This is a genomic window from uncultured Lactobacillus sp. (assembly GCF_948948975.1).
Lineage (GTDB): Bacteria > Bacillota > Bacilli > Lactobacillales > Lactobacillaceae > Lactobacillus.
Window position 1 is genome coordinate 1 of the sequence record NZ_CARBVX010000003.1, and the last position, 57671, is coordinate 57671.

Genomic DNA, 57671 nt, shown 5'->3' on the forward strand with positions numbered 1-57671 from the left:
ACGCTAGCCATAATTATGTTCATTGTTGCGCCTACAGAAGGCATCTTTAAATGAATTTTTGCACCACGAAGCCCAGTTTTAGGAGCTGTAATGATAATTTGATCGTTTTTATTCTCAACAGTTGCACCTAATGCTTCAAAGCCTTTAATATGCTGATCAATAGGACGAGGGCCAATATCATCTCCGCCTGGAAAGCCCACCACAGCTTTACCAAAACGACCTAATAATGCACCCATAAAGTAGTAAGAAGCTCTCAAGCTCTTAATTTTTCCTGCTGGAAGGGGACTACGCTTAATGTCATCCGGATTTATTCGTAAAGTAGTTTCATGAAAATCACACTTTACATCCATTTCACTAAGTAGATCCATCAAATTATCTACATCAGCAATTCGCGGAACCCCTTCTAGGGTAACAGGAGTCCGCGAAAGTATTGACGCTGGAATCAATGCTACGGTGGAATTCTTAGCACCGCCGATCCATACGTCGCCCTTCAGGGGCTTTCCACCATGAATAATCATCTGTTTCATTGGGGAAACAATCCTTTTCTCTATTTGTAATACCCAAATGTATCACAAAATATATTAAATGAAAAACGCAAAAAAAACAAGAGAAGCCGAGGATTATGGCTCTCTTGTTACCGAAATTTAATTTTTAAAGTCTAGTTAAAATGTTGTGCTGGAAGACCACTTGCTGCATCAATAAATGCTTTAAATAGTCCTTCTGGTCTTTGTGGACGACTTAAAAATTCTGGATGATATTGAGCTGCGATAAAGAATTTTTTATTTGGAATTTCAATAATTTCTACTAAATGATTATCTGGAGAAACCCCGGAGAAGACCATACCTGCCTTTTCAAATGCTTCACGATATTCATTATTGAATTCATAACGGTGACGGTGTCTTTCTTGAATTACATCTTGGTCATCATATGCTTCACGTGTCTTAGTACCCTTCTTTAAAGTTGCCGGGTATAGACCTAAACGAAGCGTACCACCAATATTTTCTTCATCACGCTTGTCAGCCATAATATCAATAATATTATTCTTAGTGTGTGGATTAGCTTCTGCACTATTAGCATCTTTTAAGCCGAGTACATTTCTGGCAAATTCAACGCTTGCCATTTGCATACCTAAGCAGATTCCTAAAAATGGAATATCGTGTTCACGGGCATATTTAATTGAAGTAATCATACCTTCAAGACCACGTGTACCAAAACCACCAGGTACAATTAATCCATCTGAATCTTTCATAATTTCTGCAATGTTATCTTCAGTGATATCTTCTGCTTGGACCTTATTTACTTTAATCTTAGTGTCATATAAGTAGCCAGCGTGTTGCAAAGCATCAGTAACAGAAATATATGCATCTTCAAGTTCTACATACTTACCTACTAAGGTAATGGTAGTTTCGTGCTTTAAGTTCTTTGCACGTTCATCTAATTTCTTCCAAGCTTCCATATCTGCTTCTGGCTTTGGACTTTCTAAATGTAAAAAGTCGCAAACTTTTTGGTCCATACCTTGAGCTTGAAAAGCAAGTGGCAAATCAAAAAGTGAAGGAGCATCGATAGATTCAATAATCCGATCTACTGGAACATCAGTAAAGGTAGAAATCTTATTTTTTAACTCTTGAGCAACTGGTTTTTCAGCTCTTAAAACAAGCATATTTGGTTGAATACCAATACTTCTAAGTTCAGCAACTGAATGTTGTGTTGGCTTAGTTTTCATTTCGTGAGCAGCATGAAGATAAGGTACCAATGTACAGTGAATGTACATTACATTTTCTTCACCAACTTCACGACGCATTTGGCGAATTGCTTCCATAAATGGTGTAGATTCGATATCCCCTACTGTACCACCAATTTCAGAAATAATAACATCTGAATCAGTCGTTAAGGCAGCACGCATGATTTTTTTCTTAATCATGTCCGTAATATGCGGAATTACTTGCACAGTTGCACCATGATAGTCACCGCGACGTTCTTTATCAAGCACTTCTTGATAGATTTTACCAGTAGTGACATTAGAATATTTACTTGTTCTAACATCAACAATTCTTTCATAGTGACCCAAGTCAAGATCAGCTTCTGTACCATCATCGGTAACATAAACTTCCCCATGTTGGTATGGATTCATTGTACCTGGATCGATATTAATGTAAGGATCAAACTTTTGCATGGTAACTTTTAAGCCACGATTTTTAAGTAAACGTCCTAAACTTGAAGCTGAAATTCCCTTACCTAGCGATGAAACAACTCCACCAGTTACAAAAATATACTTTGTCATGCCGTGCTTCCTCTCTTTTCTTTTATTCTCTGTTAAAATCAAAAAAAGCTCCCAAATACATGGGAGCTTAATTGCACATAGAGTGCCCATACAAAATACTAAAGGGAAAATTACTTTCCGTCAAGTACTTTACTCATCATCGTCATCAAGATCATCTTGATGAAGTTCAGATAATTGGCCTTCAATACCATCATCTAATTCATTATCATCGGCATCATCAAGATCATCATCTGAGTAGTCGTCTTCATTAGTATCTTCTTCGTCAACATCCAAATCTTCATCTTCTGGATCATCTGAATCGTAGTCGATAATATCATCATCGTCAGAATCACCAATGAAAGCATTAACTTTCTTGTGGTGTTTCTTACGTGGTACATCTTCTTCATCTTCTGGATGGTTTACTTCTTCATCAACAGATTCATATGGGAACCAAGAACGCAATGCCCAAACATTATCACCCATTGAAATGAATTCACCATCAGTGTTCATATCAGTGTAAAATTGTGGCAAACGCTCACGAATTTCTTCGTCACTCTTACCCAGAAAGTTCTGGACGGCGTTAACGATATCAGCAAAGGCCATTCGCTTGCCGCTATCTTGTAAAATTGCACGAGCAACTTCGATCATTGACAATTCGTCTTTATTTTGGCCTTGAAAATCATCTAACCCCACAGTGGCACGTCCTTTCACGTAATCAATTTATCTAAATTTGCTAAAGATCTATTCTATTATATCAATCTTTATTGCATAGTTACCTACTAAGTATAGACCAGAAAAGAGATCATATTCAACTTTTAGTTGCATCTTTCCTGGAGAAATTTCAGAAAAATTCAATTTATTAGTCAAAGACTCTAAATTCATTTGCTTACCAGAAGCTACAACCTTGCATTTTCTTTTTTCTCCTGGCTCAAACTTCATTAGCGTATGATCACCTTTAGCATCTCCTCGTTGCATTACAAGCTCATTTGGCTTAATTAATAATTTTACTTCAACATCGCCCTCTTTATTCTTTTCGCTATATTTTATGCGCCAATCTTCGCCAACTTTTTCAATTGATCCTAAGCCATCTCTTTCAAAAACGGCTGATTCATCTTCTTGGTGAATCTCACTAGTAATTTTAATCTCAACTTTCTTGCTCATATTTTCACCTTCCTTCACGCTAGGATAGCCTTAAAGTAGCATTATTGTTATAATCAAGTTGATTATACGTTAGCAAAATTATTTTATTATCCGAGAAAATAGTATAAGAAAAATGGAAAAATTTCAAAGTAAAAAGCTGGATCATGAAAAAGTAATGAGAGATCCAGTTCACAACTATATTCATGTTAAAGATCAAGTTATTTTAGATGTCATTAATTCAAAAGAATTTCAACGTTTACGTCGAATCAAGCAATTAGGACCAGCATCTTACGTTTTTCAAGGAGCAACTCATACTCGCTTTGAACATAATCTAGGCGTTTATGAATTAACCCGAAGAATTTGTGATATTTTTGAAGAAAAGTATGTAAGTAAAGAACCGGGCGATGGATTATGGAATCCAGACGAAAGACTCTTAGCAGAATGTGCCGCTTTACTTCATGATATTGGTCATGGTCCTTATTCTCATACCTTTGAGCATTTATTTGGTACTAACCATGAAAAAATGGGCCAACAAATTATTACCGATAAAAATACTGAAGTAAATCAAGCCCTGAGAAAAGTAAGTCCTAATTTTCCAGAATTAGTTGCTAGTGTTATTGCTAAAACATATCCTAACCCTCAGGTAGTCAAACTAATTTCAAGTCAAGCTGACGCAGATAGAATGGATTACTTACTACGGGATGCTTACTTTACTGGTGTAACTTACGGAAGTTTTGACTTAACGAGAATTTTAGAAGTAATCCGTCCCTATAGGGATGGTATTTGCTTTACAGATAAAGGTATCCACTCGGTCGAGGATTACATCATTAGCCGATACCAAATGTATCAACAAGTTTATTTCCACCGCGTCAATCGTTCAATGGAAGTTATCTTACATCATTTACTTGAACGAGCTCAAATCATCTATGAAGAAGGCAAACTGCAAGTTACTCCTCAACTCGAAGCATTTTTGAACGGAAAATGGACCCTTGAAGATTACCTTAAGTTAGATGATGGCGTGATGGAAACCAATTTCTTGCTCTGGACCAACTCAGGAGATCAAATTTTATCCGATCTTTCAAATCGATACTTATACCGTCATCCCCTTGAAAGTGTCAAGATTAATGAGGATACTAAGAGTTTACTACCAAAGCTAAAGAATCTCATTAAGCAAGCTGGTTTTAATCCTAATTACTATACTGCTACCAATTCAGCTTTCGACGAGCCTTATGACGCATATAAGCCAACTGGGAAAAATGCTCATAGTCCAATTGAGATTATGCAAACTGATGGTAGTCTAGTTGAACTTTCGGAATTGAGCCCACTTGTTAAATCCTTAAATGGAACTCTTCAGGGAGATGAACGTTTCTTCTTTCCAAAAGTAATGGTTAAAGAAACAGATGAGCCTCAGATTTTTGATCCTATTTATCAAGAATTTCAAAAATATATTCGAAATAATACTTTACGCTACTTACGACGTCCAAATAAAAAGAAATAATTAAAGACGCACTGATAAAATTCAATGCGTCTTTTTTACTATGCTTTAATAGCAAAAGCTTCATAAGGTTTTAAAACCATATCCTTTAAATTGTCCCGTTTTTCATAGTTACTAATCAAAACTTCTTTAAAGGGAACATCTAAATTTAGATTCTGTTCTTTACCAGACAAGTTAGCAACTACTAGCCATTTTTCATCTTCTAATTTTCGCCAAAAAGCCAAAATATTGTCACCAGTACTTTCCACAAGCTCAAAGTTTCCATCTACAATAACAGGATTTTCATGTCGAAGTCTAATTAACTTTTGATAAGTGTAAAAAATAGAATTTGTATCTTCCAAGGCTTCTTCAACGTTAATTGTCTTGTAGTTTGGATTTAATTTTAACCATGGTTTTCCAGTAGTAAAGCCCGCACTTTCTTCGTTTGACCACTGCATTGGACGTCGTGCATTATCTCGACCTTTAGTATTAATTGCTTTAATTAGTTCATCCTTACTGTAGCCTTTTTCAATTCTTTCGCGGTACATATTGATACTTTCAATGTCCTCTACTTCATCAATTGACTTAACAGGACAATTCGTCATACCAATTTCTTCACCATTATAGATGTAAGGTGTCCCATGCATTAAATGCAGTACAATCGCAAACATTTTTGCGCTTTGAACTCGATATTCTTTATCATTTCCCCACCGTGAAATAACTCGCGGAATATCATGATTTTCCCAAAAAAGACTGTTCCATGCATGATCAAAATCAATTTCAGTCTGCCATTTAACTAGAACTTTTTTCAATTCACCTAAATCAAGCGGCCGTAAATCCCATTTTTCTTTTCCTTCTTGCTGATCTAAACCTTGATTTTCAAATTGAAATACCATTGATAATTCATGACGAGCTGGATCTGAATATTCTGCAGCGATTTTTGGAGTAGAGTTCCATGTTTCACCAACTGTCATTAGCCCTTTACCGGCAAAAGTATTCTCATTCATTTCTTTTAAATAAGGATGAAGCATTGGACCATTCTCCCGAATCTTTTTATCGGAATCTTTCCCAATAAGTTCAATGACATCCATCCTAAAGCCGCCAATTCCCTTATCAATCCAATAATTCATCATTTCATAGACTTTATTTCTTAATTTTGGGTTCTTCCAATTAAGATCTGGCTGTTGATCGGCAAAGAAGTGTAAGTAATATTGACCAGTTTTTTCATCAAACTTCCAAGCCGATCCAGAAAAGGCCGACTTCAAATCATTAGGTTCATGTCCATCTACTGGATCACGCCAAATATAAAAATCGCGATATGGATTATCCTTGCTCTTCCTTGCTTCAATGAACCAAGGATGTTGATCAGATGTATGATTGACAACAAGGTCCATAATAATCCGTATATGATGCTTTTTAGCTTCTTTAATTAGATTATCCATATCTTCCATTGTTCCGTATTGTGGGTCTATTTTTTGATAATCAGAGATATCATAGCCATTATCTACTCCGGGAGATAAATAAACCGGTGATAGCCAAATAGCATCAATCCCTAGTTTTTCTAAATATCCTAGTCGCGCTATGATTCCGGGGATATCTCCAATTCCATCTCCGTTACTATCTTGAAAGGATTTAGGATAAACTTGATAAACGACCGCTTTTTTCCACCAAGGTGTCATATTTTTTCTCCTTCAAATAAAAAGTGCCCTGATAAAACAGGACACTTTTTTCACATAAACTTTAATTTGATTAACCTTTATCAGCACCTGCTGTGATTCCGTTAACATAGAATTTTTGCATTACAATGAACAAAATCGTAATTGGAATTGCAATGATTACACATCCGGCAATGAACTGAGTAAAGAATTGAGCCATAGTACCCTTTGCCGAGTGAACCATGTTGTATAGTCCATAGGCAACAGTGTAGGTCTTCGGATTTCCTGAGGTAGAGAGGATAATACCTGAGAAAATGAAGTCTACCCATGGAGCCATGAACGAAGTAAGTGCAGTATAAACAATCATTGGCTTTGAAAGTGGTAACCCAATGTGAGTGAACACTTGCCATTTAGTCGCACCATCAATTTCAGCAGCTTCATCAATTGCTCGTGGCATGGTGTCAAAGAACCCTTTAGCAATGTAGAAGCCAAGGCCGGCACCACCAACATAAACTAAGATTAATCCACCAAGATTTAGCATGTTTAAAGCCTTTAGAATGTAGTACAAGGCAATCATAGACATGAACCCTGGAAACATTCCTAATACCAAAGCAATTTGTAAAAATGGCTTACGGAAGCGGAAACGTAATCTTGATAATACGTAAGCAACTCCGATAGTTACAAAGGTTGATAATGTTGCTGAAACAACAGCGACAAATAGTGTATTTAACACCCAATTTACAAATGGATATTGTGAACTAGTAAGAATACCAACATAATTTTGCCAAGTAAATTTTTCTGGCCAAATTGTAGATACAAATCCTGTGTTGTTGTATGAAAAACTTGCTAAAATGATCCAAATAATTGGGAAAATCCATAATACGGCCAGGATAGCTAATAGAACATATCTAAAAATTAAAGCAATTCTTCTTTGATTATGATAAGACTTCATTTTTAGCCCTCCTTGTACGCATTAGTATGACGATATGCAATTAGTGAGAATGTAGCACTAATAATAAAGATCAAGATACCCAAAACAGCAGATGCATTGTAGCGTTGCTCTTGACCAAATGTTAAGTTATAGAGCCAAGTTACAAGTAAGTCTGTCGAACCAGCACCATTATAGTTATTGTTCATTGGTGCACCACCAGTCAGCAAGTAGATAACATTGAAGTTGTTGATGTTACCAATAAATTGTTGAATCAAAGCTGGAGACATTACAAATAAAATTTGTGGGAATGTAATGTGGTTAAAAATTTGTACTGGGCTTGCACCGTCAATACGAGCAGCCTCAATTTGATCTTGTGGTAAGTTTTGAATAATAGCTGTTGAAGTTAACATTGAAACTGGGATACCAATCCACATGTTAACCACAATAACTGTAATTCTAGCAACAAGGGGACTAGCCTGGTTATCAATGAAGTGAATTGGGTGACTAATCCATCCCCAATTCATAAGTAAGGTGTTCAATGGTCCTTGATAGTCAAGGAATTGTGCCATCATTAATAGAGAAACAAATTGTGGTACAGCATAAACAATTACGAAAATTGTTCTCCATAAATTCTTATGCTTAATTCCCTTTGATTCAATCAAAAGGGCTAATAAGACACCAAAGAAGAAAGTAGTAGCTGTAGCAGCAACTGCCCAAATTAAAGTCCAACCTAAAACTGGAAAGAAAGTACCTGCTAAATCACCACTCAACACATTTCCAAATGCTTGAAAACCAGTCCATGAAAATCCAACTGAGTGTTGACGATCATAGTTAGTAAATGCCATTGAAATCATAAAGACTGTTGGCAAAACCGTAAATAGAATGATTAAAACAATTGGAATTGTCATCAACGTTGCATGCAATCTTTGATCAAACAAAGATGCAATTTCTTCACGATTAGTTGGAATATGTTCATGTCTCTTTTCTAATAAGAAAGTATGCTTATTAGATTTTAAATTAATGATATATAGATATATAAAACCAGCAACAATGAATAAAGCCAAAATACCAAATAATAGAATTAAAACAGAATTATCTGGCTGCTGAGTAACATATACTCCTTGAGCTTTATCAAATACAACGCGTTTATTCTTTATTGCACCTAAGTTACTTAAACCAGCAATTGAATGAATTCCACTTAAAAAGAACCAAACTAAAAATACAATTTCAGCAAATAAAAGTGAAAATCCTTTTACCCATTGCCGATGTTTAATAGCATTTAAGCCCATGATGAAGAATGATAATTTTGTTACTGCATCTCCATCTTTCCATGTTTCCTTTAAGGTAACTGCAGGCGTAGCATGTTTTTTCTTAAACATAATTAATCAAACCTTTGCTTATGTGATTTTTCAAGATTACTCTTCTTTAGAAATCTTCTTTTGTAATTTAGCAAGCTTACTCTTGTATTGAGATGGCTTAATCTTGCCGTCGTATGCACCACTAATTAATGGAGCTGAGTCGTTCCAGAAGATTGACATTTGTGGCAATTTAGGTTGAAGAACTGAGTAGCCTGGTTGAGCCATTTGAATTACAGCCTTAGCAACTGGGTCGTTCTTAACCTCTGCAGTATTTTGAGCTGCCTTGTTTACAGGAATTTCACCAGCATTCTTGTGAACAATTAATTGGTTTTCTTTGTTAGATAAGTATTTAGCCAAAATTGCTGCATTCTTAGCATTAGAAGTATGTGAGTTAACAGCGAAACATTCTATACCTAAGAAAGCTTCCATTTGAGCAGTCTTACCGCCAACTTCAATAGTTGGATATGGAGCAACTCCTAAGTTCTTACCTAAAATCTTCTTAATATTAGCCGCGTTCCATGGACCATCTAAGATAGCTTGAGCATTACCCTTCTTTAATTGGTTTAGTGCGTTTGAAGTTTGCATAACGCCTTTATTGTTCTTTTGTTCAGCGTACCACTTCATTGCATTTACACCATTTTGTGAATCCATAGTGGAGCCTTTTACATCTTCTCCGCTGTTACCAAATAACTTTGTACCTGCTGAAAACATTACTGGCCACATTACGTAAGCATTAGTGAAGTCAGTTGCAACTACACCTTTAGAAGTCATAGTCTTCCAAGATTTAACATCTTCTGGTGAAAGCTTAGACTTGTCATAGTAAACAGTTTGAGCTTGTTCAGAATATGGATATGCGTAAAGCTTGCCTTTCCATTCAACACCTTTGTATGCTTCTGGAACAGAATTCTTCTTAATGTCTTTAGTATCAGATGGTGACAATGGGTTAATGTAACCTGAATCTGCCATTTGACCTAATTGGTCATTTGGAACACCAAACACATCGGCAGCTTTTGAAGGATCTTTAGCAACATCAGTTTTAGCATTAGCTGAACCATTAGGGTTTTGAGTAACCTTAACTTTAATATTAGGGTGTTCTTTTTCAAAGTCCTTTACTACACCCTTATACCAACTAACACGAGCAGTATCTACCCAAAGAGTTAATTGCTTATTTGAGCTCTTTGATTCGTTTGAATTAGAGTTGTTACTACAAGCAGTTAATGAAATAGCAGATATTGCTACAACACTACCTAAAGCCAATTTTTTCCATAACTTCATGATTTTTCCTCCTAGCCATGACTGGCTAAATACATTATTACAACCGTGAACCAAGTTTCACACTCGTTGTAAACCTAATTAATATTTTGCAGAAGCTTCCTCTCCTGCAAGTTAACGAATAGCATTCGTTGTATCTTTATCAAAGAAGTGGGCTTTATTAACATCAAATCCCATTTTTACTTTATCGCCTGGAGTATGGTAATCACGGGCATTTACAATGGCTACAAATTCTGTTCCATCTACTTTTTGATAAAGCTGAATAGTTGAACCAAGCAATTCTGAAACAACAACAGTTGATTCAACAATTGAATTAGGCCAAGTTTCAAGGAAAGCTTCCTCTGAATGAATATCTTCAGGACGAATACCAAAGACTAAATCTTTATCGTCATATCCCTTTTCTTTAAGCATCTTTGCTTTACCTTCAGGAATTTCGATATCTAGACCTTTTCCGTCGCTAATTCGATTTCCTTTAAAGTGAACATTAAAGAAGTTCATTTGAGGAGATCCAATAAAGCCAGCCACAAACATATTTACTGGTGTATTGTAAACTTCTAGAGGTGTACCAATTTGTTGAACTTTACCCACTGACATAACTACTACCCGATCTGCCAAAGTCATGGCTTCAGTTTGATCGTGAGTAACGTAAATCGTAGTAGTTCCCAAATTTTGGTGCAACTTAGCAATTTCAGCACGCATTGTGACACGTAATTTTGCATCCAAGTTTGATAAAGGTTCATCCATTAAGAAAATTGGAGCATCTCGGACAATTGCTCGTCCTAAGGCAACACGCTGTCTTTGTCCACCAGATAATTCAGCTGGCTTTTTATCAAGATATTCTGATAAACCTAAAATATCTGCTGCATGCTTAACTCGTTTATCAATCTCATCTTTCTTATAATGACGAAGCTTTAATCCAAAAGCCATGTTGTCGTAAATTGACATATGAGGGTACAAAGCATAGTTCTGGAAAACCATGGCAATGTCTCTATCTTTAGGTGCAACGTCATTCATTACCTTATGGTCAATCTCTAAAGTACCCTTAGAGATATCTTCTAGACCAGCAACCATTCTCAAAGTAGTTGATTTACCACAACCAGATGGTCCAACAAAAACGATAAATTCCTTATCTTTGATATGTAAATCAAAGTCATTAACTGAATATTTATCATTTCCTTCGTACTTTTTATAGATATGGTTTAAATCTACTTCAACCATTCTCTTTCCCTACTTCCCTCTTATTCTTTATTAAAAACTGATTCAATTTCTGAAAGTTTCAATTCTTTAGTAGTTGGAACAATATAATCAGCCTCTTTCAAGACCTCTTTATCCCCAATTCCAACTGCAAATTGACCAGCACTTTTAATTGATTGAACACCTGCTTGAGCATCTTCAAAACTAATTACTTCGTCTGCATTTAAACCAGCTAATTCTTGAGCTTTTTTATAAATTTCTGGATCTGGTTTTCCGCGATGAAGTGTTGCTGGATCAACAATGCCATCAAATTCATCCATAATTCCTAACTTTGTTAAAATCTTAGGTGCATTTTTTGAGGCAGAAGCAATAACCAGTTTTAAGTTTTGCTTCTTTGCATCACTAAGAAGTTCCGGAATACCTGGCAAAATATCTGCTGGCGTCATTTTTTCAACTTGTTCAACAAATTTTGTATTCTTTTCTGCTGCGAACTTTTCTTTTTCTGCTTCAGAATATTTATCTTCCTGATCGCCATATTTCAAAATTAGATTTAAAGAATCCATTCTTGAAATACCTCTTAAGCTATCAAGTTGATCATCTGTTAAGTTAATCCCTAATTCCTTAGCTAAATTATTCCAAGCAGTTAAATGATAGACAGCTGAATTTGTTAAAACTCCATCTAAGTCAAAAATTAGTCCTTTAAGCATTCACTTTCACCCTCTTTAAGCGTTACCTTCTTATCATTAACAAGAATTTCTAGATCTTTACCTTTAAGTAAAGAGATCTTACTTTCTTGATGATCAACATAAACCTTAATTAAACGACCACGGTAGTTAATCTTAAAGCTACAGTGATCCCAGTTATCTGGAATAAATGGTTTAAACTTCAATTGATCATGATCGTATCTCATTCCAGCAAAGCCTTGAACAATCGCTAACCATGATCCACTCATCGAAGTAATGTGTAAACCATCAACTGTATCATTGTTGTAATTATCTAAATCAAGTCTTGCAGTTCTTTCATATAGTTCAACTGCCTTATCTTTCTTTCCTAATTCAGCAGCTAAAACTGAGTGAATTGAAGGTGAAAGTGAACTTTCATGAACAGTTAAGGGTTCATAGAAATCAAAGTTCTTTTCTTTTTGATCCTTAGTATAGTTTTCTGGGAAGAAATAGATACCTTGCAAAACATCCGCTTGTTTAATAAATGGTGATCTTAAAATCTTATCCCAAGACCAATGCTGGTTAATAGGACGTTGATCTTCAATTTCACTAACGGGACGAATCTCTTTATCAAGAAAATCATCTTGTTGTAAGAAAATACCTAATTCCTTATCTTCAGGTAGATAAATCTTATCAACAATGTCCTGCCACTTTTCTTTTTCTTCTTCAGTAACATGAACTCGTTCTTGAGCTTCCTTAGTTGCAAGTGGCAAACGCTCTAGTGTATATTTCAGAAGCCATCTTGCCATAGTACTAGTAAACCAGTTATTGTTTACGTTATTTTCATATTCATTTGGTCCGGTAACACCGTGCATTACATACTTGTTACGCCACTTAGACCAATGAACTCGAGCTGCCCAGAATCTTGCAGTTCCAACTAAGACATCCATACCTTCATTCTTAACATAGCTATCATCACCCGTATATTCGGTATACATAGCAATCGCATGTGGAATATCAGCATTTCTGTGGATTTCTTCAAATGTAATTTCCCACTCGTTATGACATTCAATACCATTGAAAGTTACCATTGGGAACAAGGCACCTGGAAGGCCTTGTTCTTTAGCATTGTGATATGCTCCTGGTAATTGATTATGACGATATTGAAGAAGGGCTTTAGTAACGCTTGGGTTAGTAATCCCTAAGTACATTGGAACGATGTAAGCCTCAGTATCCCAATAAGTAGCACCACCGTATTTTTCACCAGTAAATCCCTTAGGACCAACGTTCAAGCGTTCATCTTCACCGTAGTATGTCATGAACAACTGAGCAATATTAAATCTAATCCCCTGTTGGGCTGCTGCATCACCAGAAATTTCAACATCACTCATGTCCCAACGTTTTTGCCATTCAGCAGTATGATCGGCTAAGTTTTCTTCAAAGCTCTTTGATTGAAGCTTATTCATTAAATCTTCAGCAACACTTGCTTGATCTTTTTCTTCAACATCTCTACTTGTTACAACAATAATGTCTTTTTCAAGTTCGTAACTTTGTCCTTCACTTAATTCAACTGAAAATTTTTCGCTCAACTTGGCTTCTTTAGTAGAAACTTCAGTTTGAATTAGTTCACCATTGTGGCGTAAAGATTCTTGAAGTAAAACTGTGAATTGAGGCACTTCATAAGGATTAGGCTTAGTTTTTACCTGGATAGTTTTTGTATCCTTATTCTCACCAAGTGGAATCCAGAAGCGTTCATCATAGTTACTGTCTTCGTTAACAACTGTTCCATCTAAAGTAGAATCAAAATCAATCTTAGCCTTTCCCTCAAGTACCGTAGCCTTTACTTTAATTAAAGCAGCTTCTTTTTGTACAATGTGAAGAAAACGTTCAAATTCAAATTTAACTTTGACATCTTTACCTTCATAGATAAAACTTCTTGAAAGAAGTCCTTGATGCATATCAAGTGATAATTCAAAATCACTAAATTTTACTTTGGCTAAGTCAATTTTTTCACCGTTGACGGTAATCCCAATTCCAATAAAACTTGGAGCATTTGGTGTCTTACCAAAGTACTTTGGATATCCATTCTTCCACCAACCAACAACTGTCTTATCTGGGAACCACACACCTGCTAAGTATGTTCCTTGAAGCGTGTCACCAGAGTAACCCTCCTCAAAGTTTCCTCTCATTCCCATGTAGTCGTTACCAATTGCTGTAATACTTTCTTGTAACCTTTTATCTTCCTTGGAAAATTCATGTGTCGTTACTTTCCAAGGATCAACCTCAAAAATTCTTTTCATTATCATTCTCCATCACTTTCGTGAAGTCTTTTTGTTTACAAATCTATTATCTAATTATTGAAAGCGCTTAACAATGTTTGTTTTCATGTTACCGGTATCAAAAAATTATAAGAAAAAAAGCAGCATCTTATTGCTGCTTTTTTTGTTCATATATTAAGCCTTAACCTCGATCAAAAAGCCATCTGGCGCTAATACTCCCGATTTATAGTTCTGACTAAGGACTGCTGTTTTATCAATTTTAATACCTTTTTTACCGGTGTTATAGTAGGCCTTTATTGTTTCTCTGCCTGTTCGTTCAACTTTTAAGAGACCTTTTTCTGTTACCGTTAACTTAACAGTACCTTTATTCAAAGTATCGCTATGATCAAGTCTGAATTTCACTAATTCATGGACTCTTTGCCATACTGGTCCTTCGAGCTTGCTCCAATCCATTGGTTTGCGACAATCCGGATCATTATCGCCGCTCATTCCCATCTCTGTTCCATAGTAAATACATGGCACTCCCGGCTGAACAAATTCATACGCAACTGCTTGTAAAGCTAAATCTTGATTGTCTTTTGCTAAAGTTAAAATTCTAGCCGTATCATGGGAATCAAGCATATTCATCATAGCCTGGTCAACCATATCAGGATACATCATTAACTGATCAGTTAAGTGTTCACTTAGATCTTTAGCCTCCATTTTATGCTTGAAGAAATGATCTTCAATTTGTAAAGTATATGGATAATTCATGACACCTGTAAATTGATCTCCCTGAAGCCATGGACGAGCTGAATGCCATATTTCACCAACAATATAGAAATCAGGCTTTATTTTAACTAATTCATCATGGAATCTCTTCCAGAAATGATGGTCAACTTCATTTGCAACATCTAAACGCCATGCATCAATATCAAAATATTTTACCCAGTAGGTAGCAATTTCTAATAAAAAGTCCTGTACTTCTGGATTAGCTGTATTTAATTTAGGCATGTGTTTTTCGAATGCAAAGGTTTCATATGGTGGATTTTTTTCACCTTTACTTGGGTCGCGGTATGGTTCAACTGGATACGAATTAATATGGAACCAATCTTTAAAGCGGGATTTTTCACCATTTTCAACTACATCTTGCCACTGCATTGATTGATCACCTAAGTGATTAAATACAGCATCAAGCATCACTTTCATCCCACGCTTATGTGCTTCATTAACCACTTTTGCAAATAAATCTTTGTCTCCGAAAGCTGGATCTACTTGTAAATAGTCAATTGTGTCATATTTATGATTAGAACTTGCTTTAAAAATTGGGCAGAAATATAGTCCTGTAACTCCTAACTTCTGTAAATCATCTAGATGATCTAAAACTCCCTGTAAGTCTCCTCCGTAGAAATCTTCTCTACCAGGATGATCTTCCGGATTCCATTCTTTAACATTTGCTGGGTCGTTACTTTTATCGCCATTAGCAAAGCGCTCTGGAAAAATTTGATACCAAACAATGTCTTTAAGCCATTTTGGAGTCTTGATACGATCAATATCATGGAAGTATGGAACTTTAAAATACATTCCATCTTCTCTTAATTTTTTATCGCTAAATTTTTCAATACTACGATCACCGAAAATAACATGACTTCCGTCTTTGCCAATCACTTCAAAAGTATATTTAATTCGGTGATATGGAGCAGTTAAGGTTGCTCCCCAGTAATCATTAACTTGACCACTACCTATTTTCTCCATTTCAAGTTCTTTAGCTTCTTTTGGTGGTAGATAGTTATCCGTGTAATGAACAATTACTTTTTCCACGTCATCTTTTGCTGTATGAAGTCTAATTTTTACGTGTGAATGATCAATAACAAAACAATCTTCACTTTCAGTTCTATGTTTTAAAGCTGCAAGTTGCATATTTTATTCCTCAATCTTTTTAATTTTCTAATACTACTCCGGCATATGGTTCTAATCGTAATTTTCCTGTCGTTAAATCATATTCGCCAGCCGCTAACCTTTCACTACTAAATTCTTTTCCTACTTCAAGTTCAATCGGTTCTGGACTCAAAGAAACAGCAATAAGAGCTTTTTTGTCGTTTAAATTACGCTCATAGACGTAGCTTCCATCTGACGTTGACCATAAATAATAATTGCCATCTTGAAATAGTTGTTCTTTTTTCAAGCTAATAAGCTCTTTGTAAAAGTTAAACATACTACTGTCATCTGCTATTTCATCAGCTACATTTACTTCATCAAGCTTCTTACCTTTAATCCAAGGCTCTTTCTCTGTAAAGCCATTATTTCTTTCGTTATCCCAAGGCATTGGACCGCGAGCAGGAAGTTTATGAGTCCTACTTGCCATTAGCAATGCTTCTTTTGAAGGTATGCTGGCTTTTTCTGCACTCTTTATAAACTCTTTTACAGTATCATCTTCAAAATCATTTATATCTTCAAACTGTAAATTCTTCATCCCCAATTCTTCACCATAATAAATGATTGGAATACCGCATTGTAAATACATCAACATAGCTAAACTTCTTGCTTGAGTATCATTTTTAGCAATTCTGGTTGCAAGCCTTGCCATATCATGATTATTCCAATAAAGGGTAGGTTTAGAAATTCCACTTAAGGTCTGTTGCCAAATAGTTTGATTTTGTTTAAATTTAACCCAATCTAACGGTTTAGGCTGATAATTACTCAAAAAACTAGGATCGATTTTACTCTGATCTTCCGTAAAATATCTAAAAGTAATTACGCTATCCATTAAATGATTATCCTTATTTGTATAATCCACAGCTAAATTTACATTTGCACTTGCTGCTTCTCCTAAAAGTAATGCATCAGGATAATCTTGTTTTATTTCTTCGCAAAATGGTCGCATCCATTTTTGAACTTGTGGTAAATTAGCAAAAAATGGTTCTGCAATTACTGGTTCTTCATTTTTACTATTAACCGGAAAATTCTGTCTTAGATCTGCTTTTGCAATATGAATAAAAGCATCTAATCTTAATCCATCAATCCCCTTTTCTAACCAATATTTTGCAATCTCAATCATTGCATGTCTAACTTCCGGATTCTTCCAATTCAAATCAGGCATTCTTTTATCAAAAAGATGAAAATAAAATTGACCAGTGCCTGCAGGATCCTTTTCCCAGACACTTCCCCCAAAAAAGCTTCCCCAGTTATTTGGACGCTGATTGTTTTCTCCAGCAAAAATATAATAGTCACGGTAGATACTTTCTGGATTTTTTATAGCATCTTGAAACCAGGGATGCTGGTCAGAAGTATGGTTCAATACAAAGTCCATAATCACATGAATACCAGCCTCATGCATCTCTTTAATTAAGTTATCCATATCCTCCATTGTTCCCATCTTTGGATCAATAGCAAAATAATTTGATACATCATAGCCATTATCCACTTGTGGAGAAACAAAAATTGGATTTAGCCAAACAGCATTGATTCCTAATTCCTTTAAATACGGTATTCTCTTTCTTATTCCATTTAAGTCACCAATACCGTCACTATTAGAATCTTGGAAAGACTTCGGATATATTTGATAAATAATTGCTTGATCATACCAATGTCTCATAATACACATCCTCCATGAATTTTATTTTAAGCAATTATTCTAAGCGCTTACAATATATTTTATATGTTACCGGTATCAAAAAAGAAAGCTGTCTAAACAGCTTCCTAATTTCTTGTAGATTCACTTTTTATTAGTTCTGGTTCAATTAAGACTTCACCCTGCTGAGCTCCATCTTGTTTAATTTTTTGCAGAATCATCCCAGCTAAGAGCTCACCAAGCTTAAATAAATTTTGCTTAACCGTAGTTAGTTTAGGATTTGAGACTTGATCTAAAAAGACTCCGTCAAAACCAATCACACCAAAATCTCGAGGAATATTTCCATTCTTTCTTTGTATAGCTCGTACTACGCCCACTGCAATTCGATCACTGGCACAAATAAAGCATGTATTCGGCGCAAATTTTTTCCAATTACTAATAATTAATTTTTCAGCCAAACTACTATGATTTTGGATTCGAAAAATTTTTGGAATCATATTATGTTTCTGAAGTGTATTGATATAGCCGGCTTCTCTTGAATATTCAAATGGCTCTTTCTCATCAATTCCAATAAAAATAATTGATTGATAGTTTTTATTAAGTGCATATTGTGTAGCTAACTGTTCTCCTAATTTGTTATCTGTATCAATAAAATCGTAACCGTAGCGATTTTCTCCAAATAAAACAAACGGCTTATCTAGCTGATCTAACCATTCTGCATCCGTTGCTCGCCCACCAGTTATAATGTAACCGTCTCCTCCGCTAACATCCCTGTCTGTGGCTAATTGAATTGCGTAGTGTTTTTTGCTTAGTCCTTTAGCAATTCCAAAAAGTAAGTTCATGTAGTAAGGTTCGGTCGTATCAATATCTTCTAAAATTACCAGTTTAACCACATTAGTCCGATTATGAGCCAAAGCACTCGCAATTGAATTGGGATGATAATTCAATTGCTCCATTGCTTTTTCTACAATTTTTCTTAATTCTGGCGTCACTTGCTGCGGATGATTAATAACCCGCGATACTGTCATCTTAGATACACTAGCTTTTTTTGCTACATCAGATAAAGTAGTCATATTTCCATAATTCCCTCTTTAAAACTGTATAGTTTATATACTACCTTAATTCTCGAAAATATGTAAGCGCTTTTTTGCTTTTTTAAAATAAAAGTATAGCTTTTATGGACAAAAAAACCAATACCTAAGTACATAGGTATTGATTTTTATTACTTAATTATGTGATTGAAAACGAGTATTAAATAGTGGACTAACTGGTTTATGCTCTTGAATCAATTTAATTGCTTCACCCATCAATGGTCCAACAGAAACAATTTCAGCCTTAGATAAATCTTTTTCTTCAGGTTGGTTAATAGAATCAGTTAAGATCAATTTCTTAATTGGTGAGTTATTCAAACGCTCAATTGCAGGGCCTGATAAAACTGCATGGGTAGCTGAAGCATAAACTTCAGTTGCACCTGCATCCATTAAAGCTTGAGATGCTAAAGTAATAGTACCAGCCGTATCAATCATGTCATCAATAATAATGGCACGCTTGCCTTTTACATCACCAATAATGTTCATAACTTCTGCAACATTTGCCTTTGGACGACGCTTATCCACAATTGCAATTGGAGTCTTAAGGAATTCTGCTAGCTTTCTTGCTCTAGTTACACCACCATGATCAGGGGAAACTACAACGGCATCTTTTTCTAAATCATGACTCAAGAAGTAGTCAGCAAGAAGAGGTGCTCCCATCAAATTATCAACAGGAATATCAAAGAAGCCTTGAATTTGTGGGGCATGTAAATCAAGTGAAAGTACTCGGTCAGCACCAGCTTTTTGTAACATATCAGCTACTAACTTAGCTGTAATTGGTTCACGAGCACGGGTTTTTCTATCTTGACGTGCATATCCGTAGTAAGGCATTACTAAGTTAACACTTCTAGCTGAAGCACGCTTAACAGCATCAATCATGATCAACAATTCCATTAAATTATCATTTACTGGAGCTGAGGTTGATTGTACTAAATAAACATCTTTACCACGAACTGACTCATCGATGTTAATTTGAATTTCACCATCGCTGAAACGTTTAACATCAGACTTACCAAGCTTAACTCCCACCTTATCAGCAATTTTTTCTGCTAAAGGCTTATTAGAGTTGAGCGCAAAAATTTTAATTTCTTTGTCTAATTGAGACATAATTTCCTCCACCGAAAAATTACAATTCCACATTTAATAATAGCAAAAAAATGCTTGTTACGCTTGTAAATAGCAAAAAAAGAAGTTGTATTTAACAACTTCTTTTAAATTTATTCCCATTCTTTATCTTTTGCTAAAGGTAATTTGTGCCAATAATCTGGTTTGTTAGTCTGTCTACCTCTGGCAATTGCCATATCGTACTTCTCGACATCTTTAGTAATTGTTGAATCGGCCGCAACAAATGCATGATCAGCAATATTAACTGGAGCAATAATCGTAGCACCTGCACCAATGAATGAATGATCACCAACATTAGTATGGAACTTTTTAACACCATCATAGTTAGAGAAAATAGTTCCGCAACCAATATTAATATCTTTACCTAAAGTTGCATCCCCAACATAAGTTAGGTGTCCTACCTTAGTATTTTCTCCAATTTCAGCTTTCTTAATTTCAACAAAGTTACCAATATGTGCACCTTTGCGAATTACTGCCCTTGGACGAAGGTGAGAGTTAGGACCAATGTCAGTATTATCATCCATTTGAGCTTCTTGAAGAGTTGAAGAAGTAATGGTTACATTGTTGCCGATCTTAGAGTCAATGATTCTTGAGCTAGTAGTAATATAGCAGTTACTACCAATTTCAGTTTTACCCTTAATAACAACATTTCCTTCGATAACAGTATCGTTGCCAATTTTAACATCGCTATCAATATATGCAGTATCAGGATCAATAAATGATACACCATTTTTCATGTGTTCTTCATTGATTCTTCTTTGCATAATTTTAGTTGCTTGAGCAAGGGCAATTCGATCGTTAACGCCGAGACTTTCGCTAAAGTCTGGCATTTCATATGCGCCAACCTTGTGACCGGCCTTACGCATAATTTCTAAAACATCAGTTAGATAGTATTCACCTTGAGCGTTGTCGTTACCTACTTGTTTTAGAGCTTTAAATAACTCTTTATTGTCAAAACAAAAGACACCAGTATTAATTTCATCAACAGCTAACTCTTCTGGAGTACCATCTTTTTGTTCAACAATTCTCAGGACATTTCCATCTTCGTCACGAATGATACGTCCATAGCCAAATGGATTTGGAGCTTTTGCGGTCAAAACAGTTGCACTATTTCCGCTCTCTTCGTGCTTTTTAAATAAATTATTAAAGGTTTCAGCTGTAAATAATGGAGTATCTCCAGTAGCAACTAAAGTTGATCCCTCTAAATTCTCTAATAGATCATTTGCTGCTAAAACTGCATCTCCAGTTCCTAATTGCTTTTCTTGGAAAGCAAATTCTGACTGATCTGCTAATACATCTTTAACACTCTCTGCGCCATTACCAACAACGGTGATAATCTTATCTGGATTAGTTCCCTTTGCTGCATCAACAACATGTTCTACCATCGTTTTTCCGCAAACCTTATGTAGTACCTTGTAAAGTTTTGACTTCATACGGGTACCTTTTCCAGCAGCTAAGATAACAACATATTTATTCATGAATTTAATATCCCCTCAATATCGTATTTAAGCTATCTATCAGTATATCATTTTGGGAAACGATTGAAGTCTGTCTGCTCTAAGAAATTACCTGGACGTACTTTGATTAATTTCTTATCTCTATCAACTTCAGTAATTTTAATTAAGGATTGGTAGTCATCAACTACTTTTTGAGAGGCATACTTTGTTTCGCAAAGTACACACATACCGGCAACAGTACCTTTAAATTCTTTAACTAGTTCTTCCATACCAGTTAAAGTACCTCCGCCTTTCATAAAGTCATCGACAATTAGTACATTACTTCCTTCTGGGAGTAGTCTTTTGGCTAACTCCATTTTTTCAACTCGTTCACTTGAAGAAGCAACATAATTAACTGAAATTGTTGATCCCTCAGTAATTTTAGGACGTCTTCTAACCATTACAAATGGCACATTTAAGAAACGACTTACAGCTTGTGCAATAGCAATTCCTTTAGTCTCAATCGTCATCACATAGTCAATATTACTATAAGCATATTTGGTAGCAATAAGTTGCCCAATTTGACGTAAATCTTGTGGCGAGCCTAAAATGTCGGATAAGTAAACAAAATTACCGGGTAAAATACGATCAGGATCTTCAATACGGTCAGCTAAATCATGAAGATAGTCTGTAGCTTCTTTTTTTCCTACAAAAGGAATGTATCTTACTCCACCTGCTGCTCCGGCTACAGTTTCTAAAATTCCATTTTGATCGTTGGCTAAAGTTTGCCTTAAAATTGCCAAATCTTCTGAAATTGAAGATTTTGCTGCACCATAGCGATCTGCAAAAAATGGTAATGCAATCAAAGTATGAGGGCGAGCCAAAAGATACTTAACCATATCAACTAATCTTTCTGAACGTTTCATGCTTTTACCTTCCTAAACATTAAATAGATTTCTACGTTTAAATATACTCTATATAAAGAAAAATCACTAGCATTTTAAGTGAAATACTAGTGATTGTTCGTAATATTCTATTGTCGACTACATTTCATCAAACTCAAGCTCAATGTTCTTGGTTAATAAATCAGTATAACTATAAGATACTCGTTCAAAATTGTTTTGATCTTGATCAAGATCTACAACAAATACTGCCCGGTAAGTCTTAGTCAATCTACCTTTACGACGGGTTACTTTTTTTCTTCCTGCTTGAGCTACTACTACTAAGTTTTCACCCAAATGAGAATCCAAACTTTGTTTAATTGCCATTAGTGTTGTTGGCACTGGACGTCACTCCTTTGCTTGGATTAATTTTATCAAAAAATTAATATTTTTTCAAGTCTGTAATTTGTAATCGTTTTATGCCTGCCGATCTTTTAAAAGATGTGATAACTGAACAAATTGATGTAAAGTTAATTCTTCCGGACGAACTCTAACGTCTAGTCCTAGATCATTAATTAATTTCTCGCGTTCATCTTTATCTTTAATTAAAGTTTTCAAATTATTAGCTAAAGTTTTACGACGTTGAGCAAAGCACATTTTTACTACATGATCAAAGAATGCATAATCATTAATGTCAGGCTTTTCAAGAAGAGGCGTTAAAACAACAACCGCGGAATCAACTTTAGGTCTTGGCATGAAAGATGTACTCTTTACTTCTTCAGCTAAGCGAACATTCATCCGGCTTTGCACTGCAATAGACAAAGGACCATATTCCTTTGTCTTCGGCTTAGCAACCAATCGTTCAGCAACTTCTTTTTGCATCATTAAGGTTAAGCTTGAAAAATCCAAATCACTTTTAATCAAATTAAAAATAATTGGAGTTGTAATGTAGTAAGGTAAATTAGCAACAATCTTAACTGATTTACTTAGATCAAGAAAACCATCATTATCCTCTACAAAGTTAGCTTTCAACACATCTTTCATTACTAACTTAAAGCGATCTTTCAATTCTTCACCATCAATTTTTTGTGGCAATTCATTGTTTAAGATTTCTGGTAAATCTTGATCAACCTCATATGCCAAAACTTTAGCTCCAGCTAAAAGAAGTTGTTCAGTTAATGAGCCAATTCCAGGCCCAATCTCAATAACTTGGTCTCCTGGTTGAATATCAGCTGCTTCAACAATTCCTTTAATTGCTGCTAAATCCACTAAAAAGTTTTGACCTAAATTCTTTTTCGCATGCATAAAATAGCGATTAACAATTGCTTGAGTTCTAACTGGACTTGCAATCGGCATACTATTTGACATCTTCAACTGCCCTCTTTAATTCATCATAAGTAATTCCAAACATCTTTAAGCGTTTATAAAATTGTTTACTATTTCCATATCCAATTCCTAGCTTAATTCCAACCTTTTCACGTAAAAGACGGGCGCCTGAGCTCATCCCTAACCCTAACTCATCGTACTTTTCCTTAGTAATATCACTTTCGATCGGTTTAACCTCATGCAAATCACTTAAAGCACGAACCAAGGCTTCTTTTGAGGCGTGTTCAACCCCTAAACTGTTTCCACGCTTAGTCGGTTCCCCTTCTTTACGTGTAATAAAGGCTTGCTTAGCTTGAGGAGCTGCTTGGGTAACTAAGCGCCGAATCCTTTCGCCATTATAATCTGGATCAGTAAAAATAATTATTTCTCTAGTTTGAGATAGTTTCTTTATTTCAGCTAAAGTTTGTTCAGATACCTCTGAACCATTGGTTTCAATAGTTTCAATTCCAGGAAAAAATTGTTTTAGACGCTTGGTATCATCTCGACCTTCAACAATTATTACAGCATTAAATTGTTTTTTATTTTCTGATTCCATATGCCCTCATCGTATTCTCAAATGTATGCTTAGCTACTTCTTCAACAGAACTTCCACGCAAATCGGCAATTGCTTCAGCTACATAGCGTACATATCCTGTTTCATTCTGTTTTCCACGATATGGCTTTGGCGTTAAATACGGAGCATCAGTTTCAATTAAAAACTTGTCCCATGGCACAGCCTTAGCTGACGCATGAACATCCACCGCTTTAGTAAAAGAAACCACACCAGAAAATGAAACCATCATTCCTAAGTCAAGAAACTTCTTAAGCCATTCCGGATTACCGTTAAAATTATGAATTATTCCACCATATTCACCGACATGACTATTTTTCAAAACTTGATAAGTATCCTCAAAAGCATCTCGAGTATGAATATTAACAGGCATTTTTAAACTATGAGCCAAATCTAGTTGTCTCGCAAAAACTTTACGTTGTACATTTCTCGGGGATTCATCCCAATAATAATCTAGTCCAATTTCTCCTAAAGCGACAGTTTTAGGTTCTTTTAGTTGCTCAACTAGCTTATCCTCAGCTTTTTGATCATAGTCTTTAGCAACATCGGGACAATAACCAACAATAGCATATAAGTTATCGAATCTTTGACTCAAGTCAATCGCACGTTCGTTAAATTCAGGATCTTGTCCAACAACCGCACTTTTCACAACACCCAATTCTTTAGCTCGTTCAAGATAAATGTCTTCTTTTCCGCGAAAAGGTGCATCATTTAAGTGTGTATGCGAATCAAAAATCTCCATTAGCCTAATTCAGCTCCAACCTCATGTTCATCGCCAACAATAGCTAACTTAACCTTGCCATCCTTTTCACTAGATAAAAGCATACCTTGACTTTCATGTCCTAGCATCTTACGTGGCTTTAAGTTAGTAACTGCAAGGACCTTTTTATCTAAAAGTTCACTTGCATTTGGATAAAACTTACGAATACCACTTAAAATTTGACGTTCGTTGCCATCACCAAAATCAAGTTTAAACATTAATAATTTACTTGATCCCTTTACTGGCTCAACAGATAAAATTTGACCTACTTGAATTTTAACTTTATCAAAATCATCAATCGTAATGTGTTTTTCTTCTTTTTGTTGGCTTCTAGTCTTCTTCTTTGGCTTAGCCCTCTTCATTTCTTCTTTAATGTACTTAACTTCAACATCATTTTTAAGTCGTGGGAAGATTGGAGTTGGCTTTTCTGTTACCTTAATGTTCCAGTCAAAGCCACCAAAATCAAGTTTCTTTTGGTCATCATTATTCCAGTCAAGTCCGAGCTGTTCAAACATCTTAACTGGACTCTGCGTCATAACCGGTGCAATTAAAATTGCAATTAAACGTAAACTTTCAGCCAAGTTAGTCATCACTTTAGCTAATTCTTCACTCTTGCCCTCTTTGTTTAAAGTCCAAGGTGTAGTTTCATCAATATATTTATTTGCACGAGAAATAAGCTTCCAAACGCTGTCTAAAGCTTGGGAGAAGTGGAGTGCATCCATTTGTTTTTGATATTCAGCGATTGTTTCATTAGCTGTTTTAATTAAATCTTTGGCAAATTCATCTTGTTCTGAAGCAACTGGAGCAACTTGTCCTTCTTGATATTGATTAATCATTGAAACAGTTCTATTTAACAAGTTACCTAGATCATTAGCTAAATCAAAGTTAACTCTTTCAACAAAATCTTCAGGAGTAAAAATACCATCTGAACCAAATGGAATTGCACGCATCAAGTAATAACGAAGAGCATCTAAACCATAACGTTTAACAATCATTTCTGGGTAAACAGCATTACCCTTTGATTTAGACATTTTACCGTCTTTCATCAATACCCAACCATGACCAAAGATTTGCTTTGGAAGAGGGAGATCAAGTGCCATTAACATAATTGGCCAGTAAATAGTGTGGAAGCGAACAATTTCTTTACCAACTAAATGTACGTCAGCTGGCCAATATTTCTTAAATAATGAATCATCGTCTGAGCCATATCCTAAAGCAGTAATATAGTTAGAAAGAGCATCAATCCAAACATAAACAACATGCTTAGGATCGCTAGGTACAGGGATTCCCCAATCAACTGTCGTACGAGTAACAGATAAATCTTCTAAGCCTGGCTTAATAAAGTTATTTACCATTTCTTTTTCACGAGAGTGAGGCAAAATAAAGTCTGGGTGATCTTTATAGTATTGAAGTAAACGATCAGCATATTTACTCATTCTGAAGAAATATGATGGCTCCTTAACTAAGCGTACTTCATGTCCTGATGGGGCCTTTCCACCAATAACATTACCATCATCATCTTTATATACTTCAGCAAGTTGTGATTCGGTGAAATATTCTTCATCTTCTACAGAATACCAACCAGTGTACTCGCCTAAGTAAATATCGCCTTGCTTTAATAATCTTTCAAAAATCTTTTGCACAGCTTTAACGTGATCTTCATCAGTCGTTCTAATAAAGCGATCGTAGGAAACGTCTAACATTTTCCATAAATCCTTATAAGAATTAGCCATTTTATCTACAAATTCTTGCGGCTTAATACCTTGTGCTTCAGCTTTTTGCTCAATCTTAAGTCCATGTTCATCAGTTCCAGTTAAGAAGAATGTATCAAAACCGCGAGATTTTTTATAACGAGTCATGGTATCGGCAGCAATAGTCGTGTACGCATTACCGATAGTTAATTTTCCAGATGGATAGTAAATAGGTGTAGTAATATAGAAAGTTTTCTTTTCAGCCATCTTTATTCTTCCTCTCATAAGTCTTTTAATTGCTAGTATAACATAGCATGCCTACATAAATTTGTGTACTAAAAAAGGAATTTCTTTTTTAGAAATTCCTAGTTAGATTGATTTTGTTTTTTCATTACCATATTATTACTCGGATGGTGAATTGAGTTTTTTAGCAATTGGCTAGTGATAGAAATAGGAACTGCATCAGAGGTTAATCCTACAACTACGGCAAGTGCAAATACTAAAGTATTTTCCCAATTACCATGCATCATACTACTAATTACTAAAAACAAGGGCACAATAACTGCAGCTAGAATCAAAAATACTCTTGTTAAATTTCTGGTATCTAAATTAAATACGTGTTTCTTTAATTCCATTTTGGAAATATTTTGAGCTAATTTTCCAAAAACAGTCTCTTTTCCAGTTGCAAATACTACTCCAACTCCAGAACCTGCGAGAATTCTTGTACCTGCGTATAAAATATTGGCATAGTCTACATAACCATGATTGTTTCTCTGACCTAAAGAAGTAATTTCACTCTTATATATTGGATTATCTTCATCCATAAAGAAATCAGCTGAACAAATAATATTATTATTCTTTAAAATTCTTACATCTGCCGGAACTACTTCTCCAGCTTGTAACAAGATAATATCCCCAACTACTAACTCTTTAGTTGCCAACTCTTGTGGCATACAGTCACGCATAACTTTAGTAGTAGGCGATATTTTATGTAGTAAATTTTGAATAGCCGCTCTAATCTTGATATTTTGAATGAAACTTAATATTCCAGAAATAATCAAAACTAAAACAATTAAAACAGGTGTATCTAAATTATGCACTTTCAATTTATAGTTAAGCACAATAGATACAATTGCTAAGCCTAAAAGAATACTTGTAAAAGGCGTCATAAATGCTTCACATAAAAATTGAAGTCTAGTATTTTTAGGTTTATTTATAATTTCGTTAGGACCATTTTTTGCTAAGCGTTGCCTCGCATCTTTAGTTTGAAGGCCACTAATTGAGGTTTTTAATCGTTGCAGTGTTGCAAATTTGTCTTCGCATGCAATCCGGCGCACCAGCTTGGTGTCTGTAGTATGTCTTTTGCCGGAAGTGTTGATTTTTAACATCTTCAACATCCTTTCTTAAGAACCTAGCAAACAAACAAAAAGCCGATGCAAAAACTGCATCGGCTTAAATCCAAGCGATTTTTATACTCGTCGTTCAGTTTTAACACTACGTGACGTAAGGTTATAAAAATATAACTAGCTGGCTGGGGAGGGCCTTATATCGACGATCCCTGTTTGACCCGTTGGCATCTCTGGATGTTGCTGGGCGACAGCATGTGTTCACGTAGGAGTCTCACCTAACAGTTTATTTGCTCTAATATTTAATTTCTATTGATACTTTAACGGCTAACTAGCTTTTAGTCAAGCCCTAATGTGGCTTTCGCGTGCTTTTGAATAAAACTAATCCAAAACTAATTAAAGCTGCAATCACTAATCCCCAAACTAAACTTACACTTTGTGGATGGTCAACTTTTTGTAACTCTTCTTGAGTCAAAGAATTTTTATCATAAAATAATTTATCTTTTTGTGCAATTAAAGTTGCACAGGCATTAAAAACTAATCGAATTCCTGAATTGAAGTTTGATTTTTTCTCACTTCTTAATTTATCGCCTGCATATCGAATAATGTTGCTACACTTATTTTGTGTCAAAACATCTTGGTAATTTTTACCAACAAGAATTTGAACATTTTTTCTTTTATTTTGTAATGCGGCTACAATAATTACCTGATTTTTCATCGGCCTAATTTTATTTATATCATTACTATTTTTTAGACTTAAAAGTCGAATCTCAGGCTTACTTTTTGTTTTTTGGTATTCTTTATTTTTTTGAGTTACTAATTCTTTAGTCTGGTTATTAAATAAATTTTGCGGATCACTAACAAAAGAAGTTGTACTAGCAGTAAATAGTAAAAAAGAAATTAAGAGTACTCCAAAACTGATAAACTTATTTTTCATTATCCGCCTTCTCTAACCTATCAGCTAAGCTTTGAACATATTTATGATCTAGCGTTACTTGTTCAATCGCCACACCCTTTTCTCGCAGTAATTTGAGTGCTAAGGGATTATCATGATAATCATAATAATAGTTAATTTTCTTAATACCAGCTTGAACTAAGCATTTGCTGCAATTAAAGCAAGGAAAATAAGTCACATAAATTTCAGTACCTTCAGTTGAGATACCGTTTTTTGCACACTGGATTAAGGCATTCATTTCCGAGTGAATAGTTCTAACACAGTGTCCATCAACCATTAAATGACCAACGTCATCACAATGAGGCTGTCCAGAAACACTTCCATTATAGCCAGTGGCAATCATCCTATCGTCCTTAACTAGCACACTTCCCACTAGGGCACGATCACAAGTTGAGCGCTGTGCAATAACTAACGCCTGCATCATAAAATATTGCTTCCACGGAATCCTGTCTCTCGTCATCAGTCTTACCCTCTTTAAATTATTTATTTAATCTATCAAAATAATTTAAACCAATTGCTTCTCTAACTTCTTGCAAAGTTTGGTTAGCAACTTCATTTGCCTTTTTTGATCCCTCTAGTAACATTTCGTATACAGCATCTGGATCTTGAGCAAACTTTTCTCGACGCTCTCTAATTGGCCCGAGTTCTTCTTCAAGAACCTTATTCAAGTAACGCTTAATTTTAACGTCCCCTAAGCCACCTTTTTGGTATTGTTCCTTAAGCTCAGCCACCTTATCTTTATCTGGTGCAAAAACATCAAGATAGGTAAAGACAGTATTTCCTTCTACTTGACCAGGATCTTCAATATGAATATGGTTAGGATCTGTGTACATTGACATAACTTTCTTTTGTACAGTTTTTGCATCATCAGACAAGTAAATTGCATTTCCAAGTGATTTAGACATTTTTGCATTTCCATCTAAACCTGGAAGTCTACCTTGTCCCTTTGGTGGGAAATAACCCTTTGGTTCAACTAAAATGTCAGTATTATAAACTCTATTAAAAGTACGAACAATTTCTCTAGTTTGCTCAAGCATTGGTTCTTGATCATCCCCAACTGGAACTACTGTTGCTTTAAAAGCAGTAATATCTGCTGCTTGAGAAACTGGGTAGTTTAAGAAACCGACTGGAATTGAATCTTTAAAGTTTTTTTGCTTAATTTCAGTTTTAACAGTTGGGTTTCTTTCTAGACGGGCAACTGTTACCAAATCCATGTAATAAGCAGTTAATTCAAAAAGAGCAGGGATTTGTGATTGCACATAAATGGTAGACTTTTCAGGATCTAACCCAACAGCTAAGTAGTCCAAAGCTACTTGAATTAAACTATTCTTAATTTTTTCAGGATCTCTAGCATTATCAGTTAATGCTTGAGTATCGGCAATCATAATATAAGGTTCATATTTACCCTCATTTTGTAATTTTACACGGTTTTTTAAGGAGCCAATATAGTGACCAATATGAAGCTTTCCGGTTGGTCTGTCTCCAGTTAATAAAATTTCCTTTGTCATATTTTTTCTCCAATATATCTGTAATCTTTAGCTTTACCTCCAATTCTAGCAAAAAACCTTATTTGTTTAAACTTACCTAAAACTTGCTAAAATTAAATTGAGAGAAAAATTATATAAAGAAAGGATGAATAAGGATGTGTAGTCATTATGAAATGCCGTCACTTAAAGAAATTAAGACATATCTAAAAACTGATTTAAAATTACCGCTAGTTGTATCAAAAAACATTGAAGACAAATTTGAATCTGTTACTCAAATTTATCCTAAATCTCCATCTTTAGTTATGCTATATAGCGATGACGAACTAAAGTTAGTCGAAAAGAAATGGGGCTATCCTAGTCCATTTAAAAAGAATCGAGTAATTTATAATGCTCGGGTAGAGCGTTTTTATGAAGAAAAGCCATCAATGTGGGATGATTCATTTGCTCGTCAGCGTTGTATTATTTTAGCTAATGAATTCTGGGAAAGCAGCAAGCAAACTTACCTTGCTTCAAATAACAAAACCTATCATGAGCACTCATCTTTTACTGCAAAAGATGAACCGATGGCACTAATTGCTGGCATTTATAAAGGTGCTGATTTTTCAATGGTTACTACTGCTTCTAATGATACTGTTCTTCCAGTCCATGAAAGAATGCCATTAGTATTAAAGCCATCTGAATTACGTCGTTGGCTCTTTCAAAACTTTACTTCTCTACTTGACCGGTCAGAATATAATCTAGACAGACATCAGTTGCCACATCGTTAGCAAAATGATATAATCATTTTGCTTATGCGGGTATAGTTTAATGGTAAAATGTCAGCTTCCCAAGCTGAAGATGCGGGTTCGATTCACGCTATCCGCTTATATTAAAAAAGAGGAACTTCATAAAGTTCCTCTTTTTTTAAGCTAAAATCACCATAAAAATCCCATTTAGGATCGCTAAATAAATTGGCATCACGATTCTTTGCGAATATAAGTAAGACCAAGCAAAAAGCATCCCGTAAAGACTATTGAGAATAAACAAACTAAATGAAGTTTGAAAATTAAGTATTCCGTAGAAAAAGCCTGAACAAATAATTCCCGCTATTCCGCTAGCCATATTCTGAGCTCTAAACCCGTAATTAAAGAAAAAACCTGTTGTTAAATATACTTGCATTGCTGGCAGCAAAAGACCAGTAGAAAATATAAGAAACCAAAATAAAAGATTACATTCAGCCTTTTGATAAATTATTTGAAAAGACATTAAAGGAACACTTCCCTTGGCTTGAAGATAGGAAATAAAAATGCGTCCTAAAATGACCAAGATAGATACACCAACTATAAATCCATAATCTGCTAATAAAGGCATCATGGTTTTTTTTCAAAAAATCTTTGTTCTCGATTAAATTGTCGAATATAAAAATATAAAGTAAACAAGGCACAAAGCAAGAAAAAAAAGTACCCTATTTTATTTACATGATCATTTAACAGAGCTAATTTTTTAACTCCAATTACAATTAAATATAAGACCAAATAAACAATATATCTAGTCAAATTTCCTTGTCTGGACGACGGTGTATTCATGTCTTTTCCCCTTTATATCAATTACTTTCAATTATAGCAAAGTATTTACTATTAGTTATACTTCAGGAAAAATATATACTTATTGACAGCGCTTACGTTGATGATTAACATGAAAGATAAGATAAAAAGAGAGGTAATACTAATGAACTTAATCGCAATTGATATTGGTGGCACAACTATTAAAATCGCTACTTGGATAAATCAAAAATTGAAAATGATATTTACCATTGATACACCAGATAATTTAGAGACTTTTTATGAGGAATTGACTGATGCAGTTAATGAGATAAAAGCCGATCATAAAATTGATGGTGTAGCAATTTCTTCTCCTGGTGCTGTTAATAAAGCTACTGGAGTAATTGAAGGAGCAAGTGCCCTACCTTATATTCATAACTTTAAAATTGTACCTGAATTAGAAAAAAGATTTGGTCTACCAGTAAGTATCGAAAATGATGCAAATTGTGCAGCTCTTGCCGAAATAGCTGACGGAGCAGCTAAAGGATGCAAGAGCATGGCATTTTTAGTTATTGGTACCGGTGTTGGCGGAAGTATCATTATTAACAATCAAATTTGGCATGGTGCTCATCTCTACGGTGGTGAATTTGGTTTTATGATTATTGATGGTAAGCAGTTAAGCGATCTAGCTTCACCTGTTGTCATGGCTAAGCGTTATAATAAAAAAACTGGAAAAGATTTTGATGGTAAGACCGTTTTTGAGCTTGCTGACACTGATGATCCGATTGCTCAAGAAGAACGTGAAAAGTTCCTCCATGCTCTTGCTGTTGCAATTTTTAATATTCAACATAGTTTTGATCCTGAAAAAATTATTATTGGTGGTGGAATTTCACAAAATCCCGAATTAGTTCCACTACTTGATGATGAGATTGCCAAATTAAGAAATAAGATCAAAGTTACGACAATTAAACCAATTTTGGATATTTGTACGTTAAAAAATGAAGCAAATTTGCGTGGAGCGGTTGCAGATTTTGAAAAAGAGCATTAAATTTTATATAGACACTTTTTTATTATTAAATAAATGTGTTTGAAAGCATCATGAAAAAGGACTGAGGAAACTATCTCAGTCCTTTTTTGTTATCTAATTAAACAAAAGTATATATTTTTAAATTAAAGCGCTTTACTTTTATTATAAATAAGCTTATATTTATACATGTAAAATATGTAAGCGATTGCAAAGAAGGAATATTATGAATAAGCACAAAATGCCTAAAGACTTCTTCTGGGGCAATTCAGTTTCAAGTATGCAAACTGAAGGTGCCTGGGATGAAGACGGTAAAGGCTTATCAGTTTACGATGTACGACCTGCTACAGAAAATACTACAGACTGGCACACCGCGATTGATGAATACCATCGTTATGATGAGGATTTAGACCTAATGAAAGAAATGAATATGAATATGTATCGTATTCAAATTTCATGGTCAAGAGTTTGTCCTGAAGGAGACGGTGATTTTAATCCTAAGGGAATTGAATTTTACGACAAATTAGTAAATGCCATGCTTGATCGCGGAATCGAGCCAATGATTTGTCTTTATCACTTTGACATGCCCCTACACCTAGCTAAAGAATACAACGGTTTTATGTCACGGCATGTTGTTAATGCTTTTGTTAGATTCGGCAAAAAGATGATTGATCATTTTTCAGATCGGGTTAAATACTGGATTGTTTTCAATGAACATAATCTTTACTTCCAAGACGAAGTATTTAATATCTCTGGTTACGAAAAAGGTGACAAAACTTTAGATGATATATATACCATCTTTCACCACACCATGATCAGTCATATTCGATTAGCTAATTACATCCATGAAAAATATGATGATGTTAAAATTGGCGGAATGCTTGCCTTCCAACAAATTTATCCTGAAACTTCGAAGTCTACAGATGTTTGGGCAGCAAAACAAATTCAAGGATTTTTGAACTTCAATATTTATGATGCAGATACGGGCCGCGGTTATTCACCGGAAGTACTGCAATATGCTAAAGACCACAATATTAATTGGGATATAACTGAAGATGATAAAGAAGAAATGAAAAAAGCAAAGGCTGACTTTTTAGCTTTTAGTTACTATTCTTCTTGGACAGTTTCAGCTGATAAAATTCCTGCCGACGTTGCTCCTAACCGTTACATGAATTATGGCGGTGTAGAAAACAAGTATCTCAAGACAAATGCTTGGGGCTGGACTATTGATCCACTTGGTTTTAGAAACGCCCTTACCACTATGTACAACCATTACAAGATTCCAGTCTTCCCAATTGAAAACGGAATCGGCATAAAAGAAACTTGGGATGGTAAACATATGATCGAAGATGATGAACGTATTGCTTACCACGAAGAACATATTAAGGCTATGAAAGATGCAATGTTCTTAGAAGGAGCTAAAGTTTTAGGTTATTTAGGTTGGGGATTAATCGATATTCCAAGTTCACATGCTGACATGGAAAAGCGTTACGGTGCTGTTTATGTTAACCGTTCAAATCATGACTTAAAAGATTTAAAACGTGTTCCAAAGAAATCATTTTATTGGTTCCAAAAAGTATTAAAAGATAATGGAGACGAAATATAATGAGCGAACAAAAACAATCGGGCTTTAGTATGTTTGTTAATAAACACATACTGCCTCCAGTAATGAAATTTGTTAATACTAAGGCTATTCAAGCCTTACAAAATGGTATGATTTATACTTTACCATTTATTCTTATTGGATCTATTTTCTTAATTTTAGGAAATATTCCTATTCCAGCTGTAGCTAATGCAATTAATGCTTCTGGTTGGGGAGCATTCTTCAACCAAGCCTACACTACTACTTTCAGTATCATGGCTATGTGGGCATCAGTTGGTATTGCCTATATTTATGTTAAAAATGAAGGCTACGAACCATTAGCACCTGGTCTTACTTCATTAGCTGCTTTCTTAATGCTTCAAACTTTAACTATTGACAGCCCATTAAAGAATGCCATGGCTAAAGGTATTGACGGTGGAATGATTGCAAAAGCAGTAACTGAAAATATTGATAAGTTACCACACGCTTTACAAACATTCCTAGAATCACCAGTTACAGGTGTCTTCAACATTACCTGGCTTGGTGGCGACGGAATGATCGCCGCAATCATTGTCGGTTTATTAGTTGGTTGGATTTACTCCGCTATCATGAAAAAAGGCTGGACTATTAAGTTACCTGAACAAGTTCCCGCTGCTGTTTCTAACCAATTTACTGCCATGATTCCATCAGGAATTATCTTAATTGGTACTATGCTTATTTACGCAGGCTTTAAGTTAACTACTGGTTCAGACTTCCTACAATGGACCTACCAAACTCTTCAAATTCCACTTCAAGGCATCTCTGATTCACTTGGCGGTGCTATCGCCATTGGATTCTTAGTACCATTCTTCTGGTTCTTCGGTGTTCACGGCGGTTTAATTGTTGGTTCTCTTGCTGGCCCTATGCTTCAGGCTAACTCTTTTGATAATGCTCAATTATACAAAGCCGGTAAATTGACTATTGCCAACGGTGCTCACGTTGTTACTAACGAATTCTACAACAACTTTATTAACTTAACTGGTTCAGGTATCACTATTGGTTTAATTATCTTTATTTTAATTGCTGCCAAATCAGCACAATTACGTTCAATCGGTAAAGTTGAGTTAGTTCCTGGTATCTTTAATATTAATGAACCATTCCTATTTGGTTTACCTATTGTTATGAACCCATTCTTGGCAATTCCGTTCTTCTTAACCCCCGTTGTAGTAGCTATCTCAACTTACTTCGTAATTAGAACTGGTATTATTCCTCCTCTTAATGGTTTTGCTTGTCCATGGACAATGCCAGCTGTTATCTCCGGTTTCCTAATTGGTGGCTGGAAGATGGCTATTTGGCAAGCATGTACACTGGTTATTTCAACTTTGATCTACTGGCCATTTGCTAAAAAGTACGACAAGATCTTAGTCAAAAGAGAAGCTGCAGCGCTTAAAAAAGACGAAGCTGAAGGTAAATAATTTTTTTAGATATTAATTAACACTTATGATTAAAATCATGCTATAATGTAAATGCTTTCAATAATGAAAGTGCATACATTTAATTTATAGATCAACACTCAAACATTGAAAAAACACTTAATTAGATTTACAAAGGAGATAATTATTATGGCAGATAAAACTATTATGTTAGCTTGTTCAGCAGGTATGTCCACTTCACTTTTAGTATCAAAGATGCAAAACGCAGCTAAAGAAAAAGGTAAAGACTACAAGATCTTTGCTACTGCAGCATCAGGTATTCAAGATGAAATTGATAAGGAACACCCAGACGTATTAATGCTTGGACCTCAAGTTCAATACATGGAAGACAGTGTTAAAAAGATTACTGATGAAGCAGGCATCCCATTAGCAGTTATTAACATGCAAGACTACGGTATGATGAATGGTGAGCATGTTCTTGAAACTGCTCAAGAATTAATGGGCGACAAATAGTCAATGAATGACAAAGTAAAAATTGTTAATGAATTTGATCGCAACGGTCATCACTTTAAAATTGGTGTCAGCGCAGATAGACAAGTTTCTATTTATTTAGATAATGAAACTAAAGCTCATCATGGCTATCATTTTCCAGGTATTATCCAAGTCCCTAAAGGTCTTGAGATAGACGGACAAATGATGCTGCAACTACCAATTGATTGTGATTCAGTAATTGATCAAGGAATTCAAGAATTAAAACAAAAATAATTTATGGGAGATGCTTGCTGACATAGTAAAATAAATAATTGTCAGGAGCATCTTTTATTTTAAAAATACTATCTAGGAGAATTAAATTATGGCACAAGAAAATAGCGATAATATGCAAGTTGTAATGGGAATTATTATGCAAGCCGGTAATGCAAAAGCTGCTGCTATGCAAGCCATCCAAGCTGCTAAAAAAGGCGACTTTGAAAAGGCTGATGAATTTATTAAGCAAGCAAACGAAGGCTTAGTAAATGCCCACAATGTTCAAACCGATATGTTAACCCAAGAAGCACAAGGTAACCATGTAAAAGTTGACCTTTACATGGTTCATGCTCAAGACCACTTAATGACTGCTATTACTTTTATTGATTTAGCTAAAGAAGTAGTAGCCGTTTACAAAAAAATGGCTGAAAAGTAATGACTGCTGAAGCAAAGTACTTAAAAGTTGCTCGAATTCTACAAAAAAGAATTGAAGATGGGATCTATAAACCTCAAACTCCCCTTCCTGACCAAAAAACACTTGCAGAAGAATTACACGTAAGCCGTTTAACTGTTAAGAAGGCCTTAGATGGTCTACAAAGAAAAGGACTAGTCTATAAAGAATCAGGTCTTGGTACCTTTGTCTTAGGACCAGTTCCAATTCAGGATAAATTTGATTCACCAGCGAATGCTTTTAGCGGCCTAGCTAATCTACTAGGATCTGATGAGGTCACTAGCGATATCATTGAATTTAATGTTGAATTTCCAAATGAGGATATCCAACATTACTTAAAATTAAAATCTAGCGATCCAGTTTACAATATTCGGCGCCTAAGACGTCTTGAAGGTAAGCCTCTGATTCTTGAACATACCTTTATGCCAGTTAACTTGGTTCCAGATCTAAATGAAGATGTCTTACATAATTCTATCTATAACTATCTTCACCATAATCTAAAACTTAAGTTTGGGGTTGCCTATCGTAAAATCAAAGCTGCTAAAGCTGATGACTGGGATCAACAATATCTTCAAGCTAAAAAAGACGATCCAATCTTAGAGCTTGAGCAAATCGTGTGGTTAAACAATGGTCAACCAGTTGAATATTCAACAAGCCGTAATCGCTACGATGAACGAAATTATGTCGTTTTAGAGACAAATAGCTTTTAAGTAAAAGTTCTAGAGCAATTCTAGAACTTTTTTTATAAATTTAAACAAATTAAGAAAGGAAAAAATATGACTAAAACCTATTCAATGCCAAAGGATTTTTACTGGGGCGGCGCTAGTGCTGCAAATCAATATGAAGGTGGCTATAAAGACGGTGGAAAAGGATTAAATGCCGTTGATGTACTAACAAATGGTTCTGCTAATGAACCAAGAAAAGTCACCTGGAAAACTGCTGATGGTAAAACTGGATCTACTCCAATGGTTTGGGGAAAAGAGTTTAAACTTCCCGAAGGAGCAAAACCAGCTCCTTTAGCTGATTATTACTATCCAAGCCATGAGGGAACAGACTTCTATCACCACTATAAAGAAGATATTAAATATATGGCTGACATGGGATTTAACATGTTCCGCTTATCATTAAATTGGTCACGTATCTTACCAAGTGGCGACGATGACGAACCAAATAAAGAAGGATTAGCCTTCTACGATAAGGTCTTGGATGAATGCGCTAAATATGGCATTGAACCTTTAGTAACTCTCTCCCACTATGAAACCCCTTTATCTTTAGTTAATCGTTTTGGTGGCTGGAAAGACCGAAAAATGATTGACATTTTTGTTCACTATGCTGATACTGTAATGAATCACTACAAAGGAAAAGTGAAATATTGGCTAACCTTTAACGAAATTAACGCTATGGACATGGCGCCTTATATGGGCGGCGGATTAATTGATGGCAGTGAACAAAATCGTGCTCAAGGGGCTCATAATCAATTTGTAGTAAGTAGCAAAGTAGTTGAGCTAGCTCATGAAATCGATAAAAACAATCAAGTAGGTCAAATGCTTGCCTACTCTGCTTACTATCCTTATACTGCTGATCCAGCTGATCAAATTTTAGTTATGAAAGCTAAACAAGAGATGCTCTTCTACTCAGATGTTCAAACTGGAGGTCGTTATCCTGAATATCGTTTAAAACAATATGAGCGTGATGGCATTAAACTTGATGACAAGCCAGAAGACTATGAGTTAATTAAAAACTATCCAGCAGACTTTCTCAGCTTTTCTTGCTACACTTCTAATGTTCTTACTATACATGAAGCGGATGCAAAAGCTAATGGTAATGTTTCTGCAGGCGGCGTTAAGAACCCTTATCTTGATTACAATGCCTGGGGATGGGCAACTGACCCAGATGTATTACGAATTGCCTTAAATGACCTTTGGGATCGATACCATAAGCCTCTCTTTATCGTTGAAAATGGTCTTGGCTGGAGTGATGAATTAACTGAAGATCATAAAATTCATGATAACTATCGAATTGATTATCTTCGTGCCCAAATCAAATCAATGGAAGAAGCAGTTAATGAAGATGGTATTCCTTTGATGGGTTATACTATGTGGTCAGCTATAGACTTAGTCTCAAATGGTACTGGTGAAATGAAGAAGCGCTATGGCTTTGTTTACGTCGATCGTGATGACAAAGGAAATGGATCTTTAAAGAGATATCCTAAGGATTCCTTTAACTGGTATAAAAAAGTCATTGCATCCCACGGAAAAGATTTAGACTAAATATAAAATAGAACCTAGCATTTCTAGGCTCTATTTTTTTGACAAGATAGATGGACACCTTACTTAAGCAATCAAAAAAGCTCGTGGTAATAACTTACTCGTTAAAATTGGTTACTATTTAACTGATACACCTCAAGGTTGTCAGATTATTTTTAAAGAAGGTGTTCTCAGTTATGATGAAAAGAAACATTCTAATATCGGTACTTGGTTTTATAACTGGCAGTTAAAGCAAGGCGCAAAAAACAATTAAAACAAATGAAAAATAATGTTTTAGGCTATACAAAATAAAAATAGTCCTAGTCTCAAATAATTTATATTTTGAGCCTAGGACTATTTTTTAAATAATGTCATCAGAACTTTGATCATAGAATTTAGAATTTTGATAGTTGTATACCAATTTAGAACTATTAAATGATGTGCCATTGGCTAAATAGAAAGTATCATAAACTTCTAAACAGGGATCTCCTTCTTCTAATTCTAAATATTTTGCTTCGTCTGCTCTTAACTTTCTAACGCGCATATATTTATCAGAGAAACGAATCTCTTTCTTTAGACCATCTTTGATATAGTCAAAAATCGATCCTTCAGCAATTTCCTTACTCATAAAAGGAATAATGCTCTTAGGATAGTATGATTCTTCTAAAACAAACGGCTTACCTTCTTGTTTGCGCAATCTTTTTATAAAGTAACATACTTCATCAGAATGCAGATAGTCACATAAAGGTTTAGGGGGCCTTCTCTCAGCAAACTCAATTACTTCAGTCGTAGGATCTTTTAAAACATGGGCAAAGCCGGCGTTATCAGTAAGTGACATATAGCCATCTCGCCCTGTAGGTCTAACAAAAACACCAGAACCTTGAACTTTATAAACTATTCCTCGTTGAGTTAACAAAGTAATCGCCTGTAAAATAGTAGATTTACCAACTTGATATTCTTTCATCAATTCGGTAATTGTTGGTAATTTATCTCCATGATGAAGTTTATTTTTAGTGATGTAAGCTTTTATTTTATCCGCAACTAATTCATATTTTTTCATTACTATGTCCTTAAAATAAAAATCTTCATAGTTATATTTTAAACTACGAAGATTTTGAAAGTCTATACTTTTTAATTAAGCTTTAGTAGCATCTGCCTGTTCTTTCTTAAGCAATTCGTTGTCATAGTGCTTAATAAATGGATACCAAATCAAGAAAGCAATTATGGCATTGACCAAGGCCAAAACGAAACCTTGCCAACTAGCAGTAGCCATCATACCACCAAGACCTACAGGAATTGGCCATGGTTATTGAACAATGATCTTAGGAACTAAATGAGTTGCAATTGCAGCGTAGGCAGTCATTGAACATACCATTGGAGCAGCTAAGAATGGAATAAACAATTTAATGTTATAAACGATTGGCAAACCAAATAGTAAAGGTTCGTTAATGTTAAATACAGCAGGAACAGCTTCAAGTTTACCAAGTTCTCGTAATTGCTTTGATCTAGCAGCAAATGCCATCCAAAGAGCCATACCAAGGGTAGCACCAGAACCACCCATAATTACAAAGGCATTTGAGAATTCACCAGCAAACACATAGTGAGCACCAGCAGCGTTAGCAGCCATATTTGATAAAACAATTGCTTGGTAGAAACTTGAAATAATGGTTGCATCGTGAATACCAAACCACCATAAGAAGTGGATGAGGAAGAATATAATTAATACTCCCCACCAAGTATTAGCAATGTTTGAAACAAATGAGAATGGGATAAAGAGTAATTGGAAAATATCTGTACCAAGTACAATTAAAATCACATCAATTACTGCAATAACGATTGCAATAACAAAACCAGGAATTAAAGCAGTAAATGAATTAGCAACACCAGATGGAACAGATGCAGGCATCTTAATACGCCAATTATGTTTAATACAGAAGCGATAAATTTGAACAGTTAACCAAGCAACGATCAAACCAGTAAAAATACCAGTCGCACCAATTCTTGTTAAACCTGATCCAGAGATACCATAACCTCCAGCAACAACATTATCTTTCTTTAAGATATTAACAAAAATAGTATTGCCGCCCTTCCAAACTAATTGTGGAACGGTAATGAATAGGCCCATTAAAGTTAAGAAAACAGCGTTTAATGGATCAAGCAATAAGTTTTCTTCTTTGCGATAAATATCAGCATAGTTATAAGCGAATGACCCAGCAAAGTATATCGCAATAATACCCATTGTGGCATTGTAAATAACAGTATAAATATTGTTAAAACGTCCAAATGTATTGTTATAAAAATCTACAAATCCTTTAGCAGTAATAACTTGTGTTAAAACTGTTAGAACCAAAAACATAGATCCAATGATAGAAAAGGCAATAATGGAATAACCTGCCCCCCATAATTGCACGTACAAAACGTGAACCTGAGAACTTACCTAAAGCCTTCATCATTTTATCTTTAAACGATGGTTGCGCAGTGTCAGACATAGTACATCCCCCTCAATTTGTCCTACTGTCTATTACTTTCAAATGTCTTAATTGCTCCTGCGTATTTGTCGCGACCATTTTGAATGTTGCTAATTCTTCTTAAGATTAAGATGGATCCTAATATTCCAATAATTAAAATTGTAAAGATCACATTTGCGACATCAATTGTAGCCATAAAAGGAAATACAGTCTTTCCAAACGGTAAATAGCAACTGATAGCAAAGATTACATTTGCAACTAGCTGCAGTTGATAATACAGTTTTGTAAATTTCAAGTCAGTATTTCTGACATTCCACTTACTTACCTGCTCTACTGAAGCTATTAATAATAAAACAAATAATAATCCCGAAATTATCGAAGCAACAATATCGTGGTAGCAAATTGCAAAAACTAACCAAAAGAGATTAGTGAATAAGAACGCCGCAGAAAAATAACGAATCATTAAATAGCGGCTAAAATTTATAGATCTCACACTCATGTCATGTTTCTTTTGTTCTAAACTCTGATCTTTTTTAGTCATTATTGTATCTGCCCTTTCAATATTGTTCCTGAACAATTCAGACAACACCTGTATAATACTCCAAAATGAAACCGTTTGCAATAATTATTACTGTTTTCTTATAAAAAATAAAATTCTATACTTTTAAGCTTTACAATCAAGTTTTTAATTTGTAGAATGAATTCCGAAAACGCTTACTTCAGAAAGGACGTATTTGAATATGACTGGATATACTATGCCTAAGGGCTTTTTATGGGGCGGCGCTGTTGCTGCCCACCAACTTGAAGGTGCATGGGATGAAGATGGAAAGGGAATGTCTGTAGCGGATGTTATGACAGTAGGATCAGCTACTAAGCCACGTGAAATTACTGATGGCGTTATTCCTGGTAAAAACTATCCTAATCATGAGGCCATTGATTTTTACCATCACTACAAGGGTGATATTAAGTTAATGGCTGAAATGGGCTTTAAAGCTTTTCGCACTTCAATAGCTTGGACTAGGATTTTTCCTAAAGGCGATGAGGAAGAACCTAATGAAGCAGGCCTTAAGTTCTACGATGACTTATTTGATGAATGTCATAAGTATGGAATTGAACCTGTAATTACCCTTTCTCACTTTGAAATTCCTTATCACTTAGTCAAAGAATATGGTGGTTTTACTAACCGTAAATTAATTGATTACTTTGTTCGCTTTGCTCGAGTTTGCTTTAAGCGCTATAAAAATAAAGTTAAGTATTGGATGACTTTCAACGAAATTGATAATCAATCTAGTTTTAACAATGACTTCTTAATGGCCACTAACTCTGGTATCTTGTTTAAGAATGGAATGGGCGATAAAGAAAAAGAAGCTGCTATGTATCAAGCTGCCCACTATGAATTAGTTGCTTCTGCTTTAGCAGTTAAAGAAGGCCATAAGATTAATCCAGACTTCCAAATTGGTTGTATGATTAACTACTCACCTGTTCGTCCTTTAACTCCATCATCAGATGATGTTTTACTCGCTGACAAATTTGAACAAAGACGTGACTTCTTCTCCGATGTGCACGTTAACGGTGAATATCCAAATGCTGTTGAAGATTACATTGAAAGAAATGGCTACCGTCCAGATATCACTGAAGAAGATAAAATTGCCTTAAAAGAAGGTACAGTAGACTACGTTGGCTTCTCCTACTATCAATCCACTACTGTTTCAAGTAAGAAGGTTAAACCAGATGAATTAACTGACTTACAAGAAGCGATCGTAGAAAACCCTACTTTAGAGCGTAGTGACTGGGGTTGGGAAATTGATCCAGAAGGTTTGAGAATCTCTCTTAACCACTTAACTGACCGTTACCACAAGCCACTATTTATCGTTGAAAATGGTCTTGGTGCTTACGACAAGCGCGAAGCTGACGGTTCAGTTCACGATCCATACCGAATCGATTACTTGAGAAAACACATTGAACAAATGGAAAAGGCCGTTGTGTTAGATGGTGTTGACTTGATGGGTTATCTTCCTTGGGGATGCATCGACTTAGTTTCAGCTGGAACGGGTCAAATGGACAAGCGTTATGGCTTCATCTATGTTGACAAGAATGACAAGGGGGAAGGAACGCTAGAACGCTCAAAGAAGGATTCATTTAACTGGTATAAGAAAGTTATTGAATCTAATGGTAAAGACTTAGACTAATTATTAGCACCACTCTAATTAGAGTGCTAAATATTTTACTTTCCCTACGGACCTACTACAATAGAGATTGTAGAGAGCGTAATGGAAGGAAGTTTTATTATGGCAAACGAAATAATGAAAAATCGTAACAACGATAATATGATGGATCAATTGAGTGATTGGTTTAGTTTTCCAAAAGACTTTTTTGACGACAGTTCCATCAAGAACATTATGCAATCTGATGTAGCAGAAACTGATAAGGACTATATTGTTAAAGTTGACATGCCAGGAATGGATAAGAAAGACATTAAAGTTTCATATAAAGATGGTGTTCTAAACGTTTCAGGTAGCCGGGATTCATTCGATAACTTAGACAATAACAATGGTAACGTTCTTCACCGTGAAAGAAGCGTTGGTCATATTCAAAGAAGTTATCGTATTCCTGATGTTGACTCTAAAGACATTTCTGCAAAAGACGTCAATGGCGTTTTAACCATTACCCTACCAAAACTAACCGAAGAAGATAAGGAAAATACAATTAATATTGAATAAATATTTAGATTAAGAAAAAGACATCCCGCATAAGCGAGATGTCTTTTAATCTACATCAATAATTTTAACATTGTAGTTTCCAGCTGGCGCTTCAACAGTTACTGTTGCACCAGCTTTTTGTTTCATTAAGGCTTGCCCTAAAGGCGAATCAAAGGAAATCTTTCCCTTAGCTAAATTTGCTTCCATTCTACCAACAATCCGATACTTTTCAGCTTCATCGTCACCATCAAAAAGTAAAGTAACATTTGATCCTAAATCAATAGTTCCACTTTCATCTTTTTGAATAATTTCTGAATATCTTAATTGCTTATCTAAATAGCGTAAGCGACTTTGTAAATGCCCTAATTCCATCTTAGCTGTAGTATATTCAGAATTTTCTGATAAGTCTCCCATACTACGAGCTTCTTGTAAGATTCTAATTCTCCGGGGCCGATCTTTCTTTAAACGAGCTATCTCGTCTTTAATTTCTTGATAGCCTTCGGGCGTCATTTTCTGATAATAAACCATTATTTAACCTTAACATCGTTTCCAGTAATAACATCTTGCTTGTAAAGCTCACCATTCTTTACAGAATAATGACCAACAATTGTTCCAGTTGACTTCTCAGCTAAAGAATATTGTCCATTACCACCATCAATTAACGTAAAATTATCTGGTCCATAGCTACTTGAATATCCATTTTCTTTAATAGTATTAGAAACCATCTTGTTAAACATGGTATCTGAAGAGTTATTAGCTGATGCAGTACTTTGACCACTATTATTTTGAGTATTAGATGCTGAAGAATTTGATGATCCTTTTGAATTATTTGATTTTTCTGATTCATTTGAATTAGAAGACGTAGTCGAGTTAGCTGATCCATTCTGGCTAGCTTTCTCACTAGTACTACTCTTGGAACTTTCACTGCTCTTATCAGTCTTTTTATCTGAGTTAGTAGTTTCTGAATTATCAGTATCTATATCAGTTTTATCTTTCTTAGTTGTACGTTTTTTAGCTTTGTGGCTCTTTTTATGGCTCGTATTAGTGCTTTTAGCTTCATTATTAGTGTTAGACTGGCTTGCGTTATTACTACAACCTACAGCTAAAAGCATTGTCATTAGGGTAATTCCTGATACAAAAATATTCTTTTTCATAGTTCTTTCCTCCGATATTGTTATCAATATTATACTTCAGAATCATCCCTTAAATACTCATGAAAGTCACTTTCATTCAATAAAATTAGTGTATTAACTTGTGATTTGCTGTATAGTAAATATAATGAAAAACATGATAAAAAAATTAAAGGAGTGTAATCTATGTCTCACGAATTAACCCTACAAGAAATTGATCAATTCCGTAGTGACTTTGATAATTCACGTAATCAAGTAGTTTCTCGCGCAGCAATGCGATCTGGTGTGTTAGAAGCTTCATTTAATCCAGCAGTTACTAACCGTCTAAACGATGTATTCTCTGTCGAAGTAGAAACTGATAATGTTACCAACCAAATGCAATCAGGTCGTTGCTGGTTATTTGCGACCTTAAATACTTTACGGCATGATTTTGGTAAAAAATATAAGGCTAAAAACTTTACCTTATCTCAAGCATATAACTTCTTCTGGGATAAGATTGAACGTGCTAATATTTTCTATGATGCAATTATTGATTCTGCAGATAAGCCATTAGATGATCGTACAGTTAAAGCATATATGAATTTTGCTGGTGCAGATGGTGGTCAATGGGCAATGGCTGCTTCCTTAGTAAAGAAATATGGTGTTGTCCCAACCAATGCAATGCCTGAAAGTTTCAATACTAACCACACTGCTGGTTTAGCAGATGCACTCGCTCGTAAAGAAAGAAAAGATGCTTTAGTTTTACGCAAATTAGTTCAAGAAGGTAAAACTGAAGAAGTCGAAAAGAAACGCAAAGAATTTCTAAGCGAAATCTACCGTATGACTGCAATTGCTGTCGGCGAACCTCCTAAGACTTTTGACTTAGAGTACCGCGATGATGAGAAAAAACTTCACTTGGATAAAAATTTAACTCCAGTTGAATTTTTCAATAAGTACTGGGATATTAATTTCAATGATTATGTTTGCTTAACTAATGCTCCAGATCATGAATATGGTAAACTTTACTCTCTTCCATTTGAAGACAATGTCAATGGTGGTATCCCTATTACTTTCTTAAATGTTCCAATCGAATACTTAAAAGACGCTGCTATTAAGCAATTAAAAGATGGTGAAAGTGTTTGGTTTGGTAATGATGTCTTGAAAGAAATGGATCGTAAGACTGGTTACCTAGATACTGAATTATACAAGACGGATGAATTATTTGATGTTGATACTTATATGACTAAGGCAGAAAGATTGGCTACTGGTGAAGGTGAAGTTAGCCACGCTATGACTTTAGTTGGTGTTGACTTAGATAAGGGTGAAATCCGCAAGTGGAAAGTTGAAAATTCATGGAGTGAAAAATCCGGTCGTAAGGGTTACTTCACAATGAGCGATAAGTGGTTCGATGAATTTGTTTATGAAGTAGTTGTTAGAAAAGAATTCTTAACTGACGATCAAAAGAAACTTGCTGAAAGCAAGCCAACTCCACTTCCTGCTTGGGATTCACTAGCTTAGTAAAAATAAAATATATATCAAAAAGAGATTTGTATCAATACAGGTACAAATCTCTTTTTCTTCAACTACACATTCCATTCATCCATAAATTCTTGAACAAACGCACGCATATATTCAGTTCTCCGATGTGCTTCTTTTTTAGCAGCAGGCGTATTCATTAGGTCTTCTAAATCAAATAACTTTTCATAAAAATGATTAATTGTGGTTTCTACATGGTTGCGATATTGATCATGACTTATTAGCTTCTCAGGCTTAATTTTAGGATCATAAATCTTATTTCCATGCTTACCACCATAAGTAAACGCTCTAGCAATTCCAATTGCACCTAAGCTTTCAATCCGATCAGCATCTTGCACATATTGTCCACTCCAAGGAAGTTGATAGTGGTGCTCAATATTAGCTGAAAAAGACATGTGTTGAATAGTAAACAAAATATCTTCTACTTCTAAAGAAGAAAAGCCAACATTAGGCAATAATGCCTTGATTTCTTTTATAACTTCATCAGGATTGTCACGAATCTTTTCATCGATCGTATCATGTAAATAACTTCCTGTCTGAATAATAGCTACTATTCTGCTGTCTTTATGTGCATCCGGATAATCACTTAGATACATCTTTGTAGCTAAATTTGCCACTCTTTGTCCATGGTAGTAATCATGTCCTGTTTTTTCACCTTTTAGGTGATCTTTAGTAAATTGCTTAACTAATTCAATGTTCATTGTCGATCCCCTAGACTAAGCCATTGAATCCCAGCAAGGAACAGGAGTTGCTTCGCCCTCAGCGATTTTCACTAGTTTCTCTGGTATGTATTGCTTCTTAACTACAACTTTAAATATGTATTCATCAAACCATTTATCATCCATGACAAAATAGCCTTTATCACCCACTTTTGTTCCCCATGAGTTTTCCACTTTCCATTGACGAGGTTTTCCATCAACTACATCTACACCCACAAAGGTCATTGCATGAGTTGAGCCACTAGCACCAGTCTGAAGACGTTCTTTTTTATTTAACTTAGTCTCAATACCAAAAATCGTATCAGTTTCATATAAATCAGCAGCTAAAATTCCTTTTTGACGATCACTTTGCTTGCCTACATCACAACCAAACCAGATTGTTTCTCCATCTTTTAGCTGCTTAATTGCGGCTTCCTTAAGATTTTCAATCTTTGTATTCAAAAATCTAACTGGGCTACCGCCTTCAACATTATCTTCAAATGGAAAAGCGTAAAGCTTATCATACTCATGATCTGGAGCGTTAAAGAGTACCACATAATCATCTAAGTCATCTTCAAAATAATTGTGGAAAAAGTCTAATGGAGTAATATTTTGGTCTAACTTGTAATTTCCATTATCATCTTTAAATTCTAGATCAAACTTTTGCACAGGCTGTCCAAAGGCAATTACAGCCATACGGTAAACTTCACTTAAATATTCTTGACGCTTTTGTTCAATTTCATCATTTTTACCGGCTTGGGCAAGTTTACGTAAAACTAATCCATCTTCACGTAATTTCATATTCAATGCTTGATTAAAAGCAGCTGTATTATTAGCCGTAAAACTTTCATCTTGTGCATAAGTTGGTACCAAGCCATATTTTCTAATTAATGAGATAGCCATGTGCCATTGTCCACCGTCGGTATCAGGGGCTTGTAAGTAAAAATGCACAGTACGATCATCCACAGGTTTATCCGCAGTTTCTAGAATATGATTAAAGAAAATATTCGCTCTTTCAATTCGATCCCAGAAGAAAAGGTAGCTTTGTGAAAAAGTAAAGTTCTTTGCATGATATTGCTTGGCAAACTTATGACGTAAAACATTCAAAGCCGCAAACAACCAACAACGACCTGATTGCTTTTGATCTGTCACATTATCAGTTGGAATTTCAATTGAGAAAGTTCGATTTAAATCACGGATACCTTCACCATTGAAACTTGCTTTCTGCACACCGTTATTCACAACAGCTAACTCAGCAATTTTATTTTGCTTATTTTGTTGATAATCTTGTTGAAATTTTGCAATTTCATCTAGCGTAAGTTCATGAGCCATATTAATTCTTCTTTCATAAATTATTTATACTATTTATAACAATTATAAAAAGGGATCGTCTTTTTGACCATCCCTAGAATTTTTTTGTTACTAAATTATTCACTAAGCCGTTTCCCAGATTTGAACTGGGGACCTCCTCCTTACCACGGCGGTGCTCTACCTCCTGAGCTAAAACGGCAGATATCAATTTAATTATAGCAAAAAGGACCAGGAACGTTTTTACATTCCTAGTCCTTAATTTTTATTTATTACTTAATTTTAACTAAAGTATACTTTCTCTTACCCTTACGGATAATTACATATTTTCCATCAAAATCACTGTCTGGTTCGATAATAAAATCAATATCATCTTGACGTTCGCCGTTTACGTAAATCGCACCATTCTTAACGTCTTCACGTGCTTGACGCTTAGAAGGTTCAATCTTAGTTTCAACCAAAAATTCTACAATATTCTTAGCCTCATGAGTTGCTTCAGCACTTGGAGCATTCTTCAATGCTTGTTCAATTTGAGGAACTGATAGACTCTTAACATTACCTGAGAATAATGCTTCAGTAATCATTTGAGCTTCTTTCAATCCTTCTTCACCATGAACAAACTTGGTAACTTCTTCTGCTAATCTCTTTTGAGCAGCACGTTTCCAAGGTTCTTTTTCAGTCTTTTCAGCCAAATCTTCAATTTCTTCACGACTAAGGAAAGTAAAGTACTTGAGGTACTTGACTACATCGCGGTCATCTTGATTAATCCAGAATTGGTAGAATTCGTAAGGACTAGTCTTTTCAGGATCAAGCCACACAGCTCCACCAGCAGACTTACCAAACTTGGTACCATCAGCCTTAAGCATTAAGGGAATAGTCAAACCAAATGCTGGACGATCTGAACCTTCAAGCTTGTGAATCAAGTCAATTCCGGCAGTAATGTTACCCCATTGGTCACTACCACCAATTTGCATTTGAACGCCATTATCTTTATTCAAGTGATAAAAATCAATAGCTTGCAAAATTTGGTAAGAAAATTCAGTAAATGAAATTCCGTTTTCGAGACGACTAGCAACAACATCCTTATTAATCATGTTGTTAACTTGGAAGAACTTACCGTAGTCACGCAAAAAATCAAGCAAATTCATCTTACCAAGCCATTCCGCATTGTTACGAATTTCAAAGTTTTCAGTTCCAAATAACTTCTTCATTTGAGCAGTTAACTTTTCTTCGTTGTGCTTAACTTGCTCAGCTGTTTGAAGAGTACGTTCAGTCTTTCGACCGGAGGGGTCTCCAATTGCACCAGTTCCGCCACCAATTAAAATTACCGGGTGATAACCTGCCATTTGGAATCTCTTCAAAATCATGAATGGAATAAGGTGACCAATGTGAAGCGAATCTCCAGTTGGGTCAGTTCCACAGTAAAGAGCCAAATCATCATGTTCTGCTAAGTACTTACGTAAACCTTCTTCATCGGTTTCTTGATTAATAGCTCCACGCCATTTTAAATCTTCTAAAATATCAAATTTTGCCATAAAATTTTCTCCTAACAAAAACGTCCCTAGACTTCTTTCGAAATCTAGGGACGACTAAATTACTTTATTAGCCGTGGTACCACCCACGTTTACGCTTAATGCGCCTTAAAATAGTTGATACGGAAACTACCCCACCATGTACTTCGCTCACTTAACCTGCCTAACTCACACCAACCGCTAGTTCTCTGAACACTGAATTAAGTTGCTACTATTATTACCTATGATCATAAGGGAGAATAGCCATTAAGTCAACTGCTTATTTATAAAAGCCCTTAATCTTTAAGCTGTATCCTTTTCCACTCGACATATCATATTGAATTAATTGATAATCCTTCAATAACTCCTTTTGTTTCTTACTTAATTTTTTCTCAGAAATTTGCTTACCATTTTGATCAATTAATTCAAATCCATCGTTTCCGGAATAATTAATAGTAATAGCAGGTAACTCTTGGTAAATCTTAGTAAGCAAAGCTTGGTAAGCTGTTACTTTTGAATTAGTTTGCTCTAAAGCCATCGGAATAAAGGAAGCTGTTGACACATACTTATTTGGCTTAATTTTACTTTTAGCACCATGCTCACGGGCATACTTATTTGAATAGATAAAGTAGTTAGTTGCATGTAATTTTACCGGATACTTGCTTAATTGTGTCTGATCAATAATTGCTGGGTAAGGGTCACCATAGAATACAAGGGTAATTGGCTTGTTGATTTTATCAATCTGTTTAATAAACTTTTTCACAGCCTTGTCTGTATATTCAATACCTTTAGTGTAGGCAGCAAAACTATTTTTAGTATTTTCGTCAGAAATTAGAGATCCACTAACATTTTCTTTATATTCATTTGAAGAATAATAGTCACCATATGGAATATGGTTTTGCATTGAAATTAAATTGATAAACTGACCATCTTTTTGACTATTAATTTGTCGTAAGCCATTTTGATAAGCTGTCTCATCAGATAAATATGGATTAGTTCCGATAGTCTTTTTATCATAAATCTTATACTTAGAGCCTAAGTATGCGAATTTATTAAATTTAAAACGACGGTAATTATCAATTCGGCCATAAAACGTACCATTGAATGGATGTAAGGCACTACTGTACTTAAAGTTCATCCCAATTGTTGGATAAAACTTGTAACGGGATGTCACTTGCGTATATGGTGTGATTGCAGTAGAAAATACTCCCATGTTAAACCCAGTTAAGGATTCATATTCCATATTCCCTGTTCCGCCACCATAACCAGCACTAAGCATGTGGCCAGAAGTAGTGGTTGTCATCAACTTTCGAATATATTTAATTGGATCCCGAACATCATTAGAAATCTTAACACTTGGAAATTCTTTTGGATCAACAAAACTTTCGCTAAGATTAAAGACAAGTGTTTGATCGCTTAATTTATTCTTTCTAGTCTTATTAATGCTTACTGCTTCATTCTGATATTTTTCAACAACCTTTTTTATGGAGCTTTCTGAGTAATTAGTTGGTTTATCCATAATTGGTACTTTAATAAAGTCTAGAAAAGTTAGAATTGAACCATTAGCACCTGTACTATCAGGTGGATTTCTAAAGTTAGGACTATTATCAAAACCTTTTGAAATATAATAGATCGGTGAATTTTCATCGTTAAACCATAAAGGTGTAATTAAAACTAAGAGACTAATAACCAGTTTTGCCCAACTTGATTTTTTACGCTTGAGGTTAATTGAAAACTTCTTTTCTAAAAAGACAATTATAGCAATTAAGACAGCCAATCCAATTAAAATATAAATTAAATTATTTGTCCCCATCATTGGAATTAAGGTCTTCCAATTAACAATTTCACCAATTTCGGTTGGATAAACGGGCTCTTCTCTCAAGCTCATTTTAATGCTGTTAGCAATCGCAATTCCCAGCCCTAAAATAGTCGGAATACTTGCCGCTACCCAGAAGCGCTTGGTAAGTACATAAAATACTTCAAAACACGCTAGAAGAAAAATACTGGACAAGATAACAGTGCCAAGTCTATTAGTAAAAATATAAGTCAAAGTAACGTTAACATTACTCTTAAATGTAAAGAAACCAATAATACTTACAACCATAAAATATGCAAAGAGACATATTATTGGACTATGTTTCTTTAGGAAATTCAAGCCACTGTTTAACAGATTAAGAATATCATTTAAATCTGTACCGGTAAATTTGTTTAGAAACTTTTGAACATGCTTGTTTGAAAGAACGAATCTATTAAAAATGAAATTAATAATAAAACTTGCGATTAATAAGGACAGAATTAAGAGAAAAGTGACTTTCTTACTAACAGGAGCCAGTAATACTTGAAGTTTTTCTTTCCATAAAGTCATTCCATAAGCAGTTGTCCCAAAAATAATTGCAGGAATCAAAATAGAAAAAGTCTTATGAGATGTTCTGATTAACCATTTTCTAAAAAGCAATCCGCCAGTAACTACAAATAAAATCATTAATGGCGATGACGGACTCATTAACAAGCTTGTGTTCCATGCCATATTCATTTGCGTGAAAACAACTGCTTGTGGAGTTTGAATTGGAATTAATTGAATGGTGAAGTAATAAACTGCTGGAAGTAAAATTACTGTTGCAACTGTTAAGACCGCTACTAGCTTCTTAGATACAGTAATTTTTGAAATAAGCATTCCCCAGGCAAAAGGCAAAACTAAATACAAGCCAAAAACACTGTAGCTAGTTAATAATGAATTCCCAGCACTTAAGGTAAAAATCAAAATTGTAATTACTGTTAGTAAAAGCACATTCTGCTTAATATTTAACTTCTTTTGTAATCTAAAAATAAAAGGTTGAAAAAACAGAGAAATTATAACTCCACTAAATAAAGCTGATGTACTTGTTAAGACTGGAAAGAAGATTCCCCATAAGTTCCAAGCAGAGAAAAATTGCGGCAAAGAAATAACGAACACTAGATAAAAGATGACTAAAGTAATTACCCCTTCAAGCCAACTTTTAACCGCTTCCTTAAAGCTATATTCCTTACTACCATAGCTTATCCCATACCAAACCATCACAGCCAGCTCTACCAAACTTGTCATTAAGCCAATTTTAGCTCGACCAGCTACAGTTGGCGGATTATAGTTCCAAAAGCCTAAGGTTTGAATTAATATTCCCAGCAGTAAAACTATCAGTAAAATCCACTGGATTGTCTTTTTCAATGCTGATTTCATTTGTATATTCCTAACTTTTTCTTAATTGTGACTAATACGTCCACGCGCTTACCATGACCAGTAAAGAAATCGACAATATCTTTTCTAAATTGAAAAATCATGATTAATGTGGCAATTAAAAAAATTAATCCTTGTTCCCAGCCAAAATTAAGCCAAGTAAAAATACTGAATCCTAACATATAGACCAACGGTGGGATAGTAAGGTTCTTCATAACAATAACTAAAAACAAGCCAATTAATAAAGCAATTAGGCCCGCTCTCCAATCAAAAAAGACAATCCACAAAGCAGTAACTGCTACTCCTTTACCACCCTTAAAATGATTCCAAAATGGGAAAGAATGTCCTAAAACTACCCCAAGACCTGCAAAAGACAAATCTAAACGATTACCATGATAAATAAAGTAAACAATTAACAAAGCAGCTAAAGTTTTGGCTAAATCACCAATACAAGTCAGAATACCCCATTTTTTACCAAAAACTGCTCCAACATTAGCCGTTCCTGGATTACCAGAACCATATTTAGTCGGATCTTTATGCAAAAATATTTTTGTAACAATCATAGCAAAAAGGATATTTCCGAGGAAATATCCTATTACTAGCGAGACAAATTCATTCATTAGTACGCCCTATCTCCATTCCATAATTCATCCGTATACGGATCATATATGTAGTATACCTGATTAGAGTCACCACTGTTCCAATCAAATTGAGAATTCATTGAATTTTGATAGGTTTCATTATTATCAATGTCCATCGAATCTAACCCAAGATCATTTCTCACAATATTTGAGGTTCTTTGTAATTCTCTATCAGACATTACCTGGTACGAAGCATCTCCAATCATTGCTCCTACTCCATGTAAGTAGTCACTAGACATATTATTAGTACATTTACGATAGTTTTTACTAATCTTAACCATTGAATCAAAAGTCAGGTTTGTCCTCAAGCTAGTAGACACTGAACCTAAAATTGAGTCTAAATTCTTAAGAGTAGTAAGAGACAGTGCATGTTCTAAAACTGACATAATGACTTCACGCTGCCGTAATTGACGACCATAGTCTCCCTTAGGATCGTCATAGCGCATTCTAGAGTAAGCTAAAGCTTGGCTACCATTTAAGTGAACTGTTTTACCCTTAGTAAAGGTATAGCCATCATAAGTAAAGGTCAATGGTGGTGTCACTGTAACGCCACCAACACCATCAACAATCTTCCGCATGCCGCCCATATTCATCGAAATGTAGTACTTTATTGGCACATTGAGAACTTTACTTGTGGTCTGCATTGCCATCTTTGCTCCGCCAATATTATAAGCCGCATTAATTTTATGCACACTAAAACTGTCCGTACCAATCATCCGGGCCATCGTATCACGCGGAATAGACATCAAAGAAAGTTTCTTTTTGGCCGGATTCACGGTCACTAAAATCATTGTATCCGAGTTTCCACGAACTTCTTTTCTGCCGAAAGCTCCTGTATCTGTTCCTAACAACAAAATATTAAAAGATTCTTTACCAGAAAAGCTATCTTGCTTGACGGCTGTTTTAGGATCATAAGTTTTATCAAAAGCATTTTTCGCTTTTAAATATACGGAACCTGCATAAATTCCAAGTCCTAAAAACAAAACTAAAATTATTCCAATAATAATTTTGAGCTTTTTTTTCTTATTATGTTTTTCTCTGTTCAACTCAACTCTTGAGCGAATAGGTTCTTGGGGCTTCTTATCCATAATATTCTTTCTCAAACTTTCTTAAAACAAGGATATTATAGCAAAATTACATTCTTAAAACTTAATTATGACAAATCTTAACTAATTAGTAAAAAAAGAGGAAAACTTTATTGCTTCCCTCTTTCTATCTTATTTTAGAGTAATTGTTGTTGAAAAATGCGTGCTTTCGTCTGGTTCTAAGAAGTTATTTCCCTCTTTTTTCATCCAATCAGTTAATTCGTCACTTTTAATATCAGGTAATCCAGCAAATGGTTCCATACATAAGAATTTAGCTTCTGGATCTGTCATTGTCCAAAGTGCTACATATGGAAAATCTTCTAAAGTTAAAGAAATTTGATGATCGGATTTTGCACTTGATAATTCAATTCCAGTTAATCCAGGATTGTTAATAATAATCAACCCATCATCAAATTCCGAGTATGATAAAGGTAGCGTACTCTTTTCCGCCTTAGATACTGGAATAACTTTACCATTTCTAAATGGAATAGGATCAATTTGGAATTGAGTTAATTCTGTAACTTCTGGACTTAATGTCACTTCATAATCAGAAAATTCTAATTCATCTCCAGCAATTGGAACATTGAATCCTGGATGGAATCCAAGACCAAAAGGCATCGTTTCTTCTGAATTATTTTTAACCAAAAATTCTACCTTTAATTGATTAGCCTCTAACGTATAAGTAACCATTAGACTAAAGTGAAAGGGATAAACAGTTAAAGTTTCTTCATTTTCAGTTAAAGTTAAACTTACTCTATCATCTCCCTTGTCCACAACTGTCCAAGGATCATCACGAGCAAAGCCATGTTGCTTCATTCCATATATTTTTCCATTTAAAATATATTTATTGTCATTTGATTTTCCGATTGCCGGAAAAAGAATTGGAGCATGTCTTTCCCATTCACTCCCATTCCAGATATAGTCGGCATTCGTAGTCTTATCAACTACATGAGTAAGTTGAGCGCCGACCTCATTAATTTCAACCTTTAATTGGTTGTTTTCAATTGCTAGCATCCATTGTCCTCCTAAACAACTTCGACCAATCCCATTTGAAAATATCACGCCATACTCAATATGTCAACTGTAAGCGATAACATTTATCTTATTGTTAAATCTCTCATACTTATATGTGTCTTTAAGAAGCTTTACTTGATATAACATGATTGTATTTAACTTGACTTTTAATTTTGTTCTAATACAATTAAAAGTGTTCTAATACTAAAAATGATTTAAGAATTAGGACAAGTTGATACAAAGAAGGCATCCCAGACGTGGGATGCCTTTTTATTCGTTAGAATAATGTAGTTAACATTGCACCGCCAATAATTAAAATTAGGCCTGCAATGGTAAAAATCAAGCCGCTGCGAGTTTTCTTTTCGTGTAAGAAAATCAAGCCACCTAAAGTAGAAATCACTACACAAAGTTGTGAAATAACGAAAGCCATGTTAACTCCGTTATCTTGAACAGAAAGAATGTAAGCTAGTGCAGCAATTGCATAAAGAATACCTGCTCCACCACTTTGAACTGTAGATTTTTCTTTCCAAACGTGTAAATTCTTAGTAACTAAAGTATAGATAAATACAGCTACTAACATACCAAAGGTCTGACCAAAGAAAATAGAAACGCTGTTTCCATGTAAAGCCTTTGGAATAGAACTTGAAGTAATGTATCCAAGTGAAGTTAAAACAAGCAAGATAATAGTACTTACTTGATTAGATTTGTTTCCTTCGCTTGTTCCACGGTCAGTTAATGAAGTTAAAACAACCCCAATGATCAAAACTAAGATTCCAATAAAACCGTATAACTTAGCTTGAGGGCTGCTCCACTCACCAAAAGCGAGCACTCCAACAAGAGGAACCCCGATTAATTGCAAACCGGTAGAAATTGGCATAGTTTCAGAAACACCAATTTTTTCATAAGAAATATATTGACCAACTTGACCA

The 57671-nt window shown here is 35.0% G+C and carries 51 protein-coding genes, 2 tRNA genes, 2 pseudogenes and 1 riboswitch (1 of these 56 running past the window's edge); of the genes and pseudogenes, 14 read left to right on the forward strand and 41 right to left on the reverse strand.

Features of this window, described 5'->3' with window-relative positions:
• The 4 genes and pseudogenes from Q9R40_RS01975 to Q9R40_RS01990 all read right to left on the reverse strand — a co-directional run.
• Positions 1-527 (reverse strand): annotated as a pseudogene (locus tag Q9R40_RS01975) (UDP-N-acetylglucosamine 1-carboxyvinyltransferase); the annotation flags it as partial.
• Positions 528-658: 131 nt separating this feature from the next.
• On the reverse strand, positions 659-2281 hold the full coding sequence (locus Q9R40_RS01980; RefSeq protein ID WP_300593647.1) for a CTP synthase: 1623 nt from the start codon (positions 2279-2281) through the stop codon (positions 659-661).
• Between the two features lie 129 nt (positions 2282-2410).
• Positions 2411-2953: a DNA-directed RNA polymerase subunit delta gene (gene rpoE / locus Q9R40_RS01985; RefSeq protein ID WP_004898759.1), complete on the reverse strand. Its 543-nt coding sequence runs from the start codon at positions 2951-2953 to the stop codon at positions 2411-2413.
• 48 nt (positions 2954-3001) lie between these two features.
• Positions 3002-3421, reverse strand: coding sequence for a DUF1934 domain-containing protein (locus Q9R40_RS01990; RefSeq protein WP_300593645.1), 420 nt, complete (start codon positions 3419-3421; stop codon positions 3002-3004).
• A gap of 112 nt (positions 3422-3533) precedes the next feature.
• On the opposite strand from Q9R40_RS01990, the gene Q9R40_RS01995 reads away from it, so the two are divergent.
• The gene (locus Q9R40_RS01995; RefSeq protein WP_297937795.1) at positions 3534-4898 is read left to right on the forward strand and encodes an HD domain-containing protein; all 1365 of its coding nucleotides are present in this window, start codon (positions 3534-3536) and stop codon (positions 4896-4898) included.
• Between the two features lie 38 nt (positions 4899-4936).
• Here the strand turns inward: Q9R40_RS01995 and Q9R40_RS02000 are convergent, their stop codons facing one another.
• The 22 genes from Q9R40_RS02000 to trpS all read right to left on the reverse strand — a co-directional run bounded on the left by Q9R40_RS02000 (position 4937) and on the right by trpS (position 30504).
• Positions 4937-6553, reverse strand: a complete 1617-nt coding sequence (locus Q9R40_RS02000; RefSeq protein ID WP_304676108.1) for an alpha-glucosidase — start codon at positions 6551-6553, stop codon at positions 4937-4939.
• Positions 6554-6623: 70 nt separating this feature from the next.
• The gene (locus Q9R40_RS02005; RefSeq protein WP_012845590.1) at positions 6624-7481 is read right to left on the reverse strand and encodes a sugar ABC transporter permease; all 858 of its coding nucleotides are present in this window, start codon (positions 7479-7481) and stop codon (positions 6624-6626) included.
• Between the two features lie 2 nt (positions 7482-7483).
• Positions 7484-8839, reverse strand: a complete 1356-nt coding sequence (locus tag Q9R40_RS02010) for a carbohydrate ABC transporter permease (RefSeq protein WP_304676109.1) — start codon at positions 8837-8839, stop codon at positions 7484-7486.
• 36 nt (positions 8840-8875) lie between these two features.
• Positions 8876-10093, reverse strand: a complete 1218-nt coding sequence (locus tag Q9R40_RS02015) for an extracellular solute-binding protein (protein WP_300593637.1) — start codon at positions 10091-10093, stop codon at positions 8876-8878.
• Between the two features lie 111 nt (positions 10094-10204).
• Positions 10205-11308, reverse strand: a complete 1104-nt coding sequence (locus Q9R40_RS02020) for an ABC transporter ATP-binding protein (protein ID WP_300593634.1) — start codon at positions 11306-11308, stop codon at positions 10205-10207.
• Between the two features lie 20 nt (positions 11309-11328).
• A complete protein-coding gene (gene pgmB / locus Q9R40_RS02025) occupies positions 11329-11991 on the reverse strand; it encodes a beta-phosphoglucomutase (protein ID WP_304676110.1) in 663 nt (220 codons plus the stop codon).
• A complete protein-coding gene (locus tag Q9R40_RS02030) occupies positions 11976-14246 on the reverse strand; it encodes a glycoside hydrolase family 65 protein (RefSeq protein WP_304676111.1) in 2271 nt (756 codons plus the stop codon). Before Q9R40_RS02030 ends, pgmB begins: the two co-directional genes overlap by 16 nt.
• Positions 14247-14399: 153 nt before the next feature.
• Positions 14400-16124, reverse strand: a complete 1725-nt coding sequence (locus Q9R40_RS02035) for a glycoside hydrolase family 13 protein (protein ID WP_304676112.1) — start codon at positions 16122-16124, stop codon at positions 14400-14402.
• 19 nt (positions 16125-16143) lie between these two features.
• Positions 16144-17799, reverse strand: a complete 1656-nt coding sequence (locus tag Q9R40_RS02040) for an alpha-glucosidase (protein WP_304676113.1) — start codon at positions 17797-17799, stop codon at positions 16144-16146.
• 104 nt (positions 17800-17903) lie between these two features.
• On the reverse strand, positions 17904-18848 hold the full coding sequence (locus Q9R40_RS02045) for a LacI family DNA-binding transcriptional regulator (protein WP_297937771.1): 945 nt from the start codon (positions 18846-18848) through the stop codon (positions 17904-17906).
• A 153-nt stretch (positions 18849-19001) separates the two neighbouring features.
• Positions 19002-19973, reverse strand: coding sequence for a ribose-phosphate diphosphokinase (locus tag Q9R40_RS02050; protein WP_004898715.1), 972 nt, complete (start codon positions 19971-19973; stop codon positions 19002-19004).
• A gap of 110 nt (positions 19974-20083) precedes the next feature.
• Positions 20084-21469: a bifunctional UDP-N-acetylglucosamine diphosphorylase/glucosamine-1-phosphate N-acetyltransferase GlmU gene (gene glmU, locus Q9R40_RS02055; RefSeq protein WP_300722402.1), complete on the reverse strand. Its 1386-nt coding sequence runs from the start codon at positions 21467-21469 to the stop codon at positions 20084-20086.
• 47 nt (positions 21470-21516) lie between these two features.
• On the reverse strand, positions 21517-22353 hold the full coding sequence (gene purR / locus Q9R40_RS02060; RefSeq protein ID WP_297937766.1) for a pur operon repressor: 837 nt from the start codon (positions 22351-22353) through the stop codon (positions 21517-21519).
• Positions 22354-22470: 117 nt separating this feature from the next.
• Positions 22471-22710, reverse strand: coding sequence for a Veg family protein (locus tag Q9R40_RS02065; protein WP_004895990.1), 240 nt, complete (start codon positions 22708-22710; stop codon positions 22471-22473).
• Between the two features lie 75 nt (positions 22711-22785).
• Positions 22786-23676, reverse strand: coding sequence for a 16S rRNA (adenine(1518)-N(6)/adenine(1519)-N(6))-dimethyltransferase RsmA (gene rsmA / locus Q9R40_RS02070; protein WP_300722399.1), 891 nt, complete (start codon positions 23674-23676; stop codon positions 22786-22788).
• On the reverse strand, positions 23666-24229 hold the full coding sequence (rnmV, locus tag Q9R40_RS02075) for a ribonuclease M5 (protein ID WP_304676114.1): 564 nt from the start codon (positions 24227-24229) through the stop codon (positions 23666-23668). Before rnmV ends, rsmA begins: the two co-directional genes overlap by 11 nt.
• Positions 24213-24986, reverse strand: coding sequence for a TatD family hydrolase (locus Q9R40_RS02080; protein ID WP_297937756.1), 774 nt, complete (start codon positions 24984-24986; stop codon positions 24213-24215). The genes rnmV and Q9R40_RS02080 overlap by 17 nt, the downstream gene beginning before the upstream one ends.
• Positions 24986-26962, reverse strand: a complete 1977-nt coding sequence (metG, locus tag Q9R40_RS02085; protein ID WP_304676115.1) for a methionine--tRNA ligase — start codon at positions 26960-26962, stop codon at positions 24986-24988. Before metG ends, Q9R40_RS02080 begins: the two co-directional genes overlap by 1 nt.
• A 98-nt stretch (positions 26963-27060) precedes the next feature.
• Positions 27061-28092: a cation-transporting P-type ATPase gene (locus Q9R40_RS02090; protein WP_370648931.1), complete on the reverse strand. Its 1032-nt coding sequence runs from the start codon at positions 28090-28092 to the stop codon at positions 27061-27063.
• A gap of 69 nt (positions 28093-28161) precedes the next feature.
• A riboswitch (M-box (ykoK) riboswitch) is annotated at positions 28162-28334 on the reverse strand.
• Positions 28335-28390: 56 nt separating this feature from the next.
• Positions 28391-28978: a TPM domain-containing protein gene (locus Q9R40_RS02095; protein WP_304676116.1), complete on the reverse strand. Its 588-nt coding sequence runs from the start codon at positions 28976-28978 to the stop codon at positions 28391-28393.
• Positions 28968-29456: a deaminase gene (locus Q9R40_RS02100; protein ID WP_003649538.1), complete on the reverse strand. Its 489-nt coding sequence runs from the start codon at positions 29454-29456 to the stop codon at positions 28968-28970. Before Q9R40_RS02100 ends, Q9R40_RS02095 begins: the two co-directional genes overlap by 11 nt.
• A 19-nt stretch (positions 29457-29475) precedes the next feature.
• A complete protein-coding gene (gene trpS, locus Q9R40_RS02105) occupies positions 29476-30504 on the reverse strand; it encodes a tryptophan--tRNA ligase (RefSeq protein WP_304676117.1) in 1029 nt (342 codons plus the stop codon).
• A 134-nt stretch (positions 30505-30638) separates the two neighbouring features.
• On the opposite strand from trpS, the gene Q9R40_RS02110 reads away from it, so the two are divergent.
• Both Q9R40_RS02110 and Q9R40_RS02115 read left to right on the forward strand, forming a co-directional pair.
• Positions 30639-31250, forward strand: coding sequence for an SOS response-associated peptidase family protein (locus Q9R40_RS02110; RefSeq protein ID WP_304676118.1), 612 nt, complete (start codon positions 30639-30641; stop codon positions 31248-31250).
• Between the two features lie 26 nt (positions 31251-31276).
• Positions 31277-31347: transfer RNA gene (locus Q9R40_RS02115), tRNA-Gly, on the forward strand.
• A 39-nt stretch (positions 31348-31386) separates the two neighbouring features.
• On the opposite strand, the gene Q9R40_RS02120 is transcribed toward Q9R40_RS02115, so the two are convergent.
• Positions 31387-31836 (reverse strand): type II CAAX prenyl endopeptidase Rce1 family protein, encoded by a 450-nt coding sequence (locus tag Q9R40_RS02120; protein ID WP_304676119.1) that lies wholly within the window; start codon positions 31834-31836, stop codon positions 31387-31389.
• 354 nt (positions 31837-32190) lie between these two features.
• Here Q9R40_RS02120 and Q9R40_RS02125 point away from each other — a divergent pair, with 354 nt between their 5' ends.
• The 8 genes from Q9R40_RS02125 to Q9R40_RS02160 all read left to right on the forward strand — a co-directional run bounded on the left by Q9R40_RS02125 (position 32191) and on the right by Q9R40_RS02160 (position 39486).
• Positions 32191-33051 (forward strand): ROK family protein, encoded by an 861-nt coding sequence (locus Q9R40_RS02125; protein ID WP_297939039.1) that lies wholly within the window; start codon positions 32191-32193, stop codon positions 33049-33051.
• Positions 33052-33253: 202 nt separating this feature from the next.
• Positions 33254-34633: a glycoside hydrolase family 1 protein gene (locus Q9R40_RS02130; RefSeq protein WP_304676120.1), complete on the forward strand. Its 1380-nt coding sequence runs from the start codon at positions 33254-33256 to the stop codon at positions 34631-34633.
• Positions 34633-36063 (forward strand): PTS sugar transporter subunit IIC, encoded by a 1431-nt coding sequence (locus Q9R40_RS02135; RefSeq protein ID WP_304676121.1) that lies wholly within the window; start codon positions 34633-34635, stop codon positions 36061-36063. The genes Q9R40_RS02130 and Q9R40_RS02135 overlap by 1 nt, the downstream gene beginning before the upstream one ends.
• Before the next feature lie 147 nt (positions 36064-36210).
• Complete coding sequence (locus Q9R40_RS02140; protein WP_004898688.1) at positions 36211-36534, forward strand: PTS sugar transporter subunit IIB; 324 nt, start codon at positions 36211-36213, stop codon at positions 36532-36534.
• 3 nt (positions 36535-36537) lie between these two features.
• Complete coding sequence (locus Q9R40_RS02145; protein WP_297939029.1) at positions 36538-36786, forward strand: hypothetical protein; 249 nt, start codon at positions 36538-36540, stop codon at positions 36784-36786.
• An 88-nt stretch (positions 36787-36874) separates the two neighbouring features.
• Positions 36875-37201: a PTS lactose/cellobiose transporter subunit IIA gene (locus tag Q9R40_RS02150; protein ID WP_004898685.1), complete on the forward strand. Its 327-nt coding sequence runs from the start codon at positions 36875-36877 to the stop codon at positions 37199-37201.
• The gene (locus Q9R40_RS02155; RefSeq protein WP_297938993.1) at positions 37201-37926 is read left to right on the forward strand and encodes a GntR family transcriptional regulator; all 726 of its coding nucleotides are present in this window, start codon (positions 37201-37203) and stop codon (positions 37924-37926) included. Before Q9R40_RS02150 ends, Q9R40_RS02155 begins: the two co-directional genes overlap by 1 nt.
• Positions 37927-37992: 66 nt before the next feature.
• Positions 37993-39486: a glycoside hydrolase family 1 protein gene (locus Q9R40_RS02160; RefSeq protein WP_304676122.1), complete on the forward strand. Its 1494-nt coding sequence runs from the start codon at positions 37993-37995 to the stop codon at positions 39484-39486.
• A gap of 337 nt (positions 39487-39823) precedes the next feature.
• Here Q9R40_RS02160 and Q9R40_RS02165 read toward each other — a convergent pair whose 3' ends face one another.
• The 3 genes and pseudogenes from Q9R40_RS02165 to Q9R40_RS02175 all read right to left on the reverse strand — a co-directional run bounded on the left by Q9R40_RS02165 (position 39824) and on the right by Q9R40_RS02175 (position 42471).
• Complete coding sequence (locus Q9R40_RS02165; protein ID WP_304676123.1) at positions 39824-40522, reverse strand: GntR family transcriptional regulator; 699 nt, start codon at positions 40520-40522, stop codon at positions 39824-39826.
• A gap of 75 nt (positions 40523-40597) precedes the next feature.
• Positions 40598-41951, reverse strand: a pseudogene (gene celB / locus Q9R40_RS02170) (PTS cellobiose transporter subunit IIC).
• A gap of 22 nt (positions 41952-41973) precedes the next feature.
• A complete protein-coding gene (locus tag Q9R40_RS02175; protein ID WP_304676124.1) occupies positions 41974-42471 on the reverse strand; it encodes a PTS cellobiose transporter subunit IIA in 498 nt (165 codons plus the stop codon).
• 199 nt (positions 42472-42670) lie between these two features.
• Here Q9R40_RS02175 and Q9R40_RS02180 point away from each other — a divergent pair, with 199 nt between their 5' ends.
• Both Q9R40_RS02180 and Q9R40_RS02185 read left to right on the forward strand, forming a co-directional pair.
• The gene (locus Q9R40_RS02180; protein ID WP_023599139.1) at positions 42671-44119 is read left to right on the forward strand and encodes a 6-phospho-beta-glucosidase; all 1449 of its coding nucleotides are present in this window, start codon (positions 42671-42673) and stop codon (positions 44117-44119) included.
• Between the two features lie 99 nt (positions 44120-44218).
• Complete coding sequence (locus Q9R40_RS02185; RefSeq protein ID WP_297938975.1) at positions 44219-44650, forward strand: Hsp20/alpha crystallin family protein; 432 nt, start codon at positions 44219-44221, stop codon at positions 44648-44650.
• A 45-nt stretch (positions 44651-44695) separates the two neighbouring features.
• Here Q9R40_RS02185 and greA read toward each other — a convergent pair whose 3' ends face one another.
• Positions 44696-45157: a transcription elongation factor GreA gene (gene greA / locus Q9R40_RS02190; protein WP_304676125.1), complete on the reverse strand. Its 462-nt coding sequence runs from the start codon at positions 45155-45157 to the stop codon at positions 44696-44698.
• Entirely contained in the window at positions 45157-45783 is a 627-nt protein-coding gene (locus tag Q9R40_RS02195; RefSeq protein WP_304676126.1) for a hypothetical protein, read from the reverse strand. The genes greA and Q9R40_RS02195 overlap by 1 nt, the downstream gene beginning before the upstream one ends.
• A 162-nt stretch (positions 45784-45945) precedes the next feature.
• Between Q9R40_RS02195 and Q9R40_RS02200 the strand changes: the two genes are divergently transcribed.
• On the forward strand, positions 45946-47256 hold the full coding sequence (locus Q9R40_RS02200; RefSeq protein ID WP_304676127.1) for a C1 family peptidase: 1311 nt from the start codon (positions 45946-45948) through the stop codon (positions 47254-47256).
• A 65-nt stretch (positions 47257-47321) separates the two neighbouring features.
• On the opposite strand, the gene Q9R40_RS02205 is transcribed toward Q9R40_RS02200, so the two are convergent.
• From Q9R40_RS02205 to Q9R40_RS02245, 9 genes are all read right to left on the reverse strand, one after another.
• A complete protein-coding gene (locus Q9R40_RS02205) occupies positions 47322-47975 on the reverse strand; it encodes an HD domain-containing protein (RefSeq protein ID WP_300592214.1) in 654 nt (217 codons plus the stop codon).
• Positions 47976-47990: 15 nt separating this feature from the next.
• A complete protein-coding gene (locus Q9R40_RS02210) occupies positions 47991-49304 on the reverse strand; it encodes a C1 family peptidase (RefSeq protein ID WP_304676128.1) in 1314 nt (437 codons plus the stop codon).
• A 105-nt stretch (positions 49305-49409) separates the two neighbouring features.
• Positions 49410-49482: transfer RNA gene (locus tag Q9R40_RS02215), tRNA-Thr, on the reverse strand.
• Between the two features lie 70 nt (positions 49483-49552).
• The gene (gene tyrS / locus Q9R40_RS02220; RefSeq protein WP_041818421.1) at positions 49553-50815 is read right to left on the reverse strand and encodes a tyrosine--tRNA ligase; all 1263 of its coding nucleotides are present in this window, start codon (positions 50813-50815) and stop codon (positions 49553-49555) included.
• A 256-nt stretch (positions 50816-51071) separates the two neighbouring features.
• A complete protein-coding gene (locus Q9R40_RS02225; RefSeq protein WP_304676129.1) occupies positions 51072-54005 on the reverse strand; it encodes a sulfatase-like hydrolase/transferase in 2934 nt (977 codons plus the stop codon).
• Positions 54002-54622 carry a glycerol-3-phosphate acyltransferase gene (locus tag Q9R40_RS02230; protein ID WP_304676130.1) on the reverse strand — a complete coding sequence of 207 codons (621 nt, stop codon included), beginning with the start codon at positions 54620-54622 and terminating at the stop codon, positions 54002-54004. The genes Q9R40_RS02225 and Q9R40_RS02230 overlap by 4 nt, the downstream gene beginning before the upstream one ends.
• Complete coding sequence (locus Q9R40_RS02235; protein WP_304676131.1) at positions 54622-55731, reverse strand: LCP family protein; 1110 nt, start codon at positions 55729-55731, stop codon at positions 54622-54624. The genes Q9R40_RS02230 and Q9R40_RS02235 overlap by 1 nt, the downstream gene beginning before the upstream one ends.
• 129 nt (positions 55732-55860) lie before the next feature.
• On the reverse strand, positions 55861-56742 hold the full coding sequence (locus Q9R40_RS02240; protein ID WP_304676132.1) for an aldose 1-epimerase family protein: 882 nt from the start codon (positions 56740-56742) through the stop codon (positions 55861-55863).
• A gap of 277 nt (positions 56743-57019) precedes the next feature.
• A protein-coding gene (locus Q9R40_RS02245; RefSeq protein ID WP_297938934.1) for a GRP family sugar transporter crosses the window boundary here: on the reverse strand, positions 57020-57671 show its 3' portion. Its footprint extends 212 nt past the window's final position; 652 of the gene's 864 nt are visible here — the last part of the coding sequence; its start codon lies beyond the right edge, outside the window; its stop codon occupies positions 57020-57022.

What these genes read in the sequence shown, in the direction of transcription:
- Q9R40_RS01980 (WP_300593647.1), bottom strand. Translation starts at nt 2,281, where the DNA reads ATGACAAAGTATATTTTTGTAACTGGTGGAGTTGTTTCATCGCTAGGT.
- Q9R40_RS01990 (WP_300593645.1), bottom strand. Translation starts at nt 3,421, where the DNA reads ATGAGCAAGAAAGTTGAGATTAAAATTACTAGTGAGATTCACCAAGAA.
- Q9R40_RS01995 (WP_297937795.1), top strand. Translation starts at nt 3,534, where the DNA reads ATGGAAAAATTTCAAAGTAAAAAGCTGGATCATGAAAAAGTAATGAGA.
- Q9R40_RS02000 (WP_304676108.1), bottom strand. Translation starts at nt 6,553, where the DNA reads ATGACACCTTGGTGGAAAAAAGCGGTCGTTTATCAAGTTTATCCTAAA.
- Q9R40_RS02005 (WP_012845590.1), bottom strand. Translation starts at nt 7,481, where the DNA reads ATGAAGTCTTATCATAATCAAAGAAGAATTGCTTTAATTTTTAGATAT.
- Q9R40_RS02010 (WP_304676109.1), bottom strand. Translation starts at nt 8,839, where the DNA reads ATGTTTAAGAAAAAACATGCTACGCCTGCAGTTACCTTAAAGGAAACA.
- Q9R40_RS02015 (WP_300593637.1), bottom strand. Translation starts at nt 10,093, where the DNA reads ATGAAGTTATGGAAAAAATTGGCTTTAGGTAGTGTTGTAGCAATATCT.
- Q9R40_RS02020 (WP_300593634.1), bottom strand. Translation starts at nt 11,308, where the DNA reads ATGGTTGAAGTAGATTTAAACCATATCTATAAAAAGTACGAAGGAAAT.
- pgmB (WP_304676110.1), bottom strand. Translation starts at nt 11,991, where the DNA reads ATGCTTAAAGGACTAATTTTTGACTTAGATGGAGTTTTAACAAATTCA.
- Q9R40_RS02030 (WP_304676111.1), bottom strand. Translation starts at nt 14,246, where the DNA reads ATGAAAAGAATTTTTGAGGTTGATCCTTGGAAAGTAACGACACATGAA.
- Q9R40_RS02035 (WP_304676112.1), bottom strand. Translation starts at nt 16,124, where the DNA reads ATGCAACTTGCAGCTTTAAAACATAGAACTGAAAGTGAAGATTGTTTT.
- Q9R40_RS02040 (WP_304676113.1), bottom strand. Translation starts at nt 17,799, where the DNA reads ATGAGACATTGGTATGATCAAGCAATTATTTATCAAATATATCCGAAG.
- Q9R40_RS02045 (WP_297937771.1), bottom strand. Translation starts at nt 18,848, where the DNA reads ATGACTACTTTATCTGATGTAGCAAAAAAAGCTAGTGTATCTAAGATG.
- Q9R40_RS02050 (WP_004898715.1), bottom strand. Translation starts at nt 19,973, where the DNA reads ATGTCTCAATTAGACAAAGAAATTAAAATTTTTGCGCTCAACTCTAAT.
- glmU (WP_300722402.1), bottom strand. Translation starts at nt 21,469, where the DNA reads ATGAATAAATATGTTGTTATCTTAGCTGCTGGAAAAGGTACCCGTATG.
- purR (WP_297937766.1), bottom strand. Translation starts at nt 22,353, where the DNA reads ATGAAACGTTCAGAAAGATTAGTTGATATGGTTAAGTATCTTTTGGCT.
- rsmA (WP_300722399.1), bottom strand. Translation starts at nt 23,676, where the DNA reads ATGTCAAATAGTATGCCGATTGCAAGTCCAGTTAGAACTCAAGCAATT.
- rnmV (WP_304676114.1), bottom strand. Translation starts at nt 24,229, where the DNA reads ATGGAATCAGAAAATAAAAAACAATTTAATGCTGTAATAATTGTTGAA.
- Q9R40_RS02080 (WP_297937756.1), bottom strand. Translation starts at nt 24,986, where the DNA reads ATGGAGATTTTTGATTCGCATACACACTTAAATGATGCACCTTTTCGC.
- metG (WP_304676115.1), bottom strand. Translation starts at nt 26,962, where the DNA reads ATGGCTGAAAAGAAAACTTTCTATATTACTACACCTATTTACTATCCA.
- Q9R40_RS02090 (WP_370648931.1), bottom strand. Translation starts at nt 28,092, where the DNA reads ATGTTGAAGATGTTAAAAATCAACACTTCCGGCAAAAGACATACTACA.
- Q9R40_RS02095 (WP_304676116.1), bottom strand. Translation starts at nt 28,978, where the DNA reads ATGAAAAATAAGTTTATCAGTTTTGGAGTACTCTTAATTTCTTTTTTA.
- Q9R40_RS02100 (WP_003649538.1), bottom strand. Translation starts at nt 29,456, where the DNA reads ATGACGAGAGACAGGATTCCGTGGAAGCAATATTTTATGATGCAGGCG.
- trpS (WP_304676117.1), bottom strand. Translation starts at nt 30,504, where the DNA reads ATGACAAAGGAAATTTTATTAACTGGAGACAGACCAACCGGAAAGCTT.
- Q9R40_RS02110 (WP_304676118.1), top strand. Translation starts at nt 30,639, where the DNA reads ATGTGTAGTCATTATGAAATGCCGTCACTTAAAGAAATTAAGACATAT.
- Q9R40_RS02120 (WP_304676119.1), bottom strand. Translation starts at nt 31,836, where the DNA reads ATGATGCCTTTATTAGCAGATTATGGATTTATAGTTGGTGTATCTATC.
- Q9R40_RS02125 (WP_297939039.1), top strand. Translation starts at nt 32,191, where the DNA reads ATGAACTTAATCGCAATTGATATTGGTGGCACAACTATTAAAATCGCT.
- Q9R40_RS02130 (WP_304676120.1), top strand. Translation starts at nt 33,254, where the DNA reads ATGAATAAGCACAAAATGCCTAAAGACTTCTTCTGGGGCAATTCAGTT.
- Q9R40_RS02135 (WP_304676121.1), top strand. Translation starts at nt 34,633, where the DNA reads ATGAGCGAACAAAAACAATCGGGCTTTAGTATGTTTGTTAATAAACAC.
- Q9R40_RS02140 (WP_004898688.1), top strand. Translation starts at nt 36,211, where the DNA reads ATGGCAGATAAAACTATTATGTTAGCTTGTTCAGCAGGTATGTCCACT.
- Q9R40_RS02145 (WP_297939029.1), top strand. Translation starts at nt 36,538, where the DNA reads ATGAATGACAAAGTAAAAATTGTTAATGAATTTGATCGCAACGGTCAT.
- Q9R40_RS02150 (WP_004898685.1), top strand. Translation starts at nt 36,875, where the DNA reads ATGGCACAAGAAAATAGCGATAATATGCAAGTTGTAATGGGAATTATT.
- Q9R40_RS02155 (WP_297938993.1), top strand. Translation starts at nt 37,201, where the DNA reads ATGACTGCTGAAGCAAAGTACTTAAAAGTTGCTCGAATTCTACAAAAA.
- Q9R40_RS02160 (WP_304676122.1), top strand. Translation starts at nt 37,993, where the DNA reads ATGACTAAAACCTATTCAATGCCAAAGGATTTTTACTGGGGCGGCGCT.
- Q9R40_RS02165 (WP_304676123.1), bottom strand. Translation starts at nt 40,522, where the DNA reads ATGAAAAAATATGAATTAGTTGCGGATAAAATAAAAGCTTACATCACT.
- Q9R40_RS02175 (WP_304676124.1), bottom strand. Translation starts at nt 42,471, where the DNA reads ATGACTAAAAAAGATCAGAGTTTAGAACAAAAGAAACATGACATGAGT.
- Q9R40_RS02180 (WP_023599139.1), top strand. Translation starts at nt 42,671, where the DNA reads ATGACTGGATATACTATGCCTAAGGGCTTTTTATGGGGCGGCGCTGTT.
- Q9R40_RS02185 (WP_297938975.1), top strand. Translation starts at nt 44,219, where the DNA reads ATGGCAAACGAAATAATGAAAAATCGTAACAACGATAATATGATGGAT.
- greA (WP_304676125.1), bottom strand. Translation starts at nt 45,157, where the DNA reads ATGGTTTATTATCAGAAAATGACGCCCGAAGGCTATCAAGAAATTAAA.
- Q9R40_RS02195 (WP_304676126.1), bottom strand. Translation starts at nt 45,783, where the DNA reads ATGAAAAAGAATATTTTTGTATCAGGAATTACCCTAATGACAATGCTT.
- Q9R40_RS02200 (WP_304676127.1), top strand. Translation starts at nt 45,946, where the DNA reads ATGTCTCACGAATTAACCCTACAAGAAATTGATCAATTCCGTAGTGAC.
- Q9R40_RS02205 (WP_300592214.1), bottom strand. Translation starts at nt 47,975, where the DNA reads ATGAACATTGAATTAGTTAAGCAATTTACTAAAGATCACCTAAAAGGT.
- Q9R40_RS02210 (WP_304676128.1), bottom strand. Translation starts at nt 49,304, where the DNA reads ATGGCTCATGAACTTACGCTAGATGAAATTGCAAAATTTCAACAAGAT.
- tyrS (WP_041818421.1), bottom strand. Translation starts at nt 50,815, where the DNA reads ATGGCAAAATTTGATATTTTAGAAGATTTAAAATGGCGTGGAGCTATT.
- Q9R40_RS02225 (WP_304676129.1), bottom strand. Translation starts at nt 54,005, where the DNA reads ATGAAATCAGCATTGAAAAAGACAATCCAGTGGATTTTACTGATAGTT.
- Q9R40_RS02230 (WP_304676130.1), bottom strand. Translation starts at nt 54,622, where the DNA reads ATGAATGAATTTGTCTCGCTAGTAATAGGATATTTCCTCGGAAATATC.
- Q9R40_RS02235 (WP_304676131.1), bottom strand. Translation starts at nt 55,731, where the DNA reads ATGGATAAGAAGCCCCAAGAACCTATTCGCTCAAGAGTTGAGTTGAAC.
- Q9R40_RS02240 (WP_304676132.1), bottom strand. Translation starts at nt 56,742, where the DNA reads ATGCTAGCAATTGAAAACAACCAATTAAAGGTTGAAATTAATGAGGTC.